Here is a 54,589-nt window from a genome sequence, read left to right on the forward strand (position 1 = left end):
CTGGTGGCCATGCTGCTGTTCCGCAGCGGGCGCATGAATGCCTGCTATTCGCGCTTCATCCATCACAGCCTGTTCGGCCATATGCTGCTGATCGTGCTGCTGGCCAAGGCCATGTTCTACCTGAACTGGTAGGCCGGCGCCGACCCCACGCTTGATGCAAGTCAAGGAGCTCCGGGCGTTAACGCCGGACACTGGCCCTCCACCGCCAGCCATGGAGCCCAGTCATGCCTGATCTACTCCCGCACCGCAGCGAGCCGGCCGTTCGACGCGATCAAGGTGTGCTCGATCCCAACTGCCATGTCGACACCCGCCGCTTTCACGGCGGTATCGGTTCCCTGGACCTGCTGCGGGCGTTGCGCAACAGCCGGCAGAAGCGCCGGCCGCTGTCGTTGAACGTGCAGTTTCCGACACGCCTGGCGGGCACGCCGGTGGACGCTGGCGAAAGCTACCTGCGGCGGCTGGAGCGCGAGATCGACCTGGTGGGTTGCCACCTGGGGCCGGAGCAGCGGATCGAGCAGTTTCACCTGGGTGGCGGCACCCCGGACGCGGCCCATCTGCAACGCTTGATGACCCATCTGCGCCAGCGCTTTCACTTCCTCGAACACGATTGCGGCGACTACAGCGTCGACGTCGACCTGCACCACACCGACTGGGCGACCATGGGCCTGCTGCGCGACCAGGGATTCAACCAGGTCAGCATCGGCGTGCCGGATATCGGCGGCGACAGCCAGCTGTCGGTGGCCTGCTACCAGAACCCGGCGCCCATCCATTCGCTGATCGATGCGGCGCGGACCTTCGGTTATCGCTCGGTGAATGTCGACCTGGGCTATGGCCATGCCTGGCAGACCCCGGAGAGTTTCGCCTTGAAGCTCGGCACCCTGATCGAGCTGGAGCCCGACCGCCTGCAGGTGTTCGACTACGCCCAGCCGCCGTTGCGCTACCGGCGCCAGACCCAGGACCAGCCCGCAGCAGCCTGCAGCCTGGAGGCCAAGGAGGCGATGCGGCGGATCTGCTTCGAGCACCTGCTGGCGGCGGGTTACCAGTACATCGGCCTGGGCCAGTTCGTGCGGCCCGACGACGACCTGATGATGGCCCAGGAGCGTGGCCGGCTGCGCCGCAACTGCCAGGGGTTTACCTGCCACGGTTATTGCGACCATGTGGGCTTCGGCCTGGGCGCCATCAGCCAGTTCGACGAGCTGTATACGCAGAACAGCGAGGTGCTCGGCGACTACCTGCAACAGCTCGACCTGGGCCAACTGGCGACCTGTCGCGGCTGGCGCTGCGAGGCCGGCGACCAGGTCCGGCAACTGGTCATGGAACGCCTGGCGTGTGACCTGGAGCTGGACATCCTGGCCATCGAAAGCCGCTACGGGCTGATCTTCGGCCAGTACTTCGCGTCCGCCTGGCTGCGCCTGCAACAGCTGAGCTGGAACGGCCTGGTGGAAGTCTCGGAGCGCTTTATCAGCATCCTGCCCGCCGGCCGGCTGGAGGTGGACAGCATCTGCCAGCTGTTCCGGGAGGACCTCGACAGCCCGGGGCAGGCCTCGGATTGCGCGTGCGTGGAGCCTGATCCCGGGCGCTGATTTCAACCCCTTATGCTGAGCAACTGGCTGACCGCCATCAGCGCGTCCAGCTGTTCCTCGTTCAGGGCGCAGGATCTGGCGATGCGCGCGATGAAGCACCATGAATATTCATCCTTAATGGGGCTTGGAGGGGAGGGCGGCTGCCAGGCAAGAGCTGTCAGACAAGGCCGAGGGCGACACGGCTGGCGAGGGCGAGGATCGCGCCGAGGACGACAAACCACGTCAGTGGCTGGATGGCTTTTTTTCATGGCGGCTCCGGTAATGCGGGAGGGGGTTGGGTGCCCTGTGTTCAGCAAGACCCGGGCCAGGCGCCAGGCCCCCTGTATTCGGGGGATCTGCGTTTGCATGGTCAAAAAGACCTGGCGATTTGGGGTGTAAATGACTAGCGAATGGTCAATTTGACCCGCTCGTTGGAAGGCGAACCCCGGCAACGCGCCGGCGGCAACCCCGGCCCGCCGGCTTATGGCCGCGCGAGGCTGCGACCGAGCCCCGGGGCACGCCCCTTGCACTGCCGGAAAGGACGGTGGGCACAACAGCCCGCCGCATCCCGGGCAAGCTTGATTTGCGACAACGGCAAGGGCGCGCCAATGGCCGATGATGGCCGGGGATTTCATTCGCCGCGTGTCGACCGTCGCCGGGTCGGCCGCTGGGTAAAGGGGTGGGCTTGATGCAAGTACTTGACCGTCGTGCAGCGCTGGCGATCGTGCCGCTGTTACGCCTGGCCTTCCGGCCGTTCTTTCTCGTCGGTTGTGTCCTGGCGCTGCTGGTGGTGCCGCTGTGGCTGACGGCCCTGCAGGGTGCCCTGGGCGACTGGCAACCGGCGGGGGGCTGGCTGGGCTGGCACCGTCACGAACTGCTGTTCGGTTTCGGCCTGGCGATCATCGCCGGCTTCCTGCTGACCGCGGTGCAGACCTGGACCGGCCAGCCGGGCCTGAGCGGCAAGCCGCTCGCGGCCCTGGCCTTGCTTTGGCTGGCCGCGCGCCTGGCTTGGCTGGGCAGCGCGCCCTGGCCGCTGTTGGCGGTGCTGGAGCTGGGCTTTCCCCTGGCGCTGGCGGGGTTGATGGGGCGCATGCTGTGGAAGGTACGCCAGCGGCGTAATTACCCGATTGTCCTGATGCTGCTGTTGCTCGCCGCGGCCGATGGCCTGTCGGTGGCCGGCCTGCTGCAAGGTCATGAAGGCTGGCAGCGCCAGGGCGTGCTGAGCGGCCTGTGGCTGGTGGCGGCGATGATGAGCCTGATCGGCGGGCGGGTGATTCCGTTTTTCACCCAGCGCGGCCTCGCTCGGGCCGTGGCCGTGGCGCCCTGGCCGTGGCTCGATTATCTGCTGCTGGTGGGCTCGGCCTTGGTAGCTCTGCTGTATGCCGCCGGGCCGGCGCTGGTGGCCAATACCTGGGTCGGCGCGTTGTTCCTGCTGCTGGCGGCCGCGCACCTGCTGCGGCTGTGGCGCTGGCAGGACCGGGGGCTGTGGCGGGTGCCGCTGCTGTGGTCGCTGCACCTGGCCTACGCCTGGCTGGCGCTGGCGTGCCTGGGCATGGCGCTGTGGCATTTCGGCGCGCCGCTCAACCCCAGCCTGGCGCTGCACGGCCTGACCATCGGCGCCATGGCCGGGCTGATCCTGGCGATGATCGCCCGGGTCAGCCTGGGCCACACCGGGCGGCCGTTGGCGCCGCCAGCAGGCATGACCCTGGCGTTCATCCTGCTCAACCTGGCCTGCCTCAGCCGGGTGCTGCTGGTGCTCTGGCTGCCGGCGGCGGCGTTGTGGCTGGCGGGCCTGTGTTGGGCCCTGGCCTTTGCCCTGTATGTCTGGCGCTACGGGCCGATGCTGCTGCGGGCGCGGGTCGACGGATACCCGGGCTGAGCCTGAGCGCAGAGCAAGGAGAAGGGCAATGATTTATCCCTGGTTACTGGTCACGCATTTGCTGGCCGCCATCGCTTTTATCGGCACGCTGTTCTTCGAGGTGTGCATCTGGCACACGGCGCGCCGGCAACTGGCGAGCGACGCCCAGCTGGCGGCGGACCAGGCCATTGCAGTGCGTTCGCGCAAGGTCCTGCATGGCGTGGTGCTGCTGTTGTACGGCGCCGGCATCGGCCTGGCCTGGCAGCATCGCGGCGCCTTGAGCCAACCCCTGGGCAGCAGTTTCGCCAGCCTGTTGAGCCTGAAGATTGTCCTGGCCCTGAGCATCATCGGCCATTACCTGTTGCTGGCGTACTGGCTCAAGACCGCGCGGCTGAGCGCCGGCCGCGCCTGCTGGATCCGCCGCAGCGTGCTGGGGCACATGCTGCTGATCGTGGTCCTGGCCAAGGCGATGTTCTATTGGCACGGCTGAAGGGGTGTGCCAGCCATAGGGCTGGCACGGAAGGGCGGGGCTCAAGCGTTCAGGGCATTGACGAACAGCACGTTGTTTTCCAGGTGGATGTGTTGCATCAGGTCGTCGCGCAATTCGCTCAGCCCGCGGTACAGCGCGCGCCAGGTGTTGCAGGCGTCGGCGGGCGGGGTGATGTGGTCGGTCAGCACCAGCAGCTTCTCCAGGGCCTCGCCATGTTGATCGTGCTCCAGGCGCAGCACATGGATCGGCGGCGCCGCCCGGCGGCCCAGGCCTTGTTGCAGCATCGGGAACAGCACCTGTTCTTCCTTGAGCATGTGGCCTTCGAGCTCCTGCTGCATGTCCCGCAGATGATCGGCCAGGCCGTTGGGGCAGCTGCTGCGGGCGCCATGCACCTGCTCCACGCGGCAGGCCAGGCGGATCAGTTCCGGCAACTGTTCGCGGTGGCGGGCGTGGTAGCGGGTGAGGAGATGGGCGATCAGCGCCTCGCTCGGCTCATCGCGCCAGTCCTGCTGCTGGGCGGCGCTGTCTTGCAGCAGGTGCAGGGCCTCGGCGATCTGCACCGGGTCGAGGCCTTTGCCGAGGGCGGCGTCGCGCAGGGTTTTCTGCCCGCCGCAGCAGAAGTCCAGCTTGAACTCATGAAACACCCGGCTGGCGCCGGGGATGTCGCAGGCCAGTTGGCCGAGGCTTTGCTCCAGGAGGTTGTGCTTCGAAGCGTCTGGTTGGGAAGGCGCGGGTCGTTCCAGCAGTGTCGGGTTCATCAGGTTTTCCTTGTTGGAGTGGCAACGGTTCCCCTGGGCCGTTGCAGCCGTCATGCCAGCTGTAACTTTTTGAAAATAATGGATTAATTTTTTTGTCGTGGTGCGGATGACCCTGAAGTCTCGGGGTTAAAACCACCAGAAAGGGTGATGACTACCATGTTGCGTGAAAGTCTGGCGGCCGACCTGATTGTCGAGCTGCCCAATGCCGTGCGGTTGCAGCGTCTGGTGCAGACCCTGCGGGAATACTTCAAGGCCGGGGCCGTGGGCCTGCTGCGCCTGGACGACGACAGCCTGCGGCCGCTGGCCACCGTCGGCCTGGTGCACGAAGCCCTGGGGCGGCGCTTTGTGATCGCCCAGCACCCGCGCCTGGCGGCGATCATGGCGTCCCGCGAGCCCACCTGGTTCGAGCCCGACAGCCGCCTGCCGGACCCTTATGACGGGCTGCTCGACCACCCGGACAACGGGCCGCTGGCGGTGCATGACTGCATGGGCGTGAGCCTGTATGTGGAAGGGCGGGTCTGGGGCGCCATCACCCTCGACGCGCTGCGGCCCGGGACCTTCGACCGCCAGGCCCGCGACGAACTCAAGCGTTGCAGCCTGCAGATCGAGGCGGCGCTGCGGGTCACCCGCCTGGAGCAGGAGAACCGCAGCCTGCGCCTGTCCCGCAGCGAGCCGCAGGATGCGCGCGGGCCGGTGGAGGAGGGTGAGATCCTCGGTCAGAGCGAAGTCCTGCACCAGTTGCTCAACGAGCTGGATGTGCTTGCCGATTCCGAGTTGCCGGTGCTGCTGCTGGGCGAGACCGGGGTCGGCAAGGAACTGTTCGCCCGCCGCCTGCATCGCCTGTCGCGGCGCGCCCACAAGCCGTTGGTGCAGGTCAATTGCGCGGCGCTGCCGGAGTCCCTGGCCGAAAGCGAGCTGTTCGGCCACGTCAAGGGTGCTTTCTCCGGCGCCACCAGCGACCGCGCCGGGCGCTTCGACGCGGCCAACGGCGGCACGCTGTTTCTCGACGAGGTCGGCGAGCTGCCATTGAGCGTGCAGGCCAAGTTGCTGCGCACCCTGCAGAACGGCGAGATCCAGCGCCTGGGGGCGGACAAGCCGCTGCATGTGGATGTGCGCATCATCGCCGCGACCAACCGCCACCTGCCGGACAGCATCCGCGACGGGCTGTTTCGCGCCGACCTGTACCACCGGCTTTCGGTGTACCCGGTGCCGATCCCGCCGCTGCGCGAACGCGGTCCGGATGTGCTGGTGCTGGCCGGGCATTTCCTCGAGCTGAACCGCAGCCGTCTCGGCCTGCGTGGCCTGCGCCTGTCGCCGGCGGCCGAACGGGCGCTGCTGGCTTATCCCTGGCCGGGCAATGTGCGGGAACTGGAACATGTGATCAGCCGCGCCGCGCTCAAGCAGCTCAGCCGTGGCGGCAGTCGCAGCCAGATCCTGACCCTGGAGCCGGACGTGCTCGATCTCGACAGCTCGGTGAAGGGCGCGGAGCCGCTCGAGCAGTCGCCGCTGGCGGCCGACGACGGGCCCTTCCAGCCCCTGAGCGAAGCCGTCGACGATTACCAGCGGCAGAAGATCCACCAGGCCCTGAGCCGCAGCCGCAACAACTGGGCCCGCGCCGCCCGGCTGCTGGAAGTCGACCCGAGCAACCTGCACAAACTGGCCCGGCGCCTACGGCTCAAATAGCAGGCCCGGCTGCCGTTCGATTGCCTCTGTAGGAGCGAAGCTTGCTCGCGAGGGTCGTCAACGATGGCGCGCATAGGTGCCAGGCGCTGAAGGCGGAAGGCGGTTTACCCGATCGTGGTGGATTGATACGCCAGATACTGGACAATGCCGATCACAAGCTGGTGGCCAGCTACATCCCCCACCGCTGGGCTTCCTTACGTCGCTGGCAAGAGGCGCTGAAGAAAAGCGCCTCGGTGACTGATACAGAGCTTTTCGAGGCAGAAAAGGCCCTGGAGGAAATCACCAGGCAAATGATGAAGGCGCTCTCCAATTCCACCCCAGCGGGAACGATCAAGGCATCCCAGCTACAAGACGAAATCGCCAAGGTACGAGAGCCCCGGCTTCGTCTGCTGAAATTAGCAAAGAGCAGGTCACCGAGGCGAAGGTCTACGGCTTGATCGCCAACCAGCCCGAGGTATTGGCAATGAGTTTGGAACACTGGTCGACGCACCCCTTCAATCGCGTGCCTGAACAATTCGCGATGGCACCGCCGGATGCCGACAGCAACGAGCGTGCGAAGGGTGCCAACTGTCCCCTTATCAGGATGAGCGAAATGCTCAAAAAAGTACTTTCTGGCTGTGTTTCGGAGAAGTTGAATAATGAGTTTCAAATGTATGGCGCCTGTCCCGGAACCTGATATGAAGTGCGGAAAACGAAATCGATATGCCTCTCTTTTGGCCGCAGTCCTGTTGTCACTATGCACCCCCGCCTGGGCTGCGGAACCGAAGCAGGAACTCTCCTACATACTATTGCTGAAAGCGCAGCGCCTGGATCGCGAGGAATCTCTCGCGGCGGCCACGGTCGCGGCGCGGGTGGCGATGGAGGCGGGCCGCAGGGAGGGCGTCAACGGCATCAACGCGAGGCTGGACGGGGGCACCTTGCTGGTCAACCTGCTGTTCAAGCAGGGGAAGTACGCCGAGGCCCGCGCCGCCGCCGAAGAGCAGGTGGCGTATGAAGACTCGGCGGAATCGCTTTCCAAGGGGAAGCGATTTCGCAACTACCACAGCGCGAAGCTGCTGGGCGTGGCCATCGAGGCAAGCATGCGTGCAGGTGAAAGGGCGCAGGTCACCCGTCTGCAGGAAAAACTCTTTGCCGTCGGCAGGCCCTATTCCGGGTTATGGCGCCTGGCGCCAGACGAGCCGCGTTTGCGTTACGAGCTTGCCGGTTTATCGCTGCCGCTGATGGTGGGGCAGTGGAAGTTAACGGAGTTCGAACCGGCCGATAAGCGGGACTTCGGCGCTCGCGTGCGCTATACCCAGGCGCTAGTGAACGGTCCTCTAAGCGCCGAGATTTCTTTGTATTACGACGAAACACAGCGCGGACGGGATGCTACCCAGCGCCAGGAGTCGCTCAAGCGCTATCAGGGGACGCCCGCTGAGCAAGTGCGTGCGTCGGCAATGCCCGATCTACCCTTCGAAGGCCTGACGTCAGTCAAAGCGAGAGTGCAATGGGAGGACTCGGGCGAACAAGGTGTCAGGGGTATCTGGGTGGCACAGCGGGGTGATTGGCGCCTGCACATTGCCGTTGACTTCAGTGTGCAGGACGAGGCCCAGGCCATGGAGCAACTGGGCAAGTTTTTCGCAACACTGCGATGGCAGGGCGAGCATCCGTTGTTCCGTGAGCGCACCATGGCTGAGCAGGACCGGGCAATCGATTTGCTCTGGGCGACGCCGGGCGGCTGGTCCAAGGCCGGCGAGCTGGCGGAACAGGCGCTGCCTGATGCGTTTTTTGCATTGGAAATCGCCCGCCTCAATACCTTTGTCGGCGTGTCCCAGTACCGCCGCGGCGCCTTGGAGGACGCCCGCAGTTCGCTGGAACAGGCCCTGTCCGCCTGGCAGTACAACGGCGGCGATCCCGACGGCGGGATCTATCAGACTGCGCTGGACTATGCCGCGGATATTGCCTACCGCCAAGGCCGGAACCGCGAGGCCATCGCCTTGAACAGGACCTTCCTTGATTGGCAGGAGAGCGATGCGGTGTGGGGTTGGGGGATACCGGAAGGCGGGAATGCCCTGATCAACAGAGCGACGGGCATGCAATTACCCATGCGCGTGGGTACCTATCGCCTGAGCTATGGCAGCGCCAATCGTTTCTACTACGAGAATTTGCAGACAGGGGTGCAACTGGGCCTGAGCGCGGGATTGGATGCCTCATCTGACGACGAATTCGAGCCGATGCTGCGTACCTTCATGGCAGAACAGCTGCAGCTGCAAGCGGGCAACGTGCGCAAGACGACGTTTGTGCCCAAGTCGGTCAAGCGCGAGGCCGCGCCGGTAGTCGGTCGTAAATGGGTGTTCGACGTAACGAAGGGGGTAAAGGACGAAGGTGTTGCCGATGTCGACCCCATCACCGGCGCCCAACGGGCAACGCCGACGAGGATGGCGTTCTGGATCGTGGATCGCAAAGGCCAGCGGTCATTGCTGCGGGCACCCGTCATGAGCGGAGGTCAAACCGAGGCCGAGGCCAATCAGGTTGCGCAGGCGTTGTCCTGGTAAAGCTGGACGAGGTGCTGACCACGCTTGCTCCAGGTGGATGCACCTCTGAGCGCTGATTGCGTCAAGTAGCCCTGGAGCCAAGCGCGTCTGATGGTGGGAGTCATGCCTCTGACTGACGTGCTGGCCTGAGATATCCCGGCATCGGGCCAGGAGGTCGCAGTCCGGATCAATCGGCCTCCTGCCCAGCGGCGATAACGATCTTCTGGTCCCCCAGCCAGCGCCGGGCGCCGCAGCCGTTGCGCGAGTAGATGTCCTCGGGGTTGTTGAGCCCGCAGTGTTCCAGCGACATGCAGCCGCAGCCTATGCATTCCTCCAGGCTTATGTTCAGCCGTTCGAGTTCGGCGATGCGTTGCTGCACCCGGGCTTTCCAGGTGGCGGTCAGGCGTCGCCAGTCCGCGCCCGCCGGTGCCGTGTTGATGGGCAGGCCAGTCAGTTGCTGGATGATTTCGTCGAGGGAGAAGCCGATGCGCTGCGCGAACACGATGTAGGCGATGCGCCTGAGGACCGAGCGCGGGTAGCGGCGGTGGCCGCTGCCGACGCGGATCGAGTGGAGCAACCCGCGGGACTCATAGAAACGCAGCGCCGAGGCCATGACGCCGCTGCGCCGGGCGACTTCGGTGATGGTCAGCAGCGGCTCGCTTGATTTGTTCATGGGCCCTCCGAAGGGGCTTTACTTAAAGTTGGCTTTAACTTTTATATTCCGCCTGCCTATAAATCAACAGTGCAGTGACAGCGGAGTCCACTTTCATGAATCGAATTCGCCGGGTGCTCGGTCGAAGCAGTTCTTCAACCCATCGACTCGGAGCGCTGTGCCTCCTGTTGGCGCTGGGCGGTTGTAACGAGAAGGCCGAGCCGGTCGCCGCCGTGGCGCCGGTGGTCGAGGTGACGACCGTGAGCGTGCAGGCGGTGCGTGAGTGGGACCTGTTCAATGGCCGCATCAGCGCGATCGATGCCGTCGACCTGCGGCCGCGGGTCAGCGGTTATGTCGACCGGGTGGCGTTCCGCGAGGGCGACGAGGTGGAAAAGGGCCAGACCCTGTTCGTCATCGACCCGCGTCCGTACCGCGAGGCGCTGGCCAGTGCCCAGGCCCGGCTGGCCCGGGCTCGCGCCACGGTGCGCCTGGCTACCGAGCAGGACCGCCGCGGCCAGGCGCTGGTCAAGCAGTCGGCGCTGTCACGGGAGGAGGGCGACATTCGCAGCGCCTCCCTGGCCCAGGGCATGGCGGATGTGAACGCGGCCGTCGCCGAGGTGGCCACGGCCCAGCTCAACCTCGATTTCACCCAGGTCCGCGCGCCGTTTTCCGGGCGCGTCGGGCGGGCCATGCTGACCCTCGGCAACCTGGCCCAGGCTGACCAGAGCGTGCTGACCAACATCGTTTCCCAGGACCCGATGTACGTCTATTTCGACGCTGACGAGCAGAGCCTGCTGCGCTACACCGAGCTGCTGGGTAAGGGCCAGCGTCCGGGCGTGAGCAATACCGTGCGGGTCGGCCTGGCCAACGATGTCGGGACCTTCCCCCTGACCGGCACCGTGGACTTCCTGGATAACCAGGTCGACCCGGCCACCGGCACCATCCGCGTGCGCGCGGTGCTGCCCAACCCCGAGCGCCGGCTGACCGCGGGCCTGTTCGCCCGGGTGCGCCTTGAAGGCGCTAGCGAGACCCGCGCCGTGCTGATCGACGACCGCGCGGTGCAAACCGACCAGGACCGCAAATACGTGTACGTCATCGGCCCGCAAAACCAGGCCCTGCGCAAGGACGTTACCCTCGGCCGCCAGCTGGATGGCCTGCGGGTGATCAGTGCCGGGCTGGCGGCCGGCGACCGGGTGGTGCTGAACGGAGCGCAGAAGATCTTCTACCCGGGCATGGCGGTGGAGCCCAAGGAACTCGCCGCGCCGACGCAGCAGGCCTCGGCCGCCGCGCCCCAGGCGCCATTGGCGCAATAAGGGAGAGCGACCATGGATTTTTCCAAGTTCTTCATCGACCGACCGATCTTCGCCATCGTCCTGTCGATCATCATTTTCGCCCTCGGCCTGATCGCCATCCCGGTGCTGCCGTCGGGGGAATACCCCGAGGTGGTGCCGACCAGCGTGGTGGTGCGCGCCACCTACCCGGGGGCGAACCCCAAGGAGATCGCCGAGTCGGTCGCCGTGCCCCTGGAAGAGGCGATCAACGGCGTCGAAGGGATCATGTACATGAAGTCGGTCGCCGGCTCCAACGGCAGCCTGGCGGTGAGCATCACCTTCGTCCCCGGCGTCGATCCGGACACCGCCGCGGTGCGTGTGCAGAACCGTGTGAGCCAGGCACTGTCGCGGCTGCCGGAGGAGGTGCGGCAGTATGGCGTGACCACCCAGAAGCAATCGCCGACGCCGCTGATGTACGTCAGCCTGCTGTCCCCGGACAACAGCTACGACTCGCTGTACCTGCGCAACTACCTGACCCTGCACGTCAAGGACGAGCTGTCGCGGCTGTCCGGCATCGGCGATGTCGGGGTCTACGGTTCGGGCGACTATGCGATGCGCATCTGGATGGACCCCAACAGCCTGTCAGCCCGGGGACTGACCGCGGCCGATGTGGTGAACGCGATCCGCGAGCAGAACGTGCAGGTTTCGGCCGGCCAGCTGGGCGCCGAGCCTTCGCCGCAAGGCGCCGATTTCCTGGTGTCGATCAGCGTGCGCGGGCGCTTGCGCAGCGAGCAGGAGTTTGCCGATATCGTCCTCAAGAGCGGGGCGGACGGGCAGTTGGTGAAGCTGTCGGACGTGGCGCGGGTCGAGCTCGGCGCGGGCGACTACACCCTGCGCGCGCGCCTGGATGACCGTAACCAGGCGACGGTGGGGATTTTCCTGTCGCCGGGGGCCAACGCCTTGCAGGTCGCCGAGGCGGTCTACGGCAAGCTCGACGAGTTGTCCCAGCGTTTCCCCGAAGGGGTGGCCTACAAGGCGGTGTGGGACCCGACGGTGTTCGTCCGGGAATCCATCAGCGCGGTGCAGCACACCCTGATGGAGGCGGTGGTGCTGGTGGTGCTGGTGGTGATCCTGTTCCTGCAGACCTGGCGCGCCTCGATCATCCCGCTGATCGCGGTGCCGGTGTCGGTGATCGGCACCTTCGCCTGGCTGTATTTGCTGGGCTATTCGATCAACACCCTGACCCTGTTCGGCCTGGTGCTGGCCATCGGCATCGTGGTCGACGACGCGATCGTGGTGGTGGAGAACGTCGAGCGTTTCATCGAAAAGGGCTATGACCCGCGGGAGGCGGCGCACCGGGCGATGAAGGAGGTATCCGGGCCGATTATCGCCATCGCCCTGGTGCTCTGCGCGGTGTTCATTCCCATGGCCTTTCTCTCCGGTGTCACCGGCCAGTTCTACAAGCAGTTCGCGGTGACCATCGCGATTTCCACGGTGATCTCGGCGATCAACTCCCTGACCCTGTCGCCGGCCCTGGCGGCCAAGCTGTTCAGGCCCCACGGCGCGCCGCAGGACTGGCTGGAGCGGGGCATCCAGAAGGTGTTCGGGGGCTTTTTCCGCGCCTTCAATCGGATGTTCAAACGCCGCTCCGACGGTTATCACGGCCTGGTGTCCTACTCCCTGGGGCGGCGCGGCTCGGTGTTCTTCCTCTATGCCTTGCTGCTGATCGGCACGGCCTGGCTGTTCAACCTGGTGCCGGGCGGTTTTATCCCGACCCAGGACAAACTCTACCTGTTCGCCGGCGCCAAGCTGCCGGAAGGCGCGTCGCTGGCCCGCACCGATGCGGTGACCAGCGAGCTGATCGAGACGGCACTCTCGGTGGAGGGCGTGGATACCGTGCCGGCCTTCAGCGGCCTGAACGCCTTGCAGTCGGTCAACACGCCGAATGTCATGGCCGCCTACGTCATCCTCAAGCCGTTCGACCAGCGTGAGCGCGGCGCGGTGGAGATCAGTGCCGAACTCAACGCCAAGCTGTCCAAGGTCCAGGAAGGTTTTGCCTATGCGCTGTTGCCGCCGCCGATCCAGGGGCTGGGTAACGGTTCGGGCTATTCGCTGTACCTCGAAGACCGCGCCGGCCTCGGCTACGGCGCCTTGCAGAATGCCTTGAGCGCCTTCCGGGCCGCGGTGGCGCAGACCCCGGGCATGACTTACCCGGTCAGCTCCTACCAGGCCAACATCCCGCAATTGGAGGTGCAGGTGGACCGGGTCAAGGTCAAGGCGCAAGGGGTGTCCTTGAGCGATGTGTTCAATACCTTGCAGACCTACCTGGGCTCGGTCTACGTCAATGACTTCAACCTGTTCGGCCGGGTCTACCGGGTCATGGCCCAGGCCGACAGTTCCTACCGGCAGACCGCCGAGGACATCGCCAACCTGCGGGTGCGCAACGGCCGGGGCGAGATGGTGCCGCTCGGCGCGATGATCACTGTGACGCCCAGCTACGGCCCCGATCCGGTGGTGCGCTACAACGGCTACCCGGCCGCCGACCTGATCGGCGACTCCGATCCCAAGCAACTGTCGTCGGGCCAGGTGATCGCCAAGCTGGAAGAAATCGCCGCCCGGGTATTGCCCCGCGGCATCACCCTGGAATGGACCGACCTGAGCTACCAGCAGGTCACCCAAAGCCATGCCGCGGCGGTGGTGTTCCCGCTGGCGGTGATGCTGGTGTTCCTGGTCCTCGCCGCCCTGTACGAGAGCTGGACGCTGCCCCTGGCGGTGATCCTGATCGTGCCGGTGTGCATGCTCGCGGCCTTGTCGGGGGTGTGGCTCAGCGGTGGCGACAACAACGTCTTCGTCCAGGTGGGGCTGGTGGTGCTGATGGGCCTGGCCTGCAAGAACGCGATCCTGATCGTCGAGTTCGCCCGGGAGCTGGAGCTCCAGGGCAAGGGCATCATCGAGGCGGCGCTGGAGGCTTGCCGCCTGCGCCTGCGGCCGATCGTCATGACCTCGGTGGCGTTCATTGCCGGCTCCGTGCCGTTGCTGATCGGCAGCGGCGCGGGCAGCGAGATCCGCCGCGCCACTGGCGTCGCGGTGTTCTCCGGCATGCTCGGGGTGACCCTGTTCGGCCTGTTCCTGACCCCGGTGTTCTACGTCGCCTTGCGCAAGCTGGCAGTGCGCTACGCGCCGGCGGTCACGGCGTAACAGGTGGCCCGGGGTGTCAAGACGGGCGCCCCGGGCCTGTCATTCTTGACCCCGATCAAGGGCATTTCCCCGCGGGCGTCGTAGCCTGGGAGCCACTCCCACTCCCACTCCCACTCCCACTCCCACCCGCGCCCCGGGGAACGCCATGGCCAAGAACTTTCCCATCAGCCCCAAGCACCCCGAACGCATCTGCTGGGGCTGCGACCGCTACTGCGCGGCCAATGCCCTGGCCTGCGGCAATGGCGCGGACCGCACCATGCACCCCGCCGAGATGCTCGGCGACGACTGGTATCTGCACGGCGACTGGGGCATCGAGCCGCCGATCGCGTCGGACAAGGCGCTGGACGAGGAGCCGGCATAAGCCGGCGCCTCGCCGGAAGGCCGGCGCGCTCACAGCCCGCTGCGGAGCAGTTCCAGGAACCGCGGGCTCGCGTCTATCGAATTGTGCCCCGCGCCCGGGACGACCTCGAGCCTGGCCACGCCGGGGGCGAAATGCGCATAGAGCGTCTCGGTGCTCGAACGCGGGATGACTTCGTCGTGTTCGGCGGCGATCAGCAAAGTCGGCACGGCGATGCGCGGTGCGTATTTCCAGGATTCGAACTTGTCCCGCAGCAGCCACCTCACCGGAAGAAAGGGAAACTGGCTGGCGGCGAACTCCTGCAGGCTGTGGAACGGCGTGATCAGCACCAGGCGCGATGCCGGACGCTGGCTGGCCAGGCGCACGGCGACAGCCGCGCCAAGGCTGCGCCCGACCACCACGATACGGGGGTGGGCGGCTTGCACCTTGTCGAACAAGGCCATGGCATCGCGCGCGATGGCCGCCTCGGAGGGCGATCCGGAACTGCCGCCATAGCCTCGGTAGTGCAGCAGGTAGAGTGCATGCTCGGGAAAGGCCCGGGCAAACTCCGGCAGGTTGAGGGACACGTCCTCGGCGTTGCCGCCGAAGTAGAGCAACGCCTTCGGGCCGTCGTGGGGCCTCACGGAAACCAGTACCTCGGCGTCGGCGAGCGGCAGCCTGAGCAGCGTGGCGGGGCTGGCGATGGCGCGGGGCTGGGGGAAGTAGATGAGCGAACGCTGCAACCCCCACGCCGCGACGCAGAGCGCCAGGTACAAGGCGCCGAGCAATGCCAGGAGCGAAACCATTCGTGACATGTGGCTCACCTCCGTTGGGCTACGAAGCGCTGCTGAACGACCGCCGGCGGTCGCTTGCAGTGCCCCAGGATAGGCTCATATGCCGGCATTGCGCACTCGACCCGGCGCCCGGGGTTTGGCGTCAGCGCCTGCTCCGCTAAGCTCGCGGCATCGCTCACCGCCAGAAGGATAGTCCCATGCTCCGCATCAGCACCCTCGTCGCCGGCCAGGCGGCAGGTCTCGGCGCAGTGGCTGCGAAGGGCGCCAACGAGCTACGTCACCGAGCAGGCGCTGGACGGACTGTTCGCGATGATTGCCAAGCAAGAAGCGAGCATCCGCCAGAACCCGGCCGGCGCCGCCACCAGCCTGGTGCAGAAGGTCTTCGGCACGCTCTGAGCCTGGCCTGACGGCCCGACAAGCCGGGGTTCTGCCCAGCCAGGAGCAGCGCGAAACGCCAGGACGGCGGCAGACGGCGAGCCGGGAACTATCGGAAAAGTTCCCCGCTCTTATTAATCAGAGACCCGACGGGTGACATTCGGCCCGACAGGCCGGGGTTCTGCCCAGCCAGGCGCAGCGCGAAACGCCAGGACGGCAGCAGACGGCGAGCCAGGAACTATCGGAAAAGTTCCCCGCTCTTAATTAATTAGAGACCTGATCCGACGGGTGACATCCGGCCCGACAGTATCGGTGATACCTCAATCAGCGGCTGCGCACGGATTCTTTCATGGACGAACGATTACCCGAGATACCCGGCTACAGCGTGCATAGCCGGCTTGGCCAAGGCGGGATGGCCGAAGTCTACCTGGCAACCCAGGAGTCGCTGCACCGCAAGGTGGCGGTGAAGGTACTGCTCAACGCCAATGACGAGGCGTTCAGCAAGCGCTTCATCCGCGAGGGGCATATCGTCGCCTCGTTGCACCACCCCACGATCATCACCATCCACGACATCAACAGACTGGCCGATGGCCGCTACTACCTGGCCATGGAGTTCGTCGGCGGCGGCGACCTGGCCCGGCACAAGGGCGAGGTGTTCGAGCCGAGGCGCGCCCTGGATATCGTCCGGCAGATCGCCACCGGCCTCGCCGTGGTGCATGAGCAGGGCCTGATCCACCGCGATATCAAGCCGGCGAACATCCTCTTCCGCAGCGATGGCACGGTGGTGATCACCGATTTCGGCATCGCCAAGGCGCTGGAGATGGACAGCGAGCTCACCGGGCTCGGCATCGCCGTCGGCAGCCCGGCCTACAGCAGCCCGGAACAGACGCAGTGCCAGCCGCTGGATATCCGCACCGACATCTACAGCCTGGGCGTGATCTTCCTGGAGATGCTCATCGGCGCCAATCCGTTCCGCGGCGCCAGCTATACCCAGACCGTGATGAACCACGTGCAGATGCCGGCGCCGAGCTTGCCGGCGCACATCAGCCCGTACAAGGCGGTGCTCGAGCGGATGCTGGCGAAGGACCCCAACCAGCGCTTCGCCGACTGCCGGGCGCTGCTGCAGGCACTCGATGAGCTGGACCAGCCAGAGCAACCGGATGAACCGGACGAGCCCCGAGAGGTGGAGCTGGAATCTACCCGCTTCGCGCCGGCCCTGGTCGATCCTGCGCCGCGCCAGGCCGAGCCCGAGCCCGCCCGCCGGCGCAGCCCGAACAGGCGCCTGGCGCTGTGGGCACTCGGCAGCCTGCTGCTGCTCGGCGCTGCCAGCGGCACCGGCCTGTACCTGCAGCAGCGGATCGAGATCGCCGAGCTGCTGGCACATGGCGAACAGCGCCTGGCGGCGGGCCAACTGGTCGAGCCGGCGCAGGACAATGCCGAGTATTTCTTCAACCAGGCCTTGCAGCTCGACGAAGCCAGCGCGCAGGCCCGGCAAGGACTGCAACGGGTAGCCGCGGCGCGGATCGCTGGCTACCGGCAACTGGCCGAGCAGCGCATCGCCGAAGAACACCTGCTGGAGCCCGAGGATGACAGCGCGGTGTTCTATTACCGGCAGATACTCGGCCTGGAGCCGGGGAACGCCCAGGCGCTGGCCGGGTTGAACCAGGTGGCGCTGCTCTACGCCGAGATGAGCGAAAGCGCGTATGCCAAGGGCGATCGCGACCTGGCGCGGGCCTATATCAAGCATGGCCTGGAAGCCCGTCCGGACAGCCCCGAACTACTCGCACTCCGGGACCAGCATGAGCAGCGCAAACGCAGTGGCCAAGCGCCGCGCCCGTCCGCTGCGCGGCCTTCCCCGCCGCCCTCGGCACCTCAATCGACCGGCGAGCGGGCGGAACAGCCGAATGCGGTCAAGCGCCTGTGGAACAGGCTCTTTTGATGTGACCAGGGCACGCGGAACCGAGGCCGAGACATAAAAAAGGCTATGTCTCAATCCACAGCCGACTGAAGAGCTGGATGACTCGCTTTCATGGCGTGGCCACCCGCTATCTCCCAAATGACCTGGGCGGGTGCCGCATGCTGGAACGTTATCAGCAGGGCATTCGACCGGTTCACTGCATCCAGGAGGCAGTCGGGCGCACCATGCAACACGCTATTGGGACATAGCCTTATTAGATAGCGGTTTTTCCCCAGAACTCTTGGTCAAGGGTTTGACCGTACAGCGTCATGGAGCTGCCCTTGGTTGCACCTGTGAAGCCGTATTTATTTGCGCTGTTTGCAGTCGATGCGTGAACCGCACCGGTGACGCTATGACCCTCAATCCTTGATCAACCCCGGCGACTGGGACGGCACATCGCCGCGCAGGTCCGGATGGTCGCGTTCGCGGAAGCGGCGCAGTCCTTCCAGGGTTTCCGGCTGATGGATGGAGCGGTTGAAGCACTCGGCTTCGATGCGCAGGGCCTCGGCCAGGGGCTGGCCGTAGCCGCGGATGACCGCTTCCTTGTCCGAGCGCATGGCGGGTTGGGGCAGGGTGCAAAGCAGGTGCGCCAGCTCCAGCGCGCGTTCCAGCGAACGGCCCTTGGCGACGACCTCGTTGACCAGGCCGATAGCCAGCGCCTCGCTGGCGGAAATGACCTTGCCGGTGAGGATCAGCTCCAGCGCCCGGCCCATGCCGACGATGCGTGGCAGGCGCTGGGTGCCGCCATCGCCCAGGCCGATGTTCCAGCGGCGGCAGGTTACGCCGAAGGAGGCGTGTTCCTCGGCGATGCGCATATCGGCAAAGCAGGCCCACTCCAGGCCGCCGGCGTAGGCCACGCCGTTCACCGCGGCGATCACCGGTTTGTAGATATCCGTCCAGCGGCTCGGGCCGATGATCCCGGGGCGCTCGCCGCGGTTGTGCGCGGCGATCTCGTCCACGGTGGTGGGCACCAGATCGAGCGCCGCCTTGAGGTCGCCGCCGGCACAGAAGGCCTGGTCGCCGGCGCCGGTGATGATGGCCACGAGCGCGTCTGGATCGTCGCGAAAACGGCTCCAGGCCTCGATCAGTTCCAGGTGGGTGGTAGGGCCGATGCAATTGCGTTTCTGCGGCCGGTTGAAGCGGATGATCCTGATCGGTCCCTGGATTTCGTAATCGATTTCGCTAAAGGCCATGGCCGCCGCACCTCCTGTGGTTGGCGAGGGATATCCAGTACCCGGCCAGGCTTTCGGGCTCAGGCAAGGCACAACCTGCGAGTGTAGCTCCTGGGTTTTCCGGCCTTCCCGGTTGCTCGATGGTTAGCGATCTGAAGTCTGCAACTCGCCTTTCGCCAGGGGGGATGGAACGGCCTCGATCCTGACCAGGCGCCGGAGCAACGGGGTGGTCATCAGGGTGGTGGCGATGGCGACCATCAGCAACAGGAAGAACGCGCTCTGGGAGATCAGCCCCATGTCCAGGCCCACGGAGAGCACGATGATCTCGATCAGGCCACGGGTGTTCATCAACACCGCGACGCTGCGCGAGACCTCCACGGACAGGCCGGCCAGGCGTCCGGCGAGGTAGCAGCCGGCGGTTTTGCCCAGCACCGCGGCGACGAAGAAGGCCAGCAGCCACAGCCAGCTGTCGAGCGGCGCCAGGGCGCCGAGGTCCATCTTCAGCCCGGTGGCGGCGAAGTAGAAGGGCACCAGCCCGATGTTGACGAAGCCTTCCATATGACGGTGCCAGTGCTGGCGCTGCTCGCGCAGCAGCCAGCCGGCGATCAGTCCGCCCAGGGCGCTGTGCAGGCCGATCAGGGTGGTGATCCAGCCACACAGCAGGGCGGTCGCCAGCATCAGCGCCATGCTCATATCGGCGGCGGGGGGCGCGCTGCGGGTCGCGAGCAGCCGTGTCAGGGCGTGCAGCAGCGGGCGCAAGCCCCAGCGGGCCAGGACCAGGAACAGGACGATGAAGCTCAGTTGGCGCAACACCCCGAACAGCGAGCTGTCGCTGCTGGACAGGGCGACGATAAGGGTCAGCAGCACCCAGCCAATGATGTCGGTGATGGCGGCGGCCGCGATGCCCACCGTCCCGGCCAGTGAGTGCTCCAGCCCGAGGTCGCTGATGATTCGCACCAGCACCGGCAGGGCGGTGATCGACAGCGCGATGCCGCAGAACAGCACGTAGCCGAGCCTGGGCTGGGCGGGCGCCAGGGCGCCGTGGGAGAGCAGCCCGACCATGGCCCCGAGGGCGAAGGCCAGGATCACCCCGCCGGCGGCCACCGAGAGGGCGCTGAAGCCGATCTTCTGGTTGCGCAGGTGACTGTTGTCGAAGCGCAGGCCGATCTGGAACATCAGCAGGACCAGGCCGATATTGCCCAGGGTCTCGATGCCCAGGCGGATGGCCGCCGGGAAGACCGCCGCATGCCACTGCGCGCCGAGGGCCAGCAGCAGGCAGGGGCCGAGCAGGATGCCCACGCAGATTTCGCCGATCACTCGCGACTGCCCCCAGCGGGCCAGCAGCGCGCCACACAGCTGGCTGGCGACGATGATCACCGCCAGCTGGAAAAACGGCAGGGCCGAGAACAGTTGCTGTAGCGTCGACATGGCGTCCTCCGCCTATTTCACCGCGAACGAGTCCGCGGCCGTGGTCAGGGCGCCCAAGCGGCGCCGCGCCGTTTCGCCAAAGGGTTTCGAGCGCCGGCTCTGGGCATCGATCTGCACGATCACGGTGGTGGCCAGGGCCGCGCAGCGTCCATCCTGGAACAGCGCCTGCTCCAGGGTCATCGAGCTTTTGCCGAGGGTGGCGACCCGGGTGCCGATCTGCACCGTGCCGGGCCAGCGCAGTTCGGCGCGCAGGTCGAGTTCCAGGCGCGCGATGACAAATTCGCTGCCGGGTTCGGCGAGCGGCGCATGCGGGTCGTAGATGATCTCCACCCGCCCGGTTTCCAGGAAGGTGGCGAACACCGCGTTGTTCACATGGCCCTGGCGGTCGGTGTCGGCATAGCGGATCTTGTCCGAGGAACGGACGGCGAAGTCATGCAGGGCGGGATCATTGGACATGTCGTGCTCCAGTCTCGAGAGGGGAAGCCAGGGTCGCCGCGTGCGCCAGCCCGCCAAAGGCGTCCAGCAGGCGTTCGCGCCAGGCATGCAGGGTATCGTTGGGTGCCAGCAGCTCTTCGCTACTGGTGCAGCGCGCCCACATGAACATGCCGAACACACAATAGTCGGCGTAGGCCGGGGCCTCGCCGGCCAGGAAGGGCTGGCCCTTGAGGGTCTGGCGAAGCGGGGTCAGGACCTGGCGCAACTGCTCCAGGTGCTTGGCTTGCGGGGCCACCAGCTGTTCCAGCGAGGTGCCGAAGTGCGCTTCCCGGGAGCTGCGGAAATACTCCCGGTCCTCGTCGGCCAGCTGTTCGTACACATCCAGCAGGATCACCCGGGCCACGGCGGGCAGCAGCGTGCTGTCGGCCCAGCGGTTGACGAAACCCGACAACGCGATGGCGTCGCTGCTGCCGAACAGAGACGGGCGCTCGGGGTAACGCTGCTCCAGGTGCAGGGCGATGCGCCAGGAGTCGCTGATGCTCTGGTCGCCATCCACCAGCACCGGGACCGCGCCCTGCCGGGAAAAGGCGATGCGCGCCTTGTCGCTGAAGCGCCAGGCGATGCGTTGGCTTTCCAGGCCTTTGTGGGCCAGGGCCATGCGGGTTTTCCAGCAGTGCGGGCTGAAGCGCAGGTCTGGGTCGGCGCCGGCCAGTTCGTAGAGGGTCAGGGATGCGCTGCTCATGCTTGGTTTTCCTTTGCTATGGACTGTGCTTGCGCTCCGCTCATGCAGCTCGCTCATGGCGTGGGGCCTGGTGGCCTGGGTGTCGGCTGGCCGATGGCGCCCGGCAGCGGGCGCGGGCGTTGCGGCAGCAGGGTCAGGAGCATGCCGGCGGTCACCACCAGCAAGCCGGCGATGGCAGTGCTGTCCGCGCGCTCACCGAGTAGCAGGGCGGCCAGCACCATGGCCGTGCCCGGCACCAGCGCGGCGAAAGTGGAGCCGAGCGACGCACCGAGCAGCTGGACCGAGCGGCTGTAGAAGAACAACGCCACCGTCGACACCAGCAGGCCCTGGTAGACCACCTGGATGCCGATATCCCAGAGCGGCGCCTGGAGGATCCGCAGCCCGCGGCTGGCCAGGTAGGCCGGCAGGTACAGGACCATCGAGCACACCGAGACGATCGCCGTAGCGTGCAATGCATCGCTGCCGGACCATTTCGACACCAGGGTGTAGATCGCCCACAGCAGGCCGCCGAGCAGGAACATCAGGTAGGCGTAGGGCGAGGCCTGGGCCCCGGCGAAACTGTGCCAGCCGGCCAGCAGCACGCCGCCGATGATCAGCGCGGTGCCGGCGTTCGCCCGGGCGCCGAGGCGGGTGCCGAACAGCCGCGCGCTGATCAGGATCGACAACAGGATCATGCTGCCGGGAGTTACCACCGCGAACAGTTCCACCGGGGCCAGGGCCAGCCCCTGGGCCACCACCAGCATGTATGGCGCGCCGATGCCGACGACCATCAGGCCAATGGTTGTCCAGCCCAGGCCCCGGCGGCCATGGCGGAGCAGGTACGGCAGCAGGATCAGCCCGGAGACGCCGTAGCGGATGCAGGTGATGTCGTAGGCATCCAGCGGCGTGCGGGTCAGCCCCAGCCGGGTGACCACCGGGAACGCGCCCCAGATAAAGGCCGCCGCGAGGCCGCACAGAATGCCGGCCCAACGCTGTTCGGGACTGACGGTAAGCGTCATGAGCAGGTCCTCGCTGCGGCGTCCCGGGGCTAGCGGTGGCCGATCTTCACCGAGCCGCTGCTGCCGCGCTTGCGCAGGTAGGCGTACTCGATGTCGTTGAGCAGCATCTGCGCCCGGTTGATGTGGCGCGAGGCGTAGTTGACGCTGGTGAGGAAGTGCGCCAGCTCCTCGGTCTCGGCGAAGTTGCCGTTGTCATGGGCGACCTTGGAGAGGTCCAGGTTGCGCCGGTTCTCCAGCTTGCTCAGGTAGTCGATGTCGATCACCCGGAACGCGGCGCCGATGCTCAGGCCGCGGGCATTGAGCACCTTGTGCCATTCGAAGGGTGGGTTGATCAGCACGTCGCCCGGCTCGACGTAGACGGTGTCGGCCTCGTAGTCGCCGCCTGGCGCTTCGCGACCGCTGCTGGTTTCGAACATCAGGTCGTAGTCGCGGAACTGGTCGCCCAACTGGGGTGGGCGGGTGCTCCACTTCTTGGTGCCGGCGATCATCACGAAAATGTTGAGGGTCGGGAAAATGTGCCAGTCGCTGCCCACCGCGCCGCGGGCCGGCTCGCCGTATTCCTGGGTGCTGTAGCCGAGGAACATGTGGCCGGTGACTTTCCAGGCGTCGATGTTGAACCAGGGTTTGCTGAAAACCTGCTGCTTGACCAGGTTGAAGGCGTCCTTGCCCCACTCGTAGGGGTCGTTGTAGCTCGATGAAATCGTGCCCAGGTGCGAGTAGACGTCGAGGTGGTGGGTGAAGATGTCGTCGAGGAATTCCTGTCCGGTGCCGACGCGGCCGGTGACGTAGTTGTAGTCCGAGGCGCCGTTCTCGTCGCGCATCGACACCGGCTGGTCGCCGGACTTGACCCGCCATTGCAGGTTTTTCCCCGAGCCGACCTGGTCGAAGAACGCCCGTTGCGAGAGCTCCTCGCCGATGGGCGCGAGTTTGCGTAGCAGGGCCGGTTTGGTGAACCCTTCGGTGAAGCGCTCGACCTTGTCGCGGGTGAGCTCGCCCTTGTGTTCGGCGGGCTCGATGACATTGATGTAGCCATACTGGATACGACTGTTCGAAACCATTTCGTAGACTCCTTTTTCCTGACGTAAAAAGAGAAAACCGCTCGCGCCCACGACCGCTGTTATCGGGCGTGACTGCGCAGGTGAAACCGACTTCCTTCCGTGGCGCGCAGCGGAAGTCGCGGACCAGTACATCAAGCATGCTTACCGCACAGCACCTATCGGGTATGATTGACAGGTGTGTCAAAGATCGCAGTGTTGGTATCTTTGACAGCGTTGTCAATAATTATGTGAGCAGTGGTTTTTATGGCGGGTGTCAGGCAGTTTGACGAAGAAAAAGTGTTGTCGGCGGTCCTCGATGTGTTCTGGCGCAAGGGCTGGCAGTCCACCTCCATGGCCGACCTGGCCGAGGCGGCCGAGGTCCAGCGCGGCTCGCTGTACCACGCCTACGGCGGTAAGGAGGCGTTGTTCCTGCTGGCGTTCGAAGCCTACGCCACGCGCTTTTTGGGCAACGCCGCCAAGGCCCTCGAGGCCGCGGACGCCGAGACCGCGCTGCGGCAGTTTTTCCAGGTGGCGATCAGTAACATGACCAGCGGCACGCCACCCAAAGGCTGCCTGACCACCAAGACGGCCACCGAAGTCGACACCATCGGCCCGCGCATCCAGCAACGCTTGCGCGAGCTGCTGGACGCCCTGCAACTGACCATCAGCACCGCGTTGTCGGCCGAGCCGATCCAGGGCGACCTGGCCCTGGCGCCGGCTGAAGCGGCGCAGGTCATGGTCACCTTCACCCGTGGGCTGGCGGTGATGGAGCGCATCTACCAGGAGCCGGAACGTTTGCGCAGCACGGCCGATTCCCTGGTGCGGATGCTGGTGCCGAGCGTCCGGACGCGGGCCTGAGTCGTACCTCTACGCGGCTTTACCGGGTGTCGCGCCCGAGCGACTGCTTCCAGTCCCGCAACACCTCGATCAGGGCACGCAGCTTGGGCGGGACGTGCCGGCGGTTGGCGTAGTACAGCCACATGGCCGGCAGCGGCTGGCAGGTGCCGGGCAGGACTTCCACCAGCTGGCCGCTGTCGAGGTCGGCGGCGATCCGTTCGCGAATGAACACATGGGCAATGCCGACACCGGCGCGGGCGGCTTCGATCACCGCCTGGGTGTCGGTGCTGATGAAGCGCCCGGGCACATCCAGCTTCACCTCGTGCTGGCCGTCGTGCAGCTGCCATTTGTGCATCTGCCCGCTGCTGGGAAAACGAAAGCGCACACAGGAATGCTGGCGCAGCTCGTCGATGCTGCGCGGCGCAGGGTGGCGCGCCAGGTAGTGCGGGCTGGCCACCAGGGCACATTGCAGCGGCGGGGTGATCTGCACCGCGTGCATGCCTGGGTGCAGGGCGTCGGCCAGGCGGATACCGGCGTCGAGCTGTTCCTTGACGATGTCCACCAGCTGGTCTTCGTAGCGTATTTCCAGGGTGACCCTGGGGTAGCGCTGGAAGAAATCCTCGAGCAGCGGGGCGACGATCAGGTGCTTGGCCATGTGCAAAGCGCTGATGCGCAGGTGCCCCGAGGGCTCGCCCTGGGTTTCCCCCAACTCGTCCCGGGCCTGCAGCAGGCTGCGGTAGCAGGCTTCGCTGCTTTCGTGAAAGCGCTGGCCGCTTTCCGTCAGGCTGACGCCGCGGGTGGTGCGGTGGAACAGCCTGGTCTGCAGTTCGCTTTCCAGTTGGTTGATGGCCAGGCTCACGGCCGCCGGGGTCACGCCCAGCACGGCGGCGGCGCGGGTGAAGTTGCCGGTCTCGACCACCGCCATGAAGAGGTGCAGCCCGGCCAGTGGATCGCGTCGGCTCATTGTTAGAAATACTTAATAGTCTTGTAGGGAGAATGTGGATTCTCTTAAAGCTACGAGCTTCATAGACTCTTTTCAACCGCAAAGGAGTCCTGCCATGCACTGGCCCGTCACCCTCAAACCCGCCCGGCAGATGCTCGACAAGGGCATCGCCAAAGCCATGCAGATGCAGCTGTCGGTGTGCATCGCCATCGTCGATTCGGGCAGCAACCTGCTGGCGTTCGTGCGCATGGACGACGCCGTGCCGGGGGCGATCGACCTGGCCCAGCGCAAGGCCCGGACTTCGGCGCTGTTCCGTACCGCCAGCGCCGAACTCGGCGCCTCGTCCGGTCCGGGGCAGTCGTTGTGGTCGATCGAGCAGAGCAACGGTGGCTTGACCAGCTTTGCCGGCGGCCTGCCCATCGTCGATCAGGCGGGGCGCTGCCTGGGCGCCATCGGCGTCTCCGGCGGCACCGCGGTTGAAGACGAAATCATCGCCCGGGCTTGCCTATGAGCCCTGGCCAGCGACATTTTCCTGGAGAACCCACAATGAGCAAAAAACGTATTCTGGTCACCGGCGCCGGTTCGGGCTTTGGCCGTGCGGTGGCGCTGCGCCTGGCAGCCAACGGCCATGAAGTGATCGCCGGGGTGCAGATCACCCCGCAGGTCACCGAACTGCACCAGCTCGCCGCCAGCCTGGACCTCAAGTTGCGGGTGGAGAAACTCGACATCACCTCGGCCCGCGACCGGGCCTGTGCCTGGCAATGGGACATCGACGTGTTGCTGAATAACGCCGGCGACGCCGAGACCGGCGCCATCGCGGAAATCCCGGTGGATATCCTGCGCTCCCAGTTCGAGACCAATGTGTTCGCCAACCTGGAGCTGACCCAGGGCTTCGTGCGGCAGATGGTCGAGCGACGCAAGGGCAAGATCGTCTTCGTCTCGTCGATCGCCGGCCTGCTCACCGGGCCCTTCACGGGCGCCTACTGCGCCTCCAAGCATGCCCTGGAGTCCATCGCCGAGGCCCTGCACATGGAGCTGGAGGAGTTCGGCATCCAGGTCGCGACCATCAACCCCGGGCCTTACTCCACCGGCTTCAACGACCGGATGATGGAGACCTGGAAAAGCTGGTACGACCCGCAGAAGCACTTCACCGATCACTCCGGGCTGAAGTTCCCGTTCGAACAATACGACCCCGAGGAAATGGTAGCGAAGATGGTCGAGGTGGTGGAGGGCGACGGCGGGCTTTTCCGCAACCTGCTGCCGGCGCACTTCGTCGACATCGTCAAGCAGGACCAGCAGGATGCCTGGACGCGCCAGCAGTCGTAGGTGCGCCCAGCGACCCTTTGCATCGGTCCCCAGGTGTCTCCACTGGAAGTGCCTAGGGACATGCAGGGGTTTCGAGGTCGGCGTAGGGGAGGGCAATGGCATCAAGGAACGGCATGTGGCGTTGGCGGGCTGTTCAGTCGAACGTCACCTGCGGCGCGAATTCCGGGTAGTGGGTTGTCATCTCTTCCAGGCATTGCCGCATCAGTTGGGCATCCCTCGGCAAGCGCGTGGCCAGCTCGTCCCAGCCATGGAATTTCAGCTGCACGGGCATTTCCACCAGGCCGGTGATGGCGTCCCAGAAGGCGTCCCAGTTGGCGCCGCACCAGGCGGGAAAACCCAGGGCATCGCGCAGGGTGGCATGCAGTTCGGCCGTGCTGGTCACCGCGTTCAAGTCAATGTCCACCTGCTGTAGTCGGGTCATGTCGCGCACCTTTGAAGTTCCTGGCGGCGCAGGATAACCCGGCTTGCCGCAATCTCTCAGCCCGGTATCGCGCCCAGCTCAAGTTTGTAACCCACGCCATACAACGACTGGATCGGGTCTTCCCCGGGGCAGGCCTGGGCCAGTTTGCGCCGCAGGTTACGCACGTGGCTGTCGACGGTGCGGTCGGTCACCACCCGGTGGTCGGAGTACAGGCGGTCGAGTAACTGGTTGCGGGAGAACACCCGGCCCGGGGACGCGGCCAGGGTCTTGAGCAGGCGCAGTTCCACCGGGGTCAGGTCCAGGGCCACGCCGTCGAACGAGGCGCGGTAGCGTTGTTCGTCGATCTGCAGGCGGGTTTGGGCAACCGCCGTCAACTGCGGGCTGCGGCGCAGGATGGCCTTGACCCGGGCCACTACTTCGCGCGGGCTGAAGGGCTTGCAGATGTAGTCGTCGGCTCCCAGGTCCAGGCCCAGCAGGCGGTCCACTTCCTCGACCCGGGCGGTGATCATGATGATCGGCACTTCGCTGAAACGTCGCAGCTCCTGGCACACCTCCAGGCCGTCGCGCCCCGGCAGCATCAGGTCGAGCAGGATCAGTCGCGGGGGCTGGGCGCGCACCGTCGGCACCACGTCCAGGCCGTTGTCCAGGCACAGGCTGGGGTAACCGGCGGCGTCCAGGTAGTCGCGCAGCAAGGCGGCGAGTTTCGGTTCGTCTTCGACGATCAGGATCGGTTGTTCAGTGCTCATGCTTCAGACCTTGCCGGGCAGGCGCAGGGTCAGCCACAGGCCGCCCAGGGGCGAATGATCGGCGTCGAGGCTGCCGCCGTGGGCCTGGGCGATGCTGCGGCAGATCGCCAGGCCCAGGCCGGCGCCGCCGCTGGCGCGGTTGCGCGAGGCCTCGCCACGGTAGAAGCGCTCGAACAGCCGCGGCAGTTGTTCGGCCTCGACCCCGGGGCCGGAGTCGATGAAGTCGACCCGCAGGTTATCGCCCTCGATACAGGCGCGGATGCGCAGCTGGCCGTCGGCATCGGTGTAGCGCAGGGTGTTTTCCAGCAGGTTGGCGAACAGCTGTTGCAGGCGCTTGGGGTCGGCGTCCAGCTGCATCGGCCGCTCCGGCAGTTTCAGCTCGACCTGGAGCCGGGCGGCCTGGCAGCGTTCCTGGAACATCGCCACGCTGGCCTGCAACAGTTCGTTGAGCGAGCACTCGCTCTTGCGGTAGGTGAGGGCGCCGACGTCGGCCAGGGACAGCTCGTACAAGTCGTCCACCAGCTTGCTGAGCATGCCCACTTCGTTTTGCAGCGATTGCATCGACCGTCGGTCGAGCTTGCGCACGCCGTCCTCGATGGCCTCCAGTTCGCCGCGCAACACCGACAGCGGGGTGCGCAGCTCATGGGAGACGTCGGCCATGAACTCGCGGCGCATCTGTTCGTTGCGCTCCAGGGTGTAGGCCAGCTGGTTGAAGTCGCGGGCCAGCTGGCCGACTTCGTCGTTGGAGGCCTCGGCCACCCGGTTGCTGTACTCCCCGGCGGCCAGGCGGTGGGTGGCCGCGGCCACGCGCTTGACCGGGTCGAGCAGGGTGCGCGAGATCCACCAGGCGATCAGCATCGCCAGCAACAGCGAGGTCACGCCCACCGCCAGGCTGGTGCGCAGCTGGTACTGGAAGAAACGTTCGCCGCCGGCTTCGCTGACGCTCTGGAACGGTGATACGGCCAGCCAGCCGACGGTGCTGCCGGCCACCTCGATCGGCCGCAGCAGGGCATCGTCGGCGATCGCCGCATAGCCGATCACCAGCTGCTTGTTGCGGTCCAGAAGGGCGATGCGAAACAGCGCGCCGGTCAGGTCCGAGGTCATCGGCAGTTTCAGCTTGCGGATCTGCGATTGCTCCTTGGGTCCCGGGCGCATGATGTCGAACCAGCGATCGGGGTTGTCGCGGATGAACTCCCAGTTGCCTTCGCGCTCGTAGGCCACTGCCAGGCGTGGCAGCACCGGTTCCATGCGTTGCAGCGCCTGTTCGTTGAGGTAGCCGAGGAAGCCGCGGCCGAAGCTCCAGCTGGTGGCCAGGCCCATGCTCAGGATGACGAACAGTACGCTGGCCAGGACGGCGCCGAACAGTTTGGTGGAGATGCTCAGTTTCATAGGTTCGCAGGCTGGAGGAATGGCCTGCTCATTTAGGCCCCGGCGCGGCCAGGATTCAAGGTCGCCGGGCAATCTTCAATTTTCCTGCACATTTGCCTCGCAGCATGGCCACGAGCACAAGCCATCCCGTCTTGCAGAGGCCATTATGTCGAGCAAAATCTTCGCCAAGTCCCTGGTGACCACCGCGGTCACTGTTTCCCTGATGGTGCTGTTCGTGTTGAGCGGTTGCTCGCCGGCGGCGCCCGAGGCTGTCACCGACGTGCCCAAGGTCTCGGTGATCACCGTGCAGCCGCAAAGCCAGGCCCTGACCACCGAGCTGGCCGGGCGTACCCAGGCGTTCATGGTGGCCGAGATCCGTCCCCAGGTGGGCGGCATCGTCCAGCAACGGTTGTTCGTCGAAGGCGCCGAGGTCAAGGCCGGGGAGAGCCTGTACCAGCTAGACGCCGCCAGCTACAAGGCGGCCCTGGCGGAAGCCCAGGCCACCCTGGCCAAGGCCCGCGCGACCCTGAAATCGGCCCAGGCCACCGCCTCCCGCGATGCCCAACTGGCGAAGATCGACGCCATCAGCCAGCAGGACAATGAAGACGCCCAGGCCAGCCTATTGACTGCCCAGGCCGATCTGCAGGTGGCCCAGGCCGGCGTCGAGACGGCGCGCATCAACCTGGCCTATACGCGCATCAGCTCGCCCATCGGCGGGCGTATCGAGACCTCCACCGTGACCCCCGGCGCCCTGGTGGTGGCCAACCAGGACTCGGCGCTGACCACGGTGCAGCAACTGGACCCGATCTATGTCGATGTCACCCAGTCCACCACCGAGCTGCTGCGCCTCAAGCGCGACCTGGCCAGCGGTGCGCTGCAGGGCAATGCGACGGATGAAGTGCCTGTCGGCCTCAAGTTCGACGACGGCAGCTCTTATGCCCATGAGGGACGCCTGAAGTTCAGCGGGGTCAGCGTCAGCCAGGGCACCGGTACCGTGACCCTGCGCGCCGAATTTCCCAACCCGGAACGCCTGCTGTTGCCGGGCATGTACGTGCGGGCGGTGCTGGAACAGGCCCGGGACGAGCAGGCGATCCTGATTCCGCAGCGTGCGGTGAACCGCAGCGCCAGCGGCATGACCTCGGTGCTGGTGGTGGTCGAGGGCAAGGTCGAGCAACGCCAGGTGAGCATCGACCGCGCGGTGGGCAACCAGTGGTGGGTGACGACCGGCCTCAGTGCCGGTGACCAGTTGATCGTCGAAGGCGGGCAGAAGGTCCGGGTCGGCGCCGCGGTGGTGGCGCAGAACAGCGACACCGGTACTCGCAGCCGGGTGCCGCAGGCGCCGTCCACCGCCCTGGCGCAGGAGGGTTGAGCATGGCGCGTTTCTTTATCGACCGACCGATTTTCGCCTGGGTCATCGCCATCGTCATCATGCTCGCCGGGGCCTTGTCCATCAGCCAGTTGCCCCTGGAGCAGTACCCGGACATCGCGCCACCGACGATACGCATCTCCGCCACCTACACCGGCGCCTCGGCCAAGACCGTGGAAGACTCGGTGACCCAGGTCATCGAGCAGCAGATGACCGGCCTGGACAACCTGACCTACATGTCGGCCACCAGCAGCTCGGCGGGCAGCGCCAGCATCACCCTGACCTTTGCCGCCGGCACCGACCCGGACGTGGCGCAGATGCAGGTGCAGAACAAGCTGCAACAGGCCGAATCGCGCCTGCCGCAATCGGTGCAGAGCGAAGGCCTGACCGTGACCAAGGGCGGCTCGGACTTCCTGATGATCGCTGCCCTGGCCTCGGACAACGAGAGCGTCACCGGCACCCAGATCGGCGACTACATCACCAGCACCGTGCTCGACCAGATCAGCCGTATCGATGGCGTCGGCGAGGTGCAGACCCTGGGCTCGGGCTACGCCATGCGCATCTGGCTGGACCCGGCCAAGCTGGAAAAATACGCCCTGATGCCGTCCGACGTCAGCGCCGCCCTGGAAGCGCAGAACACCGAAGTCTCCGCCGGGCAGTTGGGCGCCATGCCAGCAGTGGCCGGGCAGCAACTGAACGCGACCATTACCGCGCGCAGCAAGCTGCAGACCGAGGACGAGTTTCGCAACGTGGTGGTCAAGTCATCCAGCGACGGCGCCGTGGTGCTGCTGAGCGATGTGGGGCGGGTCGAGCTGGGCAGCGAAAGTTATGACATGAGCACGGCCCTCAATGGCCGGCCGGCTTCGGCCATGGGCATCAAGCTGGCGACCGGGGCCAACGCCCTGAGTGTCGCTGAGGCGGTCAAGGCCAAGCTCCAGGAGCTGGAGCCGTTCTATCCGGCAGAAATGCAGCTGAAGAACCTCATTGCCTACGACACCACGCCCTTTGTCAGCCTGTCCATCGAGGAGGTGGTCAAGTCCCTTGGCGAAGCCATCGTCCTGGTGGTGCTGATCATGTTCCTGTTCCTGCAGAACTTTCGGGCCACGCTGATCCCGGCGATCACCGTGCCGGTGGTGCTGCTGGGCACCTTCGGCGTGCTGGCGCTGCTCGGCTATTCGATCAACACCCTGACCATGTTCGCCATGGTCCTGGCCATCGGCCTGCTGGTGGACGACGCCATCGTCGTTGTGGAGAACGTCGAGCGGGTGATGGTCGAGCAAGGGCTGTCGCCCCTGGAGGCCACGCGCCAGTCGATGGCGGAAATCACCAGTGCCTTGATCGGCATCGCCCTGGTGCTCAGCGCGGTGTTCGTGCCCATGGCGTTTTTCGGCGGTTCCACCGGGGTCATCTACCGACAGTTCTCGGTGACCATCGTCTCGGCCATGCTGCTCTCGGTGCTGGTGGCCATGACCTTGACCCCGGCGCTGTGCGCGACCCTGCTCAAGCCCGCCAATGCTCAGGGGCATGGGCCGCAGCGCGGCTTCTTCGGTTGGTTCAACCGTAACTTCGAACGCAGCGCCCAGGCCTATCAGCGGCTGGTCGGCGGCATCCTGCAACGTGGCCGTAGCAGCCTGCTGCTGTACGGGGGGCTCCTGCTGGTCATGGGCGTCGGCTATAGCAACCTGCCGACCTCGTTCCTGCCGGATGAAGACCAGGGCACCCTGATGGCGCAGATCCAGCTGCCGGTGGGCGCCACCGACAGCCGCACCCAGGCGGTGATGAAACAGTTCGAGAGCTACATGCTCGAACAGCCGGAAGTCGAGGCGTTGATCAGCATCAGCGGCCTGGGCATGGGCGGCAACAGCCAGAACACCGGCCGTGCCTTTATCAAGCTCAAGGACTGGAGCGAGCGCCTGGGCGCCGGCCAGGACTCGGCGTCGATTGCCCAGCGCGCGACCCTGGCGCTGGCGAGCATCGGCGATGCCAATGTGTTCGTCATGCAGCCGCCGGCGGTGCGTGGCCTGGGGCAAAGCTCGGGCTTCGACCTGCAGCTCAAGGACCTCGCCGGCCTGGGCCACGACGCCTTGGTGGCGGCCCGCGGACAGCTCCTCCAGCTGGCGCAGCAGGACCCGCGCCTGCTCGGGGTCCGCAGCAACGGCCTGGACGACACGCCGCAGCTCAAGGTCAGCATCGACGATCGCAAGGCCGGGGCCCTGAGCCTGAGCACCAGCGACATCAATAGCACCTTGTCCACGGCCCTGGGCGGCACCTACGTCAACGACTTCCTCAACCAGGGCCGGGTGAAGAAGGTCTATGTGCAGGGTGAGGCCGCGGCGCGGATGCAGGCGCACGACCTGGACCGTTGGTTCGTGCGCAACGCCAATGACCAGATGGTGCCGTTCTCGTCCTTCGCCAGCAGCGCCTGGAGCTACGGTTCGCCGTTGCTCGAACGCTACAACGGTATTTCCTCCCTGGAGATGGTGGGCGACCCGGCGCCGGGGGTGAGCTCCGGGGTGGCCATGGACGTGGTCGAGTCCCTGGTCAAGCAACTGCCCGAGGGCATCGGCTATGAGTGGACCGGGCAGTCCTATCAACTGCGCCTGTCCGGCTCCCAGGCGCCATTGCTCTACGGGATTTCGATCCTGTTTGTATTCCTCTGCCTGGCGGCCTTGTACGAAAGCTGGTCGGTGCCGTTCTCGGTGATGCTGGTGGTGCCCCTGGGCGTGGTCGGGGCGGTGCTGGCGACCCGCTTCAGCGGCCTGAGCAACGACGTGTACTTCCAGGTGGGGCTGTTGACCACCGTGGGGCTGTCGGCGAAGAACGCGATCCTTATCGTCGAGTTCGCCAAGCACCTGCACGAGCAGGGCGCGAGCCTGCTGGAGGCGACCCTGACCGCGGTGCGCCAGCGCCTGCGGCCGATCCTCATGACCTCCCTGGCCTTCATGTTCGGCGTGCTGCCCCTGGCCTTGAGCTCCGGCGCCGGTTCGGCCGGGCGCCGGGCCATCGGTACCGGCGTGCTGGGCGGCATGTTCAGCGCCACGGTGCTGGGGATCTTCTTCGTGCCGCTGTTCTTCGTGCTGATCCGTCGCCGTTTTACCCGTGCCTCCACGACGTCCACTCAACCCGCTGCAACAGGTGACGCATGATCAAGTTTCGTTGGGCCCTGGTGCCTGTCCTGGCGCTGCTCGGTGGCTGCATCAACCTGGCGCCCGAATACCAGCGCCCCGAGGCGCCGGTTGCCGAGCAATGGTTGCCGGGCAGCAAGACTTCCACCGGGGAGGTCGCCGCCGATATCCACTGGCAGCAGTTTTTCACCGATAGCCGCCTGGCGCGCTTGCAGGCCCTGGCCCTGGCCAACAACCGCGACCTGCGCCTGGCCAGCCTGAACATCGAGAAGGCCCAGGCGCAATACCGCATCCAGCGCGCGACGTTGTTCCCGGCGATCGACGCCGGGGTCAGCGGTACTCACGCCCGCACGCCGGCTTCTTCCTCCAGCAGCGGCGTGGCCACTACCAGCCATGACTACAGCGCGCAACTGGGCCTGAGCAGCTATGAGCTGGATGTGTTCGGACGGCTGCGCAACCTCAAGGACGAGGCGCTGGAAGCCTACCTGTCGCTGGCCGAGACCCGGCGCAGCACGCAGATCAGCCTGGTGGCCGAGGTGGCCACGGCCTGGCTGACCCTGGCGGCGGACAACGAGCTGCTGCGCCTGGCCCAGGAAACCCTGCGCAGCCAGCAGGCGACCTACGAGCTGACCCGGCGCAGCCATGCGTTGGGTGGCTCCTCCGGGCTGGCCCTGGCCCAGGCGCAGACCACCGTGGAGTCGGCCCGCGGCGACGCGGCGGTGTACGCCAGCCAGATCCTCCAGGACCGCAACGCGCTGCGCCTGCTGGTGGGCAGCGAGATCCCCGACGAGCTGCTGCCCGGCGCCAGCCTGCAATCGGCGGCGTTGCTGGTGCGGGTGCCGGACGAATTGCCGTCCAGTCTGTTGCAGCGGCGTCCCGATGTGCTGGCGGCGGAACACACGCTGAAGTCGGCGAACATCGATATTGGCGCGGCGCGGGCGGCGTTCTTTCCGAGCATCAGCCTGACCGCCAACGCCGGTTCGGCGAGTTCGGCGCTGTCCGGGCTGTTCAAGGCCGGCAGCGGTGCCTGGACCTTCGCCCCGAGCATCAGCCTGCCGTTGTTCGACGCCGGTAGTAACCGCGCGACCCTGGACGCGGCCAAGGTCGAGCGCGAGATCCAGGTGCAGACCTACCAGCAAACCGTACAGAGCGCCTTCAAGGAAGTCGCCGACGCCCTGGCCGAACGCAGCACCCTGGACGAACGCCTGGACGCCCAGCAGGCGCTGACCGACGCCAGCCGCAAAAGCTTCGAGCTGGCCGACGCGCTGTATCGCGGTGGCTCGCAAAGTTACCTCGAAGCCCTGGACGCCCAGCGTTCGCTGTACAGCGCCCAGCAGGACCTGATCAGCCTGCGCCTGGCCGAGCAGAGCAACCGGGTGACCCTGTACAAGGTGCTGGGCGGGGGCTGGCAGTGAGAGTGCAGGCCTACACCAGATGGGCCGCAAAGCCCTGGCGGCCGGCGGCGATTTCCGGGTGCAGGGTGAGTTCGGGGATCTGGTAGGCGCCGGCGTTCTGCGGGCGGAAGGCGATGGGCGCGGTTTGTTGCAACTGGTCGAGGCGCTGCCCGAGCTGGTCACAGATCGTGGCGAAACGCGCCTCGTCGATGCGCCCGGTGCGGTAGACCACGAACGGCGGCAGCACGTCGAAGCCTGGGTAATAGAGAATGCCGTGGTGGATCGGGAACAGCAGGTCGTCCATCGGCCCATTGATGCCCCGCGGGCCATAGTGGGATTCCCAGCCGCCGGCGCTGACGATCAGCATCGCCCGCTTGCCGGCCAGGGTGCCTTCGCCGTAGCGATCGCCCCAGCGCGCGTCCGAATGCTCGCCCACGCCATAGGCGAAACCGTAGGCATAGACCCGTTCCACCCAGCCCTTGAGAATCGCCGGCATGGAGAACCACCACAGGGGAAATTGCAGCAGCACGGTGTCGGCCCAGAGCAGTTTTTCCTGCTCGCGGGCGATGTCCGCCGATTGCAGGCCCTCTTCGAACGCGCGCTTGGAGTCCAGGGACGGATCGAAGCGCGCGTTGTCCGGCCGGCCCAGGCTGTCGTCGGCATCCAGCGGCGCCTTCCAGTTCATCGCATACAGGTCCGAGACCTGGACCGCGTGGCCGGCGGCCTCCAGGCGCTTGATCGTGAAGTCCTTGAGCGAGCCGTTCAAGGAGCGGGGTTCGGGATGGGCATAAACCAGCAGTACATTCATCACAGGGTCTCCAATGTCGGGAGACAGCAGGATCGGTCGTCGCCAGGTATATTGGAAATGAATATCCAATATCCCAGGTATTGTCGTGAATAATTTAAGACGCTTGGACATCAACCTCCTGCTGACCCTGGATGTGCTGCTCGCCGAGCACAACGTGACCCGCGCGGCGCAACGCCTGAACCTGTCGCAACCCTCGGTCAGCGTGCATTTGGCCAAGCTGCGGGAGATCTTCGGCGACCCGTTGTTGCTGCCGGGCCCGCGGGGCATGCGGCCCACCGCCAGGGCCGACGAGTTGCGCGAGCCGTTGCGCCGGGCGCTGGAAGCACTGGAGCTGGCGGTGGCGCCGGCCAGCCCGTTCGACCCGGGCGCGGCGGCCAATACCTGGAACGTGTCGGCGTCCGACTACGGCGAATCGACGGTGATCCTGCCGGCGCTGGCTGGCTTGCGCGCGGCGGCCCCCGGCACCCGGCTGGCGGTGCTCGAACTGGAGCCCGGACGCCTGGTCCAGCAGGCCGAGCAGGGCAGTATCGACCTGGCCCTGCACACCAGCGAGGACTCACCCCCCGGGCTGCGCCGTCGCGTGCTGTTCAGCGAGCGGTATGTGCTGGTGGGCCGCGCGGGCCATCCACGGCTGCAACGGCGCCCGAGCCTGGCGCAGTTCGGCAAGCTGGAGCACGTTGTGGTGTCCCCCGATGGCGGCGGTTTTCACGGCGTCACCGACAGTGCGCTGGGTGAGGTGGGCCTGACCCGCCGGGTGGTGCTGTCGGTCCCGCACTTCCTGTTTGTCCTCTCGGCGCTGGCGAGCACCGACCTGGTGGCGATGCTGCCGGCGCGCCTGGTGCGCGACAACCCGGCGCTGAAGGTGGTCGAGCCGCCGCTTGAAGTCCCGGGCTATGAAATGGCCATGCTCTGGCACGAGCGCTGCCATCGCGACCCGGCCCACCAATGGCTGCGGGAGTTCATCGTCGCTTCGCTGTGAACGCTGCTACGCCTCGTCCCTGGCCGGCGTTTCCCACGGTGCGCCCTGGGCAAAACGTGCCTCGATCCAGTGCTTGAAGGCCTGGGCGGTGGCGCTGCTGAAACGCGCGGAGGGGCGCAGCAGGAAAATTCCCGAGTCGCTGTCCAGCTGCCACTGCGGCAGCACCCGGACCAGATGCCCCGCCGCCAGGTCCTGGTGCATCAACCAGTCGCCGCCGGCGAGGATGCCGACGCCGGCCCGGGCGGCACACAACAGCGCCTCGTTGTCGTTGCTGTGCAGGGTGCCGCGGATGCGCACGGTTTCCTGCCGGCCCTGGCGGGTCAGGCGCCAGTCGGGGTAGGAGCGCAGACCGGTAAAGCCCAGGCAGTTATGGTTGGCGAGGTCGGCGGGCACCTGCGGTTCGCCATGGCATTGCAGGTAGGCGGGCGCGGCGCAGAGGATGCGCCGATGGGCACAGAGCTTGCGGGCCACCAGTTGGCTGTCGGCCAGCTCGCCAATGCGGATCGCCGCGTCGAAACCCTCGCCGACGATGTCGACGAAGCGGTCCGAATACTCGGTCTCCAGCACCACCCCGGGATGGGCCAGGGCGAATTCTGCGAGGATCGGGCTGAGCCAGCGCCGGCCCATGGCGGCCGGCAAGGCCAGGCGCAGGCGCCCACGGATCTGCGCAGCGCCCTGGGAAGCTTCGTGTTCGGCTTCGCTGATCAGGCTCCCCGCCTGCCGCAGGCGTTCGACCAGACGCGCGCCTTCGTCGGTAAAGCGCAATTGCCGGGTGGTGCGCTGCACCAGGCGGATGCCCAGGCGGCTTTCCAGGGCCGCCAGGCGCTTGGACAGCACCGAGGGGTGGCGCTGCAAGGCACGGCCGGCGGCGGCGAAAGAGCCGTGCTCGAAGAGCGCCATCAGGGTGGCGAGTTCATCGGCCTGTCGACTGTCGAACGGATCCATGTGCCTGGGGGGCCTCGTCGTACGGCCAGAAGGCCGGAAGGGAAGGAATGGATCGGCTCAAGGTATCAGGACGATGGCCCCTTGCGCGCGTCCGCCGTGCAGATCGGTGTGGGCCTGGGCCACCTCGGCCAGGGGGTAACGCTGCCAGATCCGCGGCTGGATGATACCCGTGGCGAAGGCATCCAGCACATCGGCGGCGCGCGCCTGGTATTCGCTGACGCTGGCGGTGTGGGCAGCGAGGGACGGGCGGGTGAAGAACAGCGAGCCCTTGGCGTTCAGCGTGCCGACCGGTACTGGTTCCGGCACGCCCGATGCCGCGCCGAAGGACACCAGCAGGCCGCGCGGGCGCAGGCTGTCGAGGGAGGCTTCGAAAGACACCCGGCCGATCGGGTCGTACACCACATCGACCTTGTGCCCTTGAGTGACCTCGACGACCTGTTGGGCGAGGGTCGCGGCATCGAACACCAGCACTTCGTCGCAGCCGGCCGCCCGGGCCCGCTCGACACTTTGCGGCTTGGATACGACGCCGATGACGCGGGCCCCCAGATGCTTGGCCCAGGGCACCATCAACTGGCCCAGGGCACCGGCGGCGCCATAGATCAGCACCCGGGTGCCAGGCCCGACGGGGTAGGTGGACTTGAGCAGGTACTGGGCGGTGATGCCCTTGAACAGCAGGGCCGCGGCGGCGTCCGAGACCAACTGCGGCGGCAGCTTGACCAGGCGCTCGGCCGGGTACAGGCGGGCGCTGGCATAGGCGCCAAGAGGCCCGGTGGCATAGGCGACGCGGTCGCCCACCTGGACCTGGGTGACCCCGGGACCGATCGCCCTGACCAGCCCCGCGCCTTCCAGCCCGAGCCCGCAGGGCAGGGCAACCGGCACGGCGCCGCTGCGCTGGCTGAGGTCCAGCGGATTGACGCCGATGGCCGTCTGCTCCAGCCAGACCTCGCCGGCACCGGGTGCCTGGGCTTGCACCTGTTCGAACTGCAGGACCTGAGGGGAGCCGACTTCGTGAAGCTGTACGCGGGTGACCATGCCCGATCTCCTTGGAATGTTCGTAAGGAGGCGAGAATAGAAGTGAGCTGTTGGGGCAACAATCCAGGTTGGTTGCATTACACTGCTGCGCACTGTGCAGGAGTCCGAGAAGAAATCTGGAACTGGCCGGGCCTTGGGGCACAGGTGGACCCGCGTAATTCGGGTTCATTGAGCAGGGCCTGCCTGACTCTTTATTTTCCGGGCACTGCCCTGTCAGCCCATCGCCACTGCCGACGGTAAAGCATTGAATTATTTCATTTCTGTCCTTGACATGCCCTGCGAACAAGTCCAGAATTGCGTCCATTCCTGATTCAGGAACGCGAAAAACCCCTTAGAATTCAAAGGGTTGGAAGGTAGATTAAGTTCAGGCTTCCAGCTTAGGGTTGTATACCTTTGATGCGGTTGTAATGCATCGAAAGTTTGGCCGAGTAGCAAAATGGTTATGCAGCGGATTGCAAATCCGCCTACGCCGGTTCGATTCCGACCTCGGCCTCCAAACTGAAAACCCCGTAGATCAATGATCTACGGGGTTTTTTATTGGCTGAAATTTGCAATGTGTTCCGCATCTTTTGGCAAGTGTTCCGCAACCCTCCCTCTATTTTGTCGGTTTGACGACTTCCCCGACACGGCGATAAACCCTCTTGGTGATCTCTTCGGAGATATGCCCAAGCAGCTTGCTGGCATGCTCCAGAGCGATCTCGCTGGCTGCCTTTGGCCGGATATCCCTGAACTGAAATTGACGGATGCTGGCCGCGAGCGCGGTATCGCCCTCTGCCGTGGCCTTGATGGCTGCTTTCTCCCTGGCCTCGTCCCAGCGGTTGCGCAGCATTTGCTGGCTCATCCGCAAGCCTGATGCGTTGGTAATCAGGATTGACGTCCGGATGCCGTTCATTGCCCGACGTTCTAGCAGGTTCTCAAGAAACGCCGCCAGATCGGATTGTTTGCCGGCATCCTCGAGGAGAATGCGCAAGCGCTTCTCTGTCTTGCCCTGGCCGACACGTAGATCCGCGACATTGCGATCAAGGCCGACGTGGCCAACAAGCCCGAAGAGGCCCAGCTGACCAGGACGGTCATCGATACGGCCAAGGACACTGGCATGTCGCGCAACAACGTTGCCGACTTGGTCAACCAACTCGTCGGTGCCGGTATGGAGCTGGACAAGGCGCTGGCCTATGCCCCTACCGCAGCCAAGTTCGCGGTCGGGCAGGGCGCCAGTGGCGTGGATACGGCATCGATGATCATGGCGCTGCAGCAGAACGCCAAGATCACCGACCCCAAGGTCATGCAGCAGGCGTTCGAGGCTATCGCGTACCAGGGCCAGGCGGGCAGCTTCGAGGCCAGTGATATGGCCCGCTGGTTTCCGCAGTTGCTGGCATCGATGGAGAAGAACGGCAGCACCGGCCTAGATGCCGTCACGTCGTTGGGCTCGATGCTGCAGGTGCAGATGAAAACTGCCGGCAGCTCGGACGAAGCGGCGAACAACTTCAATAACTGGGTCGAGAAGATCGGCTCGGGTGATGTGGTCATCCGGGGCAAGGCCAGTGACATGCGCGGCAGCGGTAAGACCACGCGTAGCGGCAGCTGGGAGGGCGTGCCGCTGTCGCAGATCATCCGCGACATTGCGGCCCGCAACGGCTGGGCACCGGCCTGCCCCGTGCAGACAAAGGTCGACTGAGTCGACCAGCGTAACGAGTCGGACTTCAACTTCATCACCCGCCTGGCCAAGCAATACGACTGCACCGCGAAAGTTGCGGACGGCAAGCTGCTGGTCCTGCCCCGTGAAGCCAGCCAGGGTGCCAGCGGCAAGGCCTTTGGGGTGGTCACTATCACGCCGGCGGACGTGAGCCGGTGGCAGTTCCGCCTCGGGGATCGCAGCGCACAGAAGGCCGTGAAGACCCAGCACCAGGACAAAAAGACCGGGAAGTTGGCGGTGGTCGAGCTGGGTAATGACGACGCCCCCTCGGGGCTACCGGGCGTACACACCGATCAACACATCTACCCGAACAAATCAGCAGCCGAACAGGCGGCCAAAGCCAAGCTCGCTGCGTTCAACCGCACCACTGCCAGTGTGCGCTTGCAGATGCCCGGGCGCACCGACCTGTTCGCCGAGCGCTTGATCAATGCCCAGGGTTTCAAGGTAGGGCTGGATGGCCAGTACCTGGTTGACAGCGTCGAGCAGACGTTTGACGCCTCCGGCTGGTCGACTGCGGTGGAGTGCAACGGCGGCAAGAAGGGCAAGGCGAAGGCCAAGGGCAAGAAAAAGAAATCCGACAAGCCACTGAAGGTGGTCGATGTGAAACCGGCCTGAGTGGCCACAGCAGGAGATTCAAGATGACTGTCACTCTCAAGCAACTGCAACAGATCCTCCCCAGCGCCGGCACTCAAGCCGGCGTTTTTGTTCCTGCCCTCAACGCGGCCATGAGCAAGTACGCGGTCGTCGGCCGGCTGCGGATCGCGGCGTTCATCGCCCAGATCGGCCATGAGTCCGGCCAGCTGCAATGGGTGCGTGAGCTGGGTAACGACCAGTACCTGAGCAAGTACGACACCGGCACTCTGGCTGCTCGGCTGGGTAATACCCCGGAGGTCGATGGTGATGGCCAGAAGTATCGCGGCCGTGGGTTGATCCAGGTCACCGGCCGGGCCAACTATCAGGCGTGCAGCGAAGCGCTGTTTGTTGATTCGCGACTGCTCAACACCCCTGAGTTGCTGGAAAACCCGGTCTATGCCGCGCTGTCGGCGGGGTGGTTCTGGCAACGGGCGGGTTTAAACAGTCTGGCCGACAAGGGTGACTTTTTCACGATCACCAAGCGTATCAACGGTGGGACCAACGGCCTGGTGGATCGTGAGGCGCTGTATGAGCGTGCATTGAAGGTGCTGGCGTGAAGGCCCCGGGCTGGTTGTTGCCGGCCCTGGCCTTAGTGCTGGGGCTCGCCCTGGGCGGCTGGCTGGCCTGGACATGGCAGGCAAATGTTTACGGTAAGGCGCTGGCCGATCAGGCTGATGCGTACAGCAAAGATCGCGAGCAGGCTGCCGCTGCGGTGATCAATTGGCAGGAAACCCAGCAGGACGCGCGGCGGTTGCTGGAGGATCAGCTGCAAGCGAATGATGAAACCTACTACAAGGAATTGCGCGATGCCCAATCGAACCAGGCTCGTCTGCGTGACCGGCTGGCTACTGCTGATCTCCGGCTGTCAGTCCTACTCGCCACCACCACCCAGGGTGATAGCTGTGGGGTGCCAGCCACCGCCGGCGCCGGCGGCCTGGTTCATGGAGCGGCGAGAGCCGAACTTGACCCAGCGCATGCTCAACGAATTGTCGCCATCACTGGTGACGGTGATCAAGGATTGATCGCTCTGGCCGCGTGCCAAGAATATGTTAGGAGAGTGGTTACAGCGAAGTAGAAGGAGGATCGATGAAATGTTGTTCCGTATTACGATAGGCCTTTCATCGATCTCTCTCGCAATTTTAGATTAAATAGACACACCTGCATGACAGACATCTAATTAATGTGGCTTCAGCTTTCGTATAATAATTTATTGCACCTAGAATTTGATGAATGCTTCGACCTCATCTTCCCCAAGTATTCTACCCGTTGGCTTGAATCCAAATTTTTCATAGAACTTTTCGGGACTTCCTTCACCTTGACCATAACCTACCCGCAGCTCGCTGAAACCTCGTATTTTCAGATCATTAATCAGCATCTGCACGGCTGCTTTGGCGAATCCAAAACCCTGATAGGGGCCTGCGATCATCAAACGTGTTAACATGGCGCCGGGATAATCAATATCTTCGTCGTAATCAGCTCCTATATGCAGCATGATAAAGCCAACTAAAGTTTCGTCAGCATAAATAGAGCGAAACCAGGCGTTTTCTGAGAAGTGTGCTTCAGCAATTGAATCCCCGTTATCTGCCACCATGTCGCGTTGTTCAGGAGACAACGTATTGCTTAGCTGGCAAACATCCCATACGGTTTTTGATGATATTCTTCTAAAAGTAATTTTTGATTTTTTCGAAAGCGGTTTTTCGAGCATTAGATATTTTTCCTTCGTGCATCTTGCAAAGATTTACTCTAGCATTAGATTTTAATTTTTCGCATGTAAAATATTGTTGTCAAACTGTTGTTGATTTGTGTGTGATGTGTAATTTATTAGGCGCTAAAATCGGGAGGGCTGTTCTGATGCTGCTTCCGGGGGACCTGGTCAGCTTGCTATATGCTTTCAACAGAGCGTTACTGTGGCTACGCAAACAAAGTGAGTACCCCATAGAAACCGCCGACATGTACCTTTAGACGATCCCCGCCAGTATTCTCGCCGCAGTAGTGCATGGGGAGGTTGACCTAAACGAATTAGCTTGGCGTGAGCTGACCTCACGGGGGGTGAACTCGGAAGGGAAGTGGGTGGGGTTTCAAGAGGCCGAACGACTACAAGCGCTCTGAAGCAAAGGCCTCGGCGTAGCCGGGGCCTTTGTTTCTTACTTTGAAATGAATCGGCAGATATGCTTTCATCAATGCTTTGAGTTTTCTATTCAGCCATTGCCCACCGCCTACTTGGTAGGGTTGAAAGAGACCTTCTTGGCGTTGCCGCTCCAGTACTTGGCACTCATGCAGGCCGTCCAGAACAGTTCGATGGAGTCTTGCTCCCCGTGGAGCATGCCTTGCAACTTCGCAAGGATCTCCGATAGGAGAATCGTTTCGCCATGGCGCAGTTTGACAATCCACGTCAACTCCGCTTTCGGCTCGTTCCAGTAACAAACGCCGCAATCGCCGATGTCACGGTCTCCATCTAGCGCGAGGTTCTGGGTCAGGGTTTCATAGGGATTGATGCCTAGGACGGGCTTCGAGTAGTTCAGGCGATGATGGTCATACCAGTCGTCGCGCTGCGCCTTGGTCCAGTAGATGACGACCTCGTCTCTGATCTGCGCCTTGATGTCATCAATGCCGCGATGACGATAGATATAGTCATCCGCGACTTCATCGGACATGGTGCTGCCAAACTGACCTAGTGTGATCATGCTGATCGGAAGATCCTTTGATGGAGGCAACTTCTGCGCCTCTTCGCCACCGTGACCTCGGACATAAACTCTGTAGATTGTCATTGGGTAATCCTTTGGTTGACAACTTCCTTGAACGGTTAGGTGTAGCACAGGCGTAGCTTTTCGCAAGAAGCTGAGGAAGCAGAGAGTCGAATAAGAGGATGGCTACGTTTATCTGGAAAGGTGCCAGGCGTTTTGGGGCTTGGAGCAGGGGGCTGTAAATAAAACAGTCCCCCCTTTTCGATTTATTCCGTATTAAATGGGAGTGAACGTTACCGTCGCACTTCCAGAGTTATCGCGGACACTGTAATGATCTACGATAAAAACATAAACTGGCTTGTTACCGTCAACTTTAATTATAGTTCCTTCCGACGTGTTAACCGTATAGTACCATTTTTCACAGTTTCCATCCTTGTGCGAGGTCGTATTGAAAAGAATGACCTGATGTATATAAGTGTTCGGCTTAAATTGCATCGTATCTTCCGATAGCGTGACTGCGTACTGACCGGCCGCCAGATTTACAGGTATTGCCCCGCTGCCGCTTTCTGAAAGATTCGACAGATTTATTGCCGAAAGCGCATCTATCGTAATTTTGGTATTAGACATGTCGTTGACTTCCTTGTTCGACCGAAGTTGGTCAAAATTACTATAGTCAGGTTTCTATTTTTTGGAAATTTCGTTTCTTCAATTTCTTCGATCATTTCCGAGAGCCCTTCGTAGGATAGCAGGCCCCACCAGTGCTGGCCTTGCGCCCCGGCTTTTCAAAGCTCGCAACGACGGCTCAGAGGGAGGCGGGGTATCGGGGGGCAATTTAGGGTAAAGCGGGAATCTGTAAGCGCCAGGATACGCCTAGCGCAATGGTCGAAATCACTGTTACAAAATATAAGAGGATTCGGTTGATAGTGAGGAAAGCGGGTAGGGCTAGCAATGTGATCGTGCGTACTCGCGGTGTTTACTAGCTTTAGACTAGTGATGTGCACGTATAGCTGTGGCTTTGATTGGTACAAAATTGGTACATGGGGCTTTTGGTTGGTCTGCGGTCCTTTATTCTTGAGGGCCTTAAGAAGAATGTGTCCAATCCATCATCGACGCTGCCCAGATGCTCGCCAGATCGACCGTTGGCTGGCAGCCACGCAGCTACCAAAGGCAAAAAAAATCCGGAGCCCTCGAAGGGGCTCCGGATCGCCAGGGCATGCCGGGCTGTGGATTGGCAACTCTTCCCACTCACTCACAGGTGGCGTAGTACTTCTTCCCGTTTTTCTCTTTGAATGAATAGGCGTGACAGCTCCAGAGGCGAGTATTGAGGTCCGTTGTCTTGTAGATATAGACAGTCAGGTGTTGCTGACCCTCGAAGGGGTCGCTCTTGGGGTCTAGGTGCCACAGACTCTTTTTCAGGTAGAGAACGGTGTTGGCAATGCTGTTATAGCCGTTGGTGATTGATGCGTTCGCCGAGTTCTTGAGCGCATCCTCAATAGTGGTGTTATTTCCATCGGTGGACTTGGTCGCACGTTGTTGCTCGCTGAGGGGACTCGATTCCCAGCTCGTGCAAGGGTCAGCCGTGCAAAGGTACACATCCGCCAAGGCATGGTTGGAAAACGCAGCCAAGCCGAGCGTCGAGACCAAGGGGAGTAGGCAGGCTCTGAGTATTTTCATTGGAATCCTTCCCAATCGGAGTTTGATAGGTAAAACGGTGAATGACGATCAGCCCTTGGCCCTGTACCGACAGCCTCCTAGCAGACAGGGGCAGGAATTGTGATAGACCTTAGTCCCACCTCGGCGGTTTTCAAGGTAGTGACTGGGCAGAGCCCGGTAAAGAGTTGCTCGATGAGGGCCCAGCAGTTCGGTGCGCTCCCTGGGCTCGACCGGGTCAAGCCACTCTCGGGCCAGTTCCGGCACCAGGGCGACCGGCCGTTGGCCCGTATGCGATTTGAGGCGATGAACTGTGTGTTTTGAATTCATACTGATCATCACTAGGTAACCCAAAAGCCATCCTGATATTTACCACCTTTAGCACCGGCTTTCGCCCAGTTCCTGATGCTGGAGTGGATCGCCATCAGAGCTAATATGTAAGCCACCACACAAGCGGATGGTTGCTTAGAAGTTGCTACAAGGGCCAGGCTTGGACGCCTTATAAGCAGCAATGCGGGAGGATTGTGGAGAACTATGCCCAATCCATCATTGGATCGATCTGGGTTCTGAGCCGCTAGGAGCGCCTACGAAATCAGTTCCGCAATCAGAACCATGACCCGCGTAGATCGTGGGGCCCAGCCTTTTTAAAGAATGGCGCTTGCGGAACGGATCTTTCATTAACTAATTGAAAATATTGAGGTTTTATCTGGATTGCAAATCCGCCTTCGCCGGCTCGATTCCGACCTCGGCCTCCACACTGAAAAGCCCGTAGATCAACGATGTGCGATTTTTTTGGCTGGAAGAACGCATCCTCAAGCCGTTCAGCTTTCTTCAGAATTGTCTTCGAGACATGCGCGACCGCTGTGGATAGAGTGGTCCCGCTTGCCCGGCCAGGTGTGTTTACGATGGATTGCTGAACGGCCAACAGCTGGTCAGGGTGGGCACCCATTCAGATAGAAGCTGCCGCGGGTGTTGTGTTCTCGGTCTGCCTTTTCGACACTGCAGGCCCATAGCGCCGCCATCCACGATCCCCAAGTTGGTTGGGTTACACCGTACGTCGTACATAACGAACCCATTGAGACATTGCGCCCTCTACCGAATACACCCATTTGGAGAGTCAGCCATGTACGGCGACGCGAAGGTGCAGGCGTTTTCCGCCTTTCATGACTTGCTGACGAATCCCGAAGTCCGGATGGATGCTCAGGAGCAGGACGATGAGCTGCTGCGGCTCGTCGACAACTTCAAGGCGAAGGGAATTATCGACGGGGAAGAGCGCAAGACCCTGATCGAGGTGGCGACAGTGGCCTATGCCCGCGCTGTGGAAGGCGTTGGAGGCGGGACCTAGACGAGTCCGGCTTCACCTGATCGGCAAGCTGCAAGCCTTTTAAAATCAGATGGTTACGTCGTTTTTGTTGTGCTAACCTATTGAAATATCTGGTTTTATCAGTGGAATGCGATTCCATCTGCGCCGGTTCGGTTCTGGCAGTTGCTCCCACTTATAAAAATAGCTCTGTAGATCGATGATTTACGGAGCCTTTTTGTTTTTGGCCGCACTCGACATCCAGTCTTGAATTTGACGCCAACGAACTTGCTTCAAGGGTAGGGGATGTATATATTTCACCCCCTTGCCGCAAGGCGCTGAAACGGCTCAAGCAATTCGAGCCTCTCAGATTGCAACACCGCGCTACCGCCCGAATGGCGAAACTGGTAGACGCATGGGACTTAAAATCCCCCGCTCGTAAGGGCGTGCCGGTTCGATTCCGGCTTCGGGCACCATCTATCTCAAGGGTTTGCTGGCGAAAGCTGATGCAAACCCTTGTTCGTTTCCGGTCTGCACATTCAAATCCGCTCTGCGATTTACGCGGTTGGAGAGAGGCTTTCTTGTCTTTCTGATGGCGGAGGTATTTCTCTTTCATCACCACTGGGCAAGTGGTGACGGACGTATTGCAGAGACGTCTACGCCGCTCTGCAGATGGATGTAATAAGGCCATTAGGTGTTTCGGAAAGTGATTCTGGTGCTGCTGATCAACTGCTTGAGCGGCTGCGCCGCGGTGGCGATGCGCATGGACTACGACCACCCTTGCCCCTACAAGGGCGTGCGCCTGGACTGGTGGTTGGTAGGCACCTCCCATGGAAAGCTGATTCCCTTTTTACTGATTGACGCACCGTTTTCCTTGGTGGTCGATACGGTGTTCTTCCCCTTCGAGTATCAGTACAGCTGCAATGACTAATCTGTTTCGGCTTTCGTCCGCAGAGGGGGTTGTAAGCCCTGTGCAACTCGCCCACGGCCTTGGGTGATGCGTATTCGCCATTAGCACACCAGCCCTAATCGTCTGCTACCGAGGCCAGGCTTATAGTGCGGACGACCATCCTCGTCGGGGTGGCTCTCACAAGAAAGTGCCGATACGAAAAAGGAGATTCACCATGTCATTCAAGAAAATCGTCTACGCCTCCGCCGTGGTCCTGGCCCTCACCGCCTCGAACGCCCACGCATTCGCCAGAGACTGTAACGACTCGCTGTGGAAGTTCAGCGGCATCGAAGCACTGACCTGCATCTTCTCGGGCCAATGGTGATTTGCCGTTTCCTGGGTTGAAGCTGTCCCAACGACAAGGCTGACTGTGAATGGCTAATCCGGTCAGCCTTGTTGCTTTTCCATTCGGGCGCAAGTCGCGCTGCTCTCAATCCTCCATCCAGGCTGCGTCGATATTGGCCGGCTGCGGAGAAGGCTGAAAGAGAGGGGGCTGCTGGCGGGTAAAACGCAGCAGTCTGCAAGGCATTCTGGATGCTTGATCTTCGATATGACGGTCAATGAGTACCCGAGTGCTATGTTCACCCCGTCACGGCCTGCAACATCCGGCGATATCGGGCGTCAAGTCTCGGTTTTATTACGTTTTTCAGGTGAGTTTTTTCTGTTGAAGCGTGCCGAGATGTCTTGGTAGGTCTCGTTATCGGTTGCAGCAAGCAGTGTCTGACCATCCTTTAAGGTGGCTAGAAATGTCACCTCGGTATTGTGGCCCGCCAGAAGATAGCCGGCGACGGCGCCCACAGGCCCCAGAAGCATCGCGCCAACCATTCCAAGGCCTATGGCGCTCTTAATGTTCTTGTTCGAGTCGGTATTTTCGACGGTCAGGTCCTTGAACTCGGAGACGAGAAAGCTTTTCCCTATTAGCGGCTTGTTGGCGGTTTTGAGCGTGATGGTTCCGCGCAGATACTCCGCGTCACCCTGGGGGAAGTCACCGGCCAGCACTATGATCTTTGCCATCTGGAAAGGCCCCAGGCGATCATTTTTAGGGGGCCATTGCGCGCCTTAAGGGATAGGGCGTCAACGCTGCGACGACGACTGGCGGCACCATTGGTCTATGACGGGGCAGAAGCGTTGCCGGGCCTGGGCATGGACAGGCATGCGCGGGCAGAGAAGAGTCGAGGCGGCAACGCTCAAGGCTGCGCTCGACGCGGGATTCGAGGCTCGGAGGCGCCAGGTATCGACGAAGCAGGGAGTGGATGCATGCGTCCAAGTGCTGGCCGGGCGAGTTTGGATCAGTGTGGAACAGCGGATACACTTGCCGCCGAGCCTCTGGTGGGCTGGACGGACGAACCAAGGAAGCGCTTCAGTGATTATTATTCAAAACCCGGCACCCAAACTGTCTTATGCAGAACTTGCCAAGATGATTGAGCAGAAGCGGGCGGTAGAGCAGATCAATCTGCTTGACGCCAAATTGAATCCAGCCTTCCTGGCCAGACTTGAGGCTGCGATAGAACAGGCGGATGGGCAGCAGGACGTTCAGCCGATTCTCCCTATCGAAGTTTGACCGACCTGGCGCCGGGTAATGCTCGGCCAGATCCGACAACAGTGCTCCCTTTCAAGACAAGGACGAATGATGCGAATTTTTACCGGTGAATGGGCTCGATGGCTGATGGCGGCGGGTATCGCCGCCTTGGCAATGGCGAGTAACGCGCAGGCGCAAACGACGCCTCAGGCTGCCCGGGAGATAAAGGGCTTGCTGGACTTTGTCGAGCACAGCCAATGCCAGTTCGTACGTAATGGCACCGAATACCCAGCCCCTCAGGCACGGCAGCACCTGGAGAAAAAGCTGAATTACCTCGAGGGCAAGAACATGGTGAGCAGCGCGGAGGACTTTATCGATCTCGCCGCCACTAAAAGCAGCATGAGCGGCAAGGCTTATGAGGTGCGCTGCGCTGCTGGATCGCAACCGGCAAGCGCCTGGTTGAAGGCCGAGCTGCAGAGACAGCGTCAGTTGCACTGAAGCGTTCTCAGGTTAAAACAAGCCCAGCTCGTTGCTGGGCTTTTTGTTTTTTGAAAAATGCAAAAGCGCTGAGCTCCCTCAACGGATCATCGATATGGAGACAGGCGACCGACTGCTCCAACGGTCAGCCGGTCGCGGCAGGGGAGATCAGCTACTCCAGCATGAATCACTCAGGAGATGACCGGAATATCCTCGATAAACTTGATCCGCTCGCCGTTGTAGAAGATTTCGATAGCGGTATAGCGCGGCGAGTTGGGAGGCATTACCCGGGTGAACCTGACTTGTGCGCAGCTGAGTTGCTGAATCCATTGCCCCGGCCTTTGCACCAGGTGCAGGTCCAGCAAGAGTATGGTCGGGTTGATGCCTTGTGGCGTTCGCATCGTCAGGTAGGCTTCGACCCCTGGGTTGGCAACTTCAACGTCTCCGACGACATGAAGTTCGTCCGGTTTGGGTGGCATGGTGTTCAGCCAGGCATGCCAGTTGGTGCATTTCGTAGTCATTTTTCTGTTCCTTGAGAAATGAAGCTCGAAGCTTGGGTACTGCGGTTTCGTATGGCCCTTCGTGTGCCATCGAATCGAATGCCGGCTGTCCGATCCTCCATATCCAAGAGCGGCGCTGAGAGGTCGGATGAATGCGACCGGAAATCCATGCTTAAAGGTGTAGATGAGGAACGGGGCAAGGCACCGCGGTCTGGACGAGTGGTACTCATTGGTGGTGCCTGGGCTGTCATTTTTCCCTGACTTTTGGCGTATATCGAGCGTGATCTTTATTCGTTTGCGTGTCTTCATAGTCCGTTGAAGCACTGGCGTGTTGCCACGCTCACAAGGAGGTTCCAGGTGATAGCAAAGCTGCTCGTGACGATCGGGATAATCTTCTACGCCGTTGTGGTACCGGTGCTGGAGATCAATCAGACCCATGTTTTCAATCCGGCCTGGGAGCCGCACGCACGGTTGCATGAGGTCTGGCAGCTGTTCACCAATACGGCGATCGGTGCATTCAGCCTGTGGCTGGTGTGGTTTAAGGGCAATCTTCGCCTGTCCAGCCTGCTGACGGTGTTCGTCACGGGTGGCTTCTTGCTGGCTTACGGGCTTCGACAGTCTTACGGTGGATCGATGGTGCTCACCGATGGTTCGGAGAAGTTGATCCTGGGCCTCAACCTGGGGCTCTTTGCCTACACCCTGGCGATCCTGCTGGCGGCGATCGCGGTTGCGATCGACCGACGCCAACCAAGGGTGCGACTCTGAGCCAGAGCGGTTCTGTAGAAGCAAGAAAGCAGAAGCCCGGACATGGCCGGGCTTCGTTGGATGGCTGCCTGTTCAGCGTGAGTAGGGCTTGTCTTCACGCCGCGTATTTTCGACCGACAACCTGCGTCTACGCCTTTGAACCCAGCTCCAGAGGGCGTGCACAGGATGAATGAACATCGCCAGCACGCACAGCAGCAGGACAATGAAGATGGAGATCAGACCGAGACCTTCATGGGAAAACATCGTGGGTTACTCCTGTAGTTCACTTTGTCGGTCCCAGAAGGGTAGGCACTCAGATGCTTCGCTTCATGAAGGTTGCTTAAAGATAATTTCATCCATGCACGAGTCGTGAGGGCATAGGAGGGCGGAGGCAGATACTAAAAAGCCCGGCGCTGGGCCGGGCTTTTCATGCGAGACGATGCTGACCAACCGGCGGTGTTGAAACCGATTCAGCTGGAGAGCATGAGGCTGGGTCTATCGATCATTCTTGCTCGAGGAGACGCTGGCTTTGCCCAGGCCTTTCGAGTTGTGGTCACCGGGCGTGGTGTCCGAGATCGCGGTGGCTTTTGACAGCCCGCGGGTATCTTTGGAATGAGCCACGCCGGAAGTGGTCGAGCCATGGCCGTTGCTGTCATTACGAATGCTGCCGTAATGGTTGCCATTTTCTCCGAGATTGCGAACCGACTTGCCGGCCGGGTCGCTTTTCAGGCCGCCGTTATGGCCCTTGCTGCTGACCCCTCCGGAGTGGCCGCCTGCCTGGCCGCCATGACCCCCGCCGTTACCACCGCCGTTTCCGCCACCATGGCCACCACCGTCCTTTGCATAGGCGGACGTCACAGGGAGCAAAGGCGCCGCTGCCAGCATCAGTACGCAGGTCAGGGTCGTCACGAGATTTTTTTTCTTTAAAAGCATGATCGCTTCCATAGATAAGGAGAGGTTTGCACGAACTAAGACGCAATTGGCTGTCTATAGTTCGGGTGTCATGACGAATGGCACCACGGCTGGATTCATGCAGAGGACTGCAGAGATGACGACTCGTTCGGTTGTAGCTGTTTTAGCAAGCGCCGCGTTTTTATTCGGCTCGACTGCCTTGTATGCGGACCCAGGGAACGGCAAGGGCAATCCCTATGGCAATCAGGGTGGGCACGGCAATAAAGGCAACAAATCCCAGGACTACAAACAGGGCGGGCGGTATGACGGGCCCCAAATCGATGTCGGCGGTGTGCGCGTGATCATTGGCGACAGTCGCGACTACTGGTCACCCGGGCCGGCCCTGCCGCCAGGCATTCAGAAAAACCTGGCCCGAGGCAAACCACTGCCGCCGGGTATTGCGAAAAAACTGGATGGCCGGATGCTAAGCCGGCTGCCGCACTATGACGGCTATGAGTGGCAACAGGCCGGTACTGACTTGATCCTGGTCGCCATTGCGACAGGCATCATCTACGAAGTTCTGCACGACGTCCTGGACTGATTCCGGGCCGGCCCACAAGCAAAGCCCGGTGCAAGACCGGGCTTTTGCCTGGCACCCAGCGTTTCGCATTCGCGCCGATATTCCCCCCAAGCATCCTGTTTGACCCCGTTGGCTCAAATACAGGTAACCGCCTTGGCGGTGATTTTGTCGAGCCTCCTCGTCAGCAACATTCCAGCGCGATCTGATAGTTGAGTGGAGCGTTTCGGAAGTGTCCTAAGGACGTCGATTGGGCGCCGTTCTAAGGTTTCAGCGTTCGCCGTGTGCGCTTTTTTTGGCTGGCACCGACTATCGGGCCGGCTGTGTTTCGCCCCATTGAAAAAGCGCAGGGCGACAGGCAGAAGAGTGGCCTGGGTGGCTGCTCCGGACTGAACCGATCGCATGTTTGCATTCAATTAAAGGAATAAATAATGCCCACTCAAAATGTTGGAAAGTTCTTTGATTTTCGCGCCAGGGTCACTGCTCCCGCGTGGACGATCGATCCTGATCATGGCCTGGATGCGGGTGTTGTTTCTGGGGTTTCACATCGGCGTTCCAGCGGCATGGAGCAGGTGGTCGAGCTGGGCACATCGAGCCTTGATGTGCTTCAGGCGGGTGGCAGTTTTCCGCAGCCGTTCAGCGTCGAGTTGAATGAAGACAGGCTCAAGGGTGCGAAAAAGATCCAGGTCTACTTTGACGGTATCACCAGTGATGGTGTGACCTTGATGAATGACTACGAAGAAGCCGGCTCCGCACGCAATGTTGGCGTTCAGCTGCTGGATAGCGAGAAGAAAGTTCTGCTGCTGGGTCAAGAAGGCCGTGTGGAGTACCCGGCGGTCCCGGGTTTAAGGCTGTCCTTCGCAGCGAGGTTGGTCAGCACCGGCGGGCCTGTAGAAGCCGGTGCGTTTTCCTCGTTTGCGGAGTGCGTGATCCTGTATGCCTGATGGCAGGCAAGCAGTTCATGCAGACCTTGAATCATGCGGAAAGCTAGACAGTGGCGCTCTTTTACTGACGTCAACAAGGTGACGAATCGGCCATAGACTGAAAAAACATGTGGTTATTTAGTGGCTTAGAAATCATTCAGGGTAAAAATAACCTCAAAATATATTGTTACATGTTCTCGGGGACGTTAAGATAGCCCCGCGTTCACCTACCACGGTTTATGCATTTTTAGTCCCAAGTGTCCATCAGCTACTTGGGCTTTTTTTTGCCTGAAATTTGCCTTCGGCCATCCTTCTTGTTGCCCGACGCCACTTTGGCTTCTTCCTCACGAATTCCAGCAAGGCAAAAAAAAGCCCGCGGGGAGCGGGCCAATAGTTGAATGAGCAGGGTGAAATCTACCCGCCTGGCGCTCGACTCACAGTGAAAGAAATTTCATCTAGTCGTCTCCACCCGCAATCGCCGTCGACTCTGGCCAGCTCGGCTCAATAGCCGCCACCCATGCCACCTGGAGCCCTGGCTTTCTGCTGGGCGTGGCTCCATTCGGCGCAGGTGAGGAAACTGGTGTGATCGACTTTGCCGTTGCCGTCGAAGCTGACATTGAATGGTTGTTTATGGCCGGCCTGGGTCAACACATAGTCGAAGCAGGTCCCGAGTTCCACGGTGCGAGGGCTGACGGCCATAGGTTCGCCGCCGATCTGCCGGACTTGGTCCTGGGTCATGCCGGTCTTGACCTTCGCCACCAGCGGCTGATTGCGGTAGACGTGAGAGTCGCTGGTGCAACCGGCGGTGGCCGACAGTAGGGCGATCGTGACGATAAGTGCTTTGTTCATGGCAGGGCTCCCGATGGTAGGTGTCGTGAAGAGACGCCTGGTGCATCAGTTGCAGTAAAGCCGAGTGACGAGGGCGGCGAGCCGTATTCGCGAAGGACGGGACGAGGGGATGGCGGATAGACAAAAAGCCCGCATGGGCGGGCTTCTTGCAGAGGGGGAGCTGATCCGTCAGCTGCAGCCAGTGTGCGCTTGCGCTGTGGCCCTAGCAACGACAGAGCGACGAAACGCAGGCCTTGGCGCGGGCTGATAACACGGCTTCCGATCAGGCTGCGGCGAACCTTCCAAAACGCCATAAGCGCGGCAGAAAAAGACTACTGGGTTGCCATTCGTCAGCTGTTTTGCACCCTGCATGAGAATGGCCCTCTCATGGGAAGGCATTCCATCGTGGTCGGGAGGTATCCATGAGTACGAAGAGTACGAACAGGCCCACTGGCCCGCGTTCATCCGAGCACGCCTCCGGCAAGGACGAACTGGGCTTCGACCCTGACTCTCCGGATCTGGCGGATCCGCAGGTGGACCCCATAGGTCCGGCGAAAGCGCCCAGGGATAACAGGCCGGAGAAAGAACCCAAGTCCAGGGCTTATGACCCCCTGGGGAACCTGAAGCCCAAGTGAGTACGGGCACGCGAATACCGGGTTCCGCGGCGATGG

At 63.1% G+C, this 54,589-nt stretch carries 56 protein-coding genes, 2 tRNA genes and 3 pseudogenes (1 of these 61 only partly in view); 35 read left to right on the plus strand and 26 right to left on the minus strand.

Annotation, left to right across the window (positions count from 1 at the left end):
* From H0I86_RS14560 to H0I86_RS14575, 4 genes are all read left to right on the plus strand, one after another.
* Positions 1-132, plus strand: the end of a protein-coding gene (locus tag H0I86_RS14560) for a CopD family copper resistance protein (RefSeq protein WP_180925557.1). 312 nt of this gene lie to the left of the window's left edge; only the last 132 of its 444 coding nucleotides appear in the window; its start codon lies off the left edge, out of view; the stop codon is at positions 130-132.
* A gap of 92 nt (positions 133-224) precedes the next feature.
* A complete protein-coding gene (locus tag H0I86_RS14565) occupies positions 225-1,583 on the plus strand; it encodes an oxygen-independent coproporphyrinogen III oxidase (RefSeq protein ID WP_180925558.1) in 1,359 nt (452 codons plus the stop codon).
* A 667-nt stretch (positions 1,584-2,250) separates the two neighbouring features.
* Positions 2,251-3,441 (plus strand): NnrS family protein, encoded by a 1,191-nt coding sequence (locus H0I86_RS14570; protein WP_180925559.1) that lies wholly within the window; start codon positions 2,251-2,253, stop codon positions 3,439-3,441.
* 28 nt (positions 3,442-3,469) lie between these two features.
* Complete coding sequence (locus H0I86_RS14575; protein ID WP_180925560.1) at positions 3,470-3,910, plus strand: CopD family copper resistance protein; 441 nt, start codon at positions 3,470-3,472, stop codon at positions 3,908-3,910.
* A 41-nt stretch (positions 3,911-3,951) separates the two neighbouring features.
* On the opposite strand, the gene ytfE is transcribed toward H0I86_RS14575, so the two are convergent.
* Entirely contained in the window at positions 3,952-4,668 is a 717-nt protein-coding gene (ytfE, locus tag H0I86_RS14580; protein ID WP_180925561.1) for an iron-sulfur cluster repair protein YtfE, read from the minus strand.
* A 156-nt stretch (positions 4,669-4,824) separates the two neighbouring features.
* Here ytfE and norR point away from each other — a divergent pair, with 156 nt between their 5' ends.
* Genes norR through H0I86_RS14600 form a run of 4 tightly spaced genes read left to right on the plus strand, consistent with a single transcriptional unit; the run spans position 4,825 to position 8,885 of the window.
* Positions 4,825-6,351 carry a nitric oxide reductase transcriptional regulator NorR gene (norR, locus tag H0I86_RS14585; RefSeq protein ID WP_180925562.1) on the plus strand — a complete coding sequence of 509 codons (1,527 nt, stop codon included), beginning with the start codon at positions 4,825-4,827 and terminating at the stop codon, positions 6,349-6,351.
* Positions 6,352-6,392: 41 nt separating this feature from the next.
* Positions 6,393-6,788, plus strand: a complete 396-nt coding sequence (locus H0I86_RS14590; RefSeq protein ID WP_180925563.1) for a hypothetical protein — start codon at positions 6,393-6,395, stop codon at positions 6,786-6,788.
* Positions 6,785-7,027, plus strand: coding sequence for a hypothetical protein (locus H0I86_RS14595; protein WP_180925564.1), 243 nt, complete (start codon positions 6,785-6,787; stop codon positions 7,025-7,027). The genes H0I86_RS14590 and H0I86_RS14595 overlap by 4 nt, the downstream gene beginning before the upstream one ends.
* 1 nt (position 7,028) lies before the next feature.
* Positions 7,029-8,885, plus strand: a complete 1,857-nt coding sequence (locus tag H0I86_RS14600) for a tetratricopeptide repeat protein (RefSeq protein WP_180925565.1) — start codon at positions 7,029-7,031, stop codon at positions 8,883-8,885.
* A 166-nt stretch (positions 8,886-9,051) separates the two neighbouring features.
* Here H0I86_RS14600 and soxR read toward each other — a convergent pair whose 3' ends face one another.
* Positions 9,052-9,537, minus strand: coding sequence for a redox-sensitive transcriptional activator SoxR (gene soxR, locus H0I86_RS14605; protein ID WP_180925566.1), 486 nt, complete (start codon positions 9,535-9,537; stop codon positions 9,052-9,054).
* 95 nt (positions 9,538-9,632) lie between these two features.
* On the opposite strand from soxR, the gene H0I86_RS14610 reads away from it, so the two are divergent.
* From H0I86_RS14610 to H0I86_RS14620, 3 genes are all read left to right on the plus strand, one after another.
* Positions 9,633-10,829 (plus strand): efflux RND transporter periplasmic adaptor subunit, encoded by a 1,197-nt coding sequence (locus tag H0I86_RS14610; protein ID WP_180925567.1) that lies wholly within the window; start codon positions 9,633-9,635, stop codon positions 10,827-10,829.
* 12 nt (positions 10,830-10,841) lie between these two features.
* Positions 10,842-13,985 (plus strand): efflux RND transporter permease subunit, encoded by a 3,144-nt coding sequence (locus H0I86_RS14615; protein ID WP_180925568.1) that lies wholly within the window; start codon positions 10,842-10,844, stop codon positions 13,983-13,985.
* Between the two features lie 145 nt (positions 13,986-14,130).
* Positions 14,131-14,346 (plus strand): DUF3079 domain-containing protein, encoded by a 216-nt coding sequence (locus tag H0I86_RS14620; RefSeq protein WP_087090480.1) that lies wholly within the window; start codon positions 14,131-14,133, stop codon positions 14,344-14,346.
* A 29-nt stretch (positions 14,347-14,375) separates the two neighbouring features.
* Here H0I86_RS14620 and H0I86_RS14625 read toward each other — a convergent pair whose 3' ends face one another.
* Positions 14,376-15,137 carry an alpha/beta hydrolase gene (locus H0I86_RS14625; protein ID WP_180925569.1) on the minus strand — a complete coding sequence of 254 codons (762 nt, stop codon included), beginning with the start codon at positions 15,135-15,137 and terminating at the stop codon, positions 14,376-14,378.
* Between the two features lie 200 nt (positions 15,138-15,337).
* Here H0I86_RS14625 and H0I86_RS14630 point away from each other — a divergent pair.
* The 3 genes and pseudogenes from H0I86_RS14630 to H0I86_RS32160 all read left to right on the plus strand — a co-directional run.
* Positions 15,338-15,512, plus strand: a pseudogene (locus tag H0I86_RS14630) (DUF4197 family protein); the annotation flags it as partial.
* A gap of 328 nt (positions 15,513-15,840) precedes the next feature.
* Positions 15,841-17,430, plus strand: coding sequence for a serine/threonine-protein kinase (locus tag H0I86_RS14635; RefSeq protein WP_180925570.1), 1,590 nt, complete (start codon positions 15,841-15,843; stop codon positions 17,428-17,430).
* A gap of 56 nt (positions 17,431-17,486) precedes the next feature.
* Positions 17,487-17,657: pseudogene (locus H0I86_RS32160) on the plus strand (IS1595 family transposase); the annotation flags it as partial.
* Positions 17,658-17,807: 150 nt separating this feature from the next.
* Here H0I86_RS32160 and H0I86_RS14640 read toward each other — a convergent pair.
* The 6 genes from H0I86_RS14640 to H0I86_RS14665 all read right to left on the minus strand — a co-directional run bounded on the left by H0I86_RS14640 (position 17,808) and on the right by H0I86_RS14665 (position 23,281).
* Positions 17,808-18,641 carry an enoyl-CoA hydratase/isomerase family protein gene (locus tag H0I86_RS14640; protein WP_180925571.1) on the minus strand — a complete coding sequence of 278 codons (834 nt, stop codon included), beginning with the start codon at positions 18,639-18,641 and terminating at the stop codon, positions 17,808-17,810.
* Positions 18,642-18,764: 123 nt separating this feature from the next.
* Complete coding sequence (locus H0I86_RS14645) at positions 18,765-20,048, minus strand: cation:proton antiporter (protein ID WP_180925572.1); 1,284 nt, start codon at positions 20,046-20,048, stop codon at positions 18,765-18,767.
* Positions 20,049-20,060: 12 nt separating this feature from the next.
* On the minus strand, positions 20,061-20,504 hold the full coding sequence (locus H0I86_RS14650) for an acyl-CoA thioesterase (RefSeq protein ID WP_180925573.1): 444 nt from the start codon (positions 20,502-20,504) through the stop codon (positions 20,061-20,063).
* The gene (locus H0I86_RS14655) at positions 20,494-21,282 is read right to left on the minus strand and encodes a glutathione S-transferase family protein (protein ID WP_180925574.1); all 789 of its coding nucleotides are present in this window, start codon (positions 21,280-21,282) and stop codon (positions 20,494-20,496) included. Before H0I86_RS14655 ends, H0I86_RS14650 begins: the two co-directional genes overlap by 11 nt.
* Positions 21,279-22,223, minus strand: a complete 945-nt coding sequence (locus tag H0I86_RS14660) for a DMT family transporter (RefSeq protein WP_180925575.1) — start codon at positions 22,221-22,223, stop codon at positions 21,279-21,281. Before H0I86_RS14660 ends, H0I86_RS14655 begins: the two co-directional genes overlap by 4 nt.
* Positions 22,224-22,252: 29 nt before the next feature.
* Positions 22,253-23,281, minus strand: a complete 1,029-nt coding sequence (locus tag H0I86_RS14665) for a cupin domain-containing protein (protein ID WP_180925576.1) — start codon at positions 23,279-23,281, stop codon at positions 22,253-22,255.
* A gap of 243 nt (positions 23,282-23,524) precedes the next feature.
* On the opposite strand from H0I86_RS14665, the gene H0I86_RS14670 reads away from it, so the two are divergent.
* A complete protein-coding gene (locus tag H0I86_RS14670; RefSeq protein ID WP_180925577.1) occupies positions 23,525-24,118 on the plus strand; it encodes a TetR/AcrR family transcriptional regulator in 594 nt (197 codons plus the stop codon).
* Positions 24,119-24,137: 19 nt separating this feature from the next.
* On the opposite strand, the gene H0I86_RS14675 is transcribed toward H0I86_RS14670, so the two are convergent.
* Positions 24,138-25,061 (minus strand): LysR family transcriptional regulator, encoded by a 924-nt coding sequence (locus tag H0I86_RS14675; RefSeq protein ID WP_180925578.1) that lies wholly within the window; start codon positions 25,059-25,061, stop codon positions 24,138-24,140.
* A 94-nt stretch (positions 25,062-25,155) separates the two neighbouring features.
* On the opposite strand from H0I86_RS14675, the gene H0I86_RS14680 reads away from it, so the two are divergent.
* Positions 25,156-25,551, plus strand: a complete 396-nt coding sequence (locus H0I86_RS14680) for a GlcG/HbpS family heme-binding protein (protein ID WP_180925579.1) — start codon at positions 25,156-25,158, stop codon at positions 25,549-25,551.
* Positions 25,552-25,586: 35 nt separating this feature from the next.
* Positions 25,587-26,366: an SDR family oxidoreductase gene (locus H0I86_RS14685; RefSeq protein WP_180925580.1), complete on the plus strand. Its 780-nt coding sequence runs from the start codon at positions 25,587-25,589 to the stop codon at positions 26,364-26,366.
* 133 nt (positions 26,367-26,499) lie between these two features.
* On the opposite strand, the gene H0I86_RS14690 is transcribed toward H0I86_RS14685, so the two are convergent.
* The 3 genes from H0I86_RS14690 to baeS are packed head-to-tail and all read right to left on the minus strand — an operon-like array spanning position 26,500 to position 28,922.
* Complete coding sequence (locus H0I86_RS14690; RefSeq protein ID WP_180925581.1) at positions 26,500-26,787, minus strand: barstar family protein; 288 nt, start codon at positions 26,785-26,787, stop codon at positions 26,500-26,502.
* 56 nt (positions 26,788-26,843) lie between these two features.
* Positions 26,844-27,533: a response regulator gene (locus H0I86_RS14695; protein WP_180925582.1), complete on the minus strand. Its 690-nt coding sequence runs from the start codon at positions 27,531-27,533 to the stop codon at positions 26,844-26,846.
* A gap of 3 nt (positions 27,534-27,536) precedes the next feature.
* Positions 27,537-28,922: a sensor histidine kinase efflux regulator BaeS gene (gene baeS, locus H0I86_RS14700; RefSeq protein WP_180925583.1), complete on the minus strand. Its 1,386-nt coding sequence runs from the start codon at positions 28,920-28,922 to the stop codon at positions 27,537-27,539.
* Between the two features lie 145 nt (positions 28,923-29,067).
* On the opposite strand from baeS, the gene H0I86_RS14705 reads away from it, so the two are divergent.
* Genes H0I86_RS14705 through H0I86_RS14715 form a run of 3 tightly spaced genes read left to right on the plus strand, consistent with a single transcriptional unit; the run spans position 29,068 to position 34,807 of the window.
* On the plus strand, positions 29,068-30,270 hold the full coding sequence (locus tag H0I86_RS14705; protein ID WP_180925584.1) for an efflux RND transporter periplasmic adaptor subunit: 1,203 nt from the start codon (positions 29,068-29,070) through the stop codon (positions 30,268-30,270).
* 2 nt (positions 30,271-30,272) lie between these two features.
* Positions 30,273-33,413 (plus strand): efflux RND transporter permease subunit, encoded by a 3,141-nt coding sequence (locus H0I86_RS14710; protein WP_180925585.1) that lies wholly within the window; start codon positions 30,273-30,275, stop codon positions 33,411-33,413.
* Positions 33,410-34,807: an efflux transporter outer membrane subunit gene (locus tag H0I86_RS14715; RefSeq protein ID WP_180925586.1), complete on the plus strand. Its 1,398-nt coding sequence runs from the start codon at positions 33,410-33,412 to the stop codon at positions 34,805-34,807. Before H0I86_RS14710 ends, H0I86_RS14715 begins: the two co-directional genes overlap by 4 nt.
* 10 nt (positions 34,808-34,817) lie before the next feature.
* On the opposite strand, the gene H0I86_RS14720 is transcribed toward H0I86_RS14715, so the two are convergent.
* Complete coding sequence (locus H0I86_RS14720; protein WP_180925587.1) at positions 34,818-35,594, minus strand: NAD(P)H-dependent oxidoreductase; 777 nt, start codon at positions 35,592-35,594, stop codon at positions 34,818-34,820.
* 85 nt (positions 35,595-35,679) lie between these two features.
* Here H0I86_RS14720 and H0I86_RS14725 point away from each other — a divergent pair, with 85 nt between their 5' ends.
* A complete protein-coding gene (locus tag H0I86_RS14725; protein ID WP_180925588.1) occupies positions 35,680-36,573 on the plus strand; it encodes a LysR family transcriptional regulator in 894 nt (297 codons plus the stop codon).
* Between the two features lie 6 nt (positions 36,574-36,579).
* Here H0I86_RS14725 and H0I86_RS14730 read toward each other — a convergent pair whose 3' ends face one another.
* A complete protein-coding gene (locus tag H0I86_RS14730; RefSeq protein ID WP_180925589.1) occupies positions 36,580-37,518 on the minus strand; it encodes a LysR family transcriptional regulator in 939 nt (312 codons plus the stop codon).
* A gap of 57 nt (positions 37,519-37,575) precedes the next feature.
* Positions 37,576-38,550, minus strand: a complete 975-nt coding sequence (locus H0I86_RS14735; protein ID WP_180925590.1) for a quinone oxidoreductase family protein — start codon at positions 38,548-38,550, stop codon at positions 37,576-37,578.
* 422 nt (positions 38,551-38,972) lie between these two features.
* Here H0I86_RS14735 and H0I86_RS14740 point away from each other — a divergent pair.
* Positions 38,973-39,046: transfer RNA gene (locus H0I86_RS14740), tRNA-Cys, on the plus strand.
* Between the two features lie 99 nt (positions 39,047-39,145).
* Here H0I86_RS14740 and H0I86_RS14745 read toward each other — a convergent pair.
* Entirely contained in the window at positions 39,146-39,520 is a 375-nt protein-coding gene (locus tag H0I86_RS14745) for a site-specific integrase (protein ID WP_258019442.1), read from the minus strand.
* A gap of 126 nt (positions 39,521-39,646) precedes the next feature.
* Here H0I86_RS14745 and H0I86_RS14750 point away from each other — a divergent pair.
* The 3 genes and pseudogenes from H0I86_RS14750 (at position 39,647) to H0I86_RS14760 (ending at position 41,951) form a co-directional block, all read left to right on the plus strand.
* Positions 39,647-40,858 (plus strand): annotated as a pseudogene (locus tag H0I86_RS14750) (phage tail tape measure protein).
* Positions 40,859-40,881: 23 nt separating this feature from the next.
* Positions 40,882-41,433 (plus strand): glycoside hydrolase family 19 protein, encoded by a 552-nt coding sequence (locus tag H0I86_RS14755; protein WP_180925591.1) that lies wholly within the window; start codon positions 40,882-40,884, stop codon positions 41,431-41,433.
* The gene (locus H0I86_RS14760; RefSeq protein ID WP_180925592.1) at positions 41,430-41,951 is read left to right on the plus strand and encodes a lysis system i-spanin subunit Rz; all 522 of its coding nucleotides are present in this window, start codon (positions 41,430-41,432) and stop codon (positions 41,949-41,951) included. The genes H0I86_RS14755 and H0I86_RS14760 overlap by 4 nt, the downstream gene beginning before the upstream one ends.
* Positions 41,952-42,092: 141 nt before the next feature.
* On the opposite strand, the gene H0I86_RS14765 is transcribed toward H0I86_RS14760, so the two are convergent.
* From H0I86_RS14765 to H0I86_RS14780, 4 genes are all read right to left on the minus strand, one after another.
* Positions 42,093-42,581, minus strand: coding sequence for a GNAT family N-acetyltransferase (locus H0I86_RS14765; RefSeq protein ID WP_180925593.1), 489 nt, complete (start codon positions 42,579-42,581; stop codon positions 42,093-42,095).
* 511 nt (positions 42,582-43,092) lie between these two features.
* The gene (locus H0I86_RS14770; protein WP_041983243.1) at positions 43,093-43,644 is read right to left on the minus strand and encodes a hypothetical protein; all 552 of its coding nucleotides are present in this window, start codon (positions 43,642-43,644) and stop codon (positions 43,093-43,095) included.
* 192 nt (positions 43,645-43,836) lie between these two features.
* Positions 43,837-44,187: a hypothetical protein gene (locus H0I86_RS14775; protein WP_180925594.1), complete on the minus strand. Its 351-nt coding sequence runs from the start codon at positions 44,185-44,187 to the stop codon at positions 43,837-43,839.
* A gap of 618 nt (positions 44,188-44,805) precedes the next feature.
* The gene (locus H0I86_RS14780; RefSeq protein ID WP_180925595.1) at positions 44,806-45,234 is read right to left on the minus strand and encodes a hypothetical protein; all 429 of its coding nucleotides are present in this window, start codon (positions 45,232-45,234) and stop codon (positions 44,806-44,808) included.
* Between the two features lie 1,099 nt (positions 45,235-46,333).
* On the opposite strand from H0I86_RS14780, the gene H0I86_RS14785 reads away from it, so the two are divergent.
* From H0I86_RS14785 to H0I86_RS14800, 4 genes are all read left to right on the plus strand, one after another.
* A complete protein-coding gene (locus H0I86_RS14785) occupies positions 46,334-46,555 on the plus strand; it encodes a hypothetical protein (protein ID WP_180925596.1) in 222 nt (73 codons plus the stop codon).
* A 344-nt stretch (positions 46,556-46,899) separates the two neighbouring features.
* A tRNA-Leu gene (locus tag H0I86_RS14790) sits at positions 46,900-46,986 on the plus strand.
* A gap of 218 nt (positions 46,987-47,204) precedes the next feature.
* Entirely contained in the window at positions 47,205-47,441 is a 237-nt protein-coding gene (locus H0I86_RS14795) for a YceK/YidQ family lipoprotein (protein ID WP_180925597.1), read from the plus strand.
* A 193-nt stretch (positions 47,442-47,634) separates the two neighbouring features.
* On the plus strand, positions 47,635-47,784 hold the full coding sequence (locus H0I86_RS14800) for a hypothetical protein (protein WP_007921689.1): 150 nt from the start codon (positions 47,635-47,637) through the stop codon (positions 47,782-47,784).
* A 296-nt stretch (positions 47,785-48,080) separates the two neighbouring features.
* Here H0I86_RS14800 and H0I86_RS14805 read toward each other — a convergent pair whose 3' ends face one another.
* Positions 48,081-48,473: a hypothetical protein gene (locus H0I86_RS14805; protein ID WP_180925598.1), complete on the minus strand. Its 393-nt coding sequence runs from the start codon at positions 48,471-48,473 to the stop codon at positions 48,081-48,083.
* 349 nt (positions 48,474-48,822) lie between these two features.
* Between H0I86_RS14805 and H0I86_RS32165 the strand changes: the two genes are divergently transcribed.
* On the plus strand, positions 48,823-49,020 hold the full coding sequence (locus H0I86_RS32165; protein ID WP_258019443.1) for a hypothetical protein: 198 nt from the start codon (positions 48,823-48,825) through the stop codon (positions 49,018-49,020).
* A 69-nt stretch (positions 49,021-49,089) separates the two neighbouring features.
* Positions 49,090-49,476 carry a YfeK family protein gene (locus tag H0I86_RS14815; RefSeq protein ID WP_180925599.1) on the plus strand — a complete coding sequence of 129 codons (387 nt, stop codon included), beginning with the start codon at positions 49,090-49,092 and terminating at the stop codon, positions 49,474-49,476.
* A gap of 170 nt (positions 49,477-49,646) precedes the next feature.
* On the opposite strand, the gene H0I86_RS14820 is transcribed toward H0I86_RS14815, so the two are convergent.
* Positions 49,647-49,976, minus strand: coding sequence for a hypothetical protein (locus H0I86_RS14820; RefSeq protein ID WP_124351420.1), 330 nt, complete (start codon positions 49,974-49,976; stop codon positions 49,647-49,649).
* Positions 49,977-50,312: 336 nt separating this feature from the next.
* On the opposite strand from H0I86_RS14820, the gene H0I86_RS14825 reads away from it, so the two are divergent.
* Positions 50,313-50,720 (plus strand): hypothetical protein, encoded by a 408-nt coding sequence (locus tag H0I86_RS14825; RefSeq protein WP_180925600.1) that lies wholly within the window; start codon positions 50,313-50,315, stop codon positions 50,718-50,720.
* A gap of 72 nt (positions 50,721-50,792) precedes the next feature.
* Here H0I86_RS14825 and H0I86_RS14830 read toward each other — a convergent pair whose 3' ends face one another.
* Together H0I86_RS14830 and H0I86_RS14835 are read right to left on the minus strand one after the other, a co-directional pair.
* The gene (locus H0I86_RS14830) at positions 50,793-50,963 is read right to left on the minus strand and encodes a hypothetical protein (RefSeq protein ID WP_180925601.1); all 171 of its coding nucleotides are present in this window, start codon (positions 50,961-50,963) and stop codon (positions 50,793-50,795) included.
* Positions 50,964-51,194: 231 nt separating this feature from the next.
* Positions 51,195-51,632: a hypothetical protein gene (locus tag H0I86_RS14835; RefSeq protein WP_180925602.1), complete on the minus strand. Its 438-nt coding sequence runs from the start codon at positions 51,630-51,632 to the stop codon at positions 51,195-51,197.
* 115 nt (positions 51,633-51,747) lie between these two features.
* Between H0I86_RS14835 and H0I86_RS14840 the strand changes: the two genes are divergently transcribed.
* Together H0I86_RS14840 and H0I86_RS14845 are read left to right on the plus strand one after the other, a co-directional pair.
* Entirely contained in the window at positions 51,748-52,191 is a 444-nt protein-coding gene (locus H0I86_RS14840) for an anti-virulence regulator CigR family protein (protein ID WP_180925603.1), read from the plus strand.
* Between the two features lie 407 nt (positions 52,192-52,598).
* Positions 52,599-53,111, plus strand: coding sequence for a fimbrial protein (locus H0I86_RS14845; protein WP_180925604.1), 513 nt, complete (start codon positions 52,599-52,601; stop codon positions 53,109-53,111).
* A 480-nt stretch (positions 53,112-53,591) separates the two neighbouring features.
* Here H0I86_RS14845 and osmE read toward each other — a convergent pair whose 3' ends face one another.
* On the minus strand, positions 53,592-53,939 hold the full coding sequence (gene osmE / locus H0I86_RS14850) for an osmotically-inducible lipoprotein OsmE (RefSeq protein ID WP_180925605.1): 348 nt from the start codon (positions 53,937-53,939) through the stop codon (positions 53,592-53,594).
* A gap of 401 nt (positions 53,940-54,340) precedes the next feature.
* On the opposite strand from osmE, the gene H0I86_RS31940 reads away from it, so the two are divergent.
* Positions 54,341-54,553, plus strand: a complete 213-nt coding sequence (locus H0I86_RS31940) for a DUF6021 family protein (RefSeq protein WP_219637320.1) — start codon at positions 54,341-54,343, stop codon at positions 54,551-54,553.
* The last annotated feature ends 36 nt before the right edge of the window (positions 54,554-54,589 follow it).

The organism is Pseudomonas chlororaphis subsp. aurantiaca (assembly GCF_013466605.1).
Classification (GTDB): domain Bacteria; phylum Pseudomonadota; class Gammaproteobacteria; order Pseudomonadales; family Pseudomonadaceae; genus Aquipseudomonas; species Aquipseudomonas chlororaphis_I.

Excerpts from the sequence above, each read along its gene's own strand:
- H0I86_RS14565 (WP_180925558.1), top strand. The coding sequence starts at position 225 with ATGCCTGATCTACTCCCGCACCGCAGCGAGCCGGCCGTTCGACGCGAT.
- H0I86_RS14570 (WP_180925559.1), top strand. The coding sequence starts at position 2,251 with ATGCAAGTACTTGACCGTCGTGCAGCGCTGGCGATCGTGCCGCTGTTA.
- H0I86_RS14575 (WP_180925560.1), top strand. The coding sequence starts at position 3,470 with ATGATTTATCCCTGGTTACTGGTCACGCATTTGCTGGCCGCCATCGCT.
- ytfE (WP_180925561.1), bottom strand. The coding sequence starts at position 4,668 with ATGAACCCGACACTGCTGGAACGACCCGCGCCTTCCCAACCAGACGCT.
- norR (WP_180925562.1), top strand. The coding sequence starts at position 4,825 with ATGTTGCGTGAAAGTCTGGCGGCCGACCTGATTGTCGAGCTGCCCAAT.
- H0I86_RS14600 (WP_180925565.1), top strand. The coding sequence starts at position 7,029 with ATGAAGTGCGGAAAACGAAATCGATATGCCTCTCTTTTGGCCGCAGTC.
- soxR (WP_180925566.1), bottom strand. The coding sequence starts at position 9,537 with ATGAACAAATCAAGCGAGCCGCTGCTGACCATCACCGAAGTCGCCCGG.
- H0I86_RS14610 (WP_180925567.1), top strand. The coding sequence starts at position 9,633 with ATGAATCGAATTCGCCGGGTGCTCGGTCGAAGCAGTTCTTCAACCCAT.
- H0I86_RS14615 (WP_180925568.1), top strand. The coding sequence starts at position 10,842 with ATGGATTTTTCCAAGTTCTTCATCGACCGACCGATCTTCGCCATCGTC.
- H0I86_RS14620 (WP_087090480.1), top strand. The coding sequence starts at position 14,131 with ATGGCCAAGAACTTTCCCATCAGCCCCAAGCACCCCGAACGCATCTGC.
- H0I86_RS14625 (WP_180925569.1), bottom strand. The coding sequence starts at position 15,137 with ATGTCACGAATGGTTTCGCTCCTGGCATTGCTCGGCGCCTTGTACCTG.
- H0I86_RS14635 (WP_180925570.1), top strand. The coding sequence starts at position 15,841 with ATGGACGAACGATTACCCGAGATACCCGGCTACAGCGTGCATAGCCGG.
- H0I86_RS14640 (WP_180925571.1), bottom strand. The coding sequence starts at position 18,641 with ATGGCCTTTAGCGAAATCGATTACGAAATCCAGGGACCGATCAGGATC.
- H0I86_RS14645 (WP_180925572.1), bottom strand. The coding sequence starts at position 20,048 with ATGTCGACGCTACAGCAACTGTTCTCGGCCCTGCCGTTTTTCCAGCTG.
- H0I86_RS14650 (WP_180925573.1), bottom strand. The coding sequence starts at position 20,504 with ATGTCCAATGATCCCGCCCTGCATGACTTCGCCGTCCGTTCCTCGGAC.
- H0I86_RS14655 (WP_180925574.1), bottom strand. The coding sequence starts at position 21,282 with ATGAGCGAGCTGCATGAGCGGAGCGCAAGCACAGTCCATAGCAAAGGA.
- H0I86_RS14660 (WP_180925575.1), bottom strand. The coding sequence starts at position 22,223 with ATGACGCTTACCGTCAGTCCCGAACAGCGTTGGGCCGGCATTCTGTGC.
- H0I86_RS14665 (WP_180925576.1), bottom strand. The coding sequence starts at position 23,281 with ATGGTTTCGAACAGTCGTATCCAGTATGGCTACATCAATGTCATCGAG.
- H0I86_RS14670 (WP_180925577.1), top strand. The coding sequence starts at position 23,525 with ATGGCGGGTGTCAGGCAGTTTGACGAAGAAAAAGTGTTGTCGGCGGTC.
- H0I86_RS14675 (WP_180925578.1), bottom strand. The coding sequence starts at position 25,061 with ATGAGCCGACGCGATCCACTGGCCGGGCTGCACCTCTTCATGGCGGTG.
- H0I86_RS14680 (WP_180925579.1), top strand. The coding sequence starts at position 25,156 with ATGCACTGGCCCGTCACCCTCAAACCCGCCCGGCAGATGCTCGACAAG.
- H0I86_RS14685 (WP_180925580.1), top strand. The coding sequence starts at position 25,587 with ATGAGCAAAAAACGTATTCTGGTCACCGGCGCCGGTTCGGGCTTTGGC.
- H0I86_RS14690 (WP_180925581.1), bottom strand. The coding sequence starts at position 26,787 with ATGACCCGACTACAGCAGGTGGACATTGACTTGAACGCGGTGACCAGC.
- H0I86_RS14695 (WP_180925582.1), bottom strand. The coding sequence starts at position 27,533 with ATGAGCACTGAACAACCGATCCTGATCGTCGAAGACGAACCGAAACTC.
- baeS (WP_180925583.1), bottom strand. The coding sequence starts at position 28,922 with ATGAAACTGAGCATCTCCACCAAACTGTTCGGCGCCGTCCTGGCCAGC.
- H0I86_RS14705 (WP_180925584.1), top strand. The coding sequence starts at position 29,068 with ATGTCGAGCAAAATCTTCGCCAAGTCCCTGGTGACCACCGCGGTCACT.
- H0I86_RS14710 (WP_180925585.1), top strand. The coding sequence starts at position 30,273 with ATGGCGCGTTTCTTTATCGACCGACCGATTTTCGCCTGGGTCATCGCC.
- H0I86_RS14715 (WP_180925586.1), top strand. The coding sequence starts at position 33,410 with ATGATCAAGTTTCGTTGGGCCCTGGTGCCTGTCCTGGCGCTGCTCGGT.
- H0I86_RS14720 (WP_180925587.1), bottom strand. The coding sequence starts at position 35,594 with ATGAATGTACTGCTGGTTTATGCCCATCCCGAACCCCGCTCCTTGAAC.
- H0I86_RS14730 (WP_180925589.1), bottom strand. The coding sequence starts at position 37,518 with ATGGATCCGTTCGACAGTCGACAGGCCGATGAACTCGCCACCCTGATG.
- H0I86_RS14735 (WP_180925590.1), bottom strand. The coding sequence starts at position 38,550 with ATGGTCACCCGCGTACAGCTTCACGAAGTCGGCTCCCCTCAGGTCCTG.
- H0I86_RS14755 (WP_180925591.1), top strand. The coding sequence starts at position 40,882 with ATGACTGTCACTCTCAAGCAACTGCAACAGATCCTCCCCAGCGCCGGC.
- H0I86_RS14765 (WP_180925593.1), bottom strand. The coding sequence starts at position 42,581 with ATGCTCGAAAAACCGCTTTCGAAAAAATCAAAAATTACTTTTAGAAGA.
- H0I86_RS14770 (WP_041983243.1), bottom strand. The coding sequence starts at position 43,644 with ATGACAATCTACAGAGTTTATGTCCGAGGTCACGGTGGCGAAGAGGCG.
- H0I86_RS14775 (WP_180925594.1), bottom strand. The coding sequence starts at position 44,187 with ATGTCTAATACCAAAATTACGATAGATGCGCTTTCGGCAATAAATCTG.
- H0I86_RS14780 (WP_180925595.1), bottom strand. The coding sequence starts at position 45,234 with ATGAAAATACTCAGAGCCTGCCTACTCCCCTTGGTCTCGACGCTCGGC.
- H0I86_RS14785 (WP_180925596.1), top strand. The coding sequence starts at position 46,334 with ATGTACGGCGACGCGAAGGTGCAGGCGTTTTCCGCCTTTCATGACTTG.
- H0I86_RS14800 (WP_007921689.1), top strand. The coding sequence starts at position 47,635 with ATGTCATTCAAGAAAATCGTCTACGCCTCCGCCGTGGTCCTGGCCCTC.
- H0I86_RS14805 (WP_180925598.1), bottom strand. The coding sequence starts at position 48,473 with ATGGCAAAGATCATAGTGCTGGCCGGTGACTTCCCCCAGGGTGACGCG.
- H0I86_RS14815 (WP_180925599.1), top strand. The coding sequence starts at position 49,090 with ATGCGAATTTTTACCGGTGAATGGGCTCGATGGCTGATGGCGGCGGGT.
- H0I86_RS14820 (WP_124351420.1), bottom strand. The coding sequence starts at position 49,976 with ATGACTACGAAATGCACCAACTGGCATGCCTGGCTGAACACCATGCCA.
- H0I86_RS14830 (WP_180925601.1), bottom strand. The coding sequence starts at position 50,963 with ATGTTTTCCCATGAAGGTCTCGGTCTGATCTCCATCTTCATTGTCCTG.
- H0I86_RS14835 (WP_180925602.1), bottom strand. The coding sequence starts at position 51,632 with ATGCTTTTAAAGAAAAAAAATCTCGTGACGACCCTGACCTGCGTACTG.
- H0I86_RS14840 (WP_180925603.1), top strand. The coding sequence starts at position 51,748 with ATGACGACTCGTTCGGTTGTAGCTGTTTTAGCAAGCGCCGCGTTTTTA.
- H0I86_RS14845 (WP_180925604.1), top strand. The coding sequence starts at position 52,599 with ATGCCCACTCAAAATGTTGGAAAGTTCTTTGATTTTCGCGCCAGGGTC.
- osmE (WP_180925605.1), bottom strand. The coding sequence starts at position 53,939 with ATGAACAAAGCACTTATCGTCACGATCGCCCTACTGTCGGCCACCGCC.
- H0I86_RS31940 (WP_219637320.1), top strand. The coding sequence starts at position 54,341 with ATGAGTACGAAGAGTACGAACAGGCCCACTGGCCCGCGTTCATCCGAG.